General features: G+C 69.4%; 30 protein-coding genes (1 of these 30 running past the window's edge). 20 read left to right on the top strand and 10 right to left on the bottom strand.

What is annotated here, in order from left to right:
• The 4 genes from NJ1_RS28475 to NJ1_RS28460 form a co-directional block, all read left to right on the top strand.
• Positions 1-312, top strand: the final stretch of a protein-coding gene (locus NJ1_RS28475) for a non-ribosomal peptide synthetase (protein WP_245717619.1). Its footprint begins 11,148 nt before the window's first position; the window shows 312 of its 11,460 coding nt (coding positions 11,149-11,460); its start codon lies off the left edge, out of view; it ends in the stop codon at positions 310-312.
• A complete protein-coding gene (locus tag NJ1_RS28470; protein ID WP_067699931.1) occupies positions 312-19,271 on the top strand; it encodes a non-ribosomal peptide synthetase in 18,960 nt (6,319 codons plus the stop codon). The genes NJ1_RS28475 and NJ1_RS28470 overlap by 1 nt, the downstream gene beginning before the upstream one ends.
• A gap of 138 nt (positions 19,272-19,409) precedes the next feature.
• A complete protein-coding gene (locus NJ1_RS28465; RefSeq protein WP_067700107.1) occupies positions 19,410-19,625 on the top strand; it encodes an MbtH family protein in 216 nt (71 codons plus the stop codon).
• 639 nt (positions 19,626-20,264) lie between these two features.
• Positions 20,265-20,483 (top strand): hypothetical protein, encoded by a 219-nt coding sequence (locus NJ1_RS28460; protein ID WP_157574292.1) that lies wholly within the window; start codon positions 20,265-20,267, stop codon positions 20,481-20,483.
• A 48-nt stretch (positions 20,484-20,531) separates the two neighbouring features.
• Here the strand turns inward: NJ1_RS28460 and NJ1_RS28455 are convergent, their stop codons facing one another.
• The gene (locus NJ1_RS28455; RefSeq protein WP_245717618.1) at positions 20,532-21,767 is read right to left on the bottom strand and encodes a TetR/AcrR family transcriptional regulator; all 1,236 of its coding nucleotides are present in this window, start codon (positions 21,765-21,767) and stop codon (positions 20,532-20,534) included.
• A gap of 265 nt (positions 21,768-22,032) precedes the next feature.
• On the opposite strand from NJ1_RS28455, the gene NJ1_RS28450 reads away from it, so the two are divergent.
• Positions 22,033-22,476, top strand: coding sequence for an SRPBCC family protein (locus NJ1_RS28450; RefSeq protein WP_067699926.1), 444 nt, complete (start codon positions 22,033-22,035; stop codon positions 22,474-22,476).
• A 35-nt stretch (positions 22,477-22,511) separates the two neighbouring features.
• Here the strand turns inward: NJ1_RS28450 and NJ1_RS28445 are convergent, their stop codons facing one another.
• Both NJ1_RS28445 and NJ1_RS28440 read right to left on the bottom strand, forming a co-directional pair.
• A complete protein-coding gene (locus tag NJ1_RS28445; RefSeq protein ID WP_067699924.1) occupies positions 22,512-22,832 on the bottom strand; it encodes a DMT family transporter in 321 nt (106 codons plus the stop codon).
• Between the two features lie 66 nt (positions 22,833-22,898).
• Positions 22,899-23,276: a DMT family transporter gene (locus tag NJ1_RS28440; protein ID WP_067699922.1), complete on the bottom strand. Its 378-nt coding sequence runs from the start codon at positions 23,274-23,276 to the stop codon at positions 22,899-22,901.
• Positions 23,277-23,414: 138 nt separating this feature from the next.
• Between NJ1_RS28440 and NJ1_RS28435 the strand changes: the two genes are divergently transcribed.
• Positions 23,415-23,864: a MarR family winged helix-turn-helix transcriptional regulator gene (locus NJ1_RS28435; RefSeq protein ID WP_067699915.1), complete on the top strand. Its 450-nt coding sequence runs from the start codon at positions 23,415-23,417 to the stop codon at positions 23,862-23,864.
• A 241-nt stretch (positions 23,865-24,105) separates the two neighbouring features.
• Here NJ1_RS28435 and NJ1_RS28430 read toward each other — a convergent pair whose 3' ends face one another.
• From NJ1_RS28430 to NJ1_RS28420, 3 genes are all read right to left on the bottom strand, one after another.
• Positions 24,106-24,717, bottom strand: a complete 612-nt coding sequence (locus NJ1_RS28430; protein WP_084478947.1) for a DUF8020 domain-containing protein — start codon at positions 24,715-24,717, stop codon at positions 24,106-24,108.
• Positions 24,714-25,463: a hypothetical protein gene (locus tag NJ1_RS28425; RefSeq protein WP_067699912.1), complete on the bottom strand. Its 750-nt coding sequence runs from the start codon at positions 25,461-25,463 to the stop codon at positions 24,714-24,716. Before NJ1_RS28425 ends, NJ1_RS28430 begins: the two co-directional genes overlap by 4 nt.
• Positions 25,464-25,857: 394 nt before the next feature.
• Positions 25,858-26,451 (bottom strand): SACE_7040 family transcriptional regulator, encoded by a 594-nt coding sequence (locus tag NJ1_RS28420; RefSeq protein ID WP_067699909.1) that lies wholly within the window; start codon positions 26,449-26,451, stop codon positions 25,858-25,860.
• Positions 26,452-26,562: 111 nt separating this feature from the next.
• Between NJ1_RS28420 and NJ1_RS28415 the strand changes: the two genes are divergently transcribed.
• The 6 genes from NJ1_RS28415 (at position 26,563) to NJ1_RS28390 (ending at position 34,905) form a co-directional block, all read left to right on the top strand.
• Positions 26,563-28,149: a carboxyl transferase domain-containing protein gene (locus NJ1_RS28415; protein ID WP_067699906.1), complete on the top strand. Its 1,587-nt coding sequence runs from the start codon at positions 26,563-26,565 to the stop codon at positions 28,147-28,149.
• Positions 28,150-28,157: 8 nt separating this feature from the next.
• Positions 28,158-30,323, top strand: a complete 2,166-nt coding sequence (locus NJ1_RS28410; protein WP_157574290.1) for an acetyl/propionyl/methylcrotonyl-CoA carboxylase subunit alpha — start codon at positions 28,158-28,160, stop codon at positions 30,321-30,323.
• Positions 30,320-31,480, top strand: coding sequence for an acyl-CoA dehydrogenase family protein (locus tag NJ1_RS28405; RefSeq protein ID WP_067699903.1), 1,161 nt, complete (start codon positions 30,320-30,322; stop codon positions 31,478-31,480). The genes NJ1_RS28410 and NJ1_RS28405 overlap by 4 nt, the downstream gene beginning before the upstream one ends.
• A complete protein-coding gene (locus tag NJ1_RS28400) occupies positions 31,477-31,989 on the top strand; it encodes a MaoC family dehydratase (protein ID WP_067699900.1) in 513 nt (170 codons plus the stop codon). The genes NJ1_RS28405 and NJ1_RS28400 overlap by 4 nt, the downstream gene beginning before the upstream one ends.
• Positions 31,986-32,816: an HpcH/HpaI aldolase/citrate lyase family protein gene (locus tag NJ1_RS28395; protein ID WP_067699897.1), complete on the top strand. Its 831-nt coding sequence runs from the start codon at positions 31,986-31,988 to the stop codon at positions 32,814-32,816. The genes NJ1_RS28400 and NJ1_RS28395 overlap by 4 nt, the downstream gene beginning before the upstream one ends.
• Before the next feature lie 178 nt (positions 32,817-32,994).
• The gene (locus NJ1_RS28390) at positions 32,995-34,905 is read left to right on the top strand and encodes an acetoacetate--CoA ligase (RefSeq protein ID WP_067700099.1); all 1,911 of its coding nucleotides are present in this window, start codon (positions 32,995-32,997) and stop codon (positions 34,903-34,905) included.
• 3 nt (positions 34,906-34,908) lie between these two features.
• On the opposite strand, the gene NJ1_RS28385 is transcribed toward NJ1_RS28390, so the two are convergent.
• Positions 34,909-35,334 (bottom strand): DUF4254 domain-containing protein, encoded by a 426-nt coding sequence (locus NJ1_RS28385; protein ID WP_067699894.1) that lies wholly within the window; start codon positions 35,332-35,334, stop codon positions 34,909-34,911.
• A gap of 171 nt (positions 35,335-35,505) precedes the next feature.
• Complete coding sequence (locus NJ1_RS28380) at positions 35,506-35,769, bottom strand: hypothetical protein (RefSeq protein WP_157574286.1); 264 nt, start codon at positions 35,767-35,769, stop codon at positions 35,506-35,508.
• Between the two features lie 63 nt (positions 35,770-35,832).
• On the opposite strand from NJ1_RS28380, the gene NJ1_RS28375 reads away from it, so the two are divergent.
• On the top strand, positions 35,833-36,801 hold the full coding sequence (locus NJ1_RS28375) for a helix-turn-helix transcriptional regulator (protein ID WP_067699888.1): 969 nt from the start codon (positions 35,833-35,835) through the stop codon (positions 36,799-36,801).
• Positions 36,802-36,825: 24 nt separating this feature from the next.
• Here the strand turns inward: NJ1_RS28375 and NJ1_RS28370 are convergent, their stop codons facing one another.
• Positions 36,826-37,551, bottom strand: coding sequence for an ABC transporter ATP-binding protein (locus NJ1_RS28370; protein WP_067699885.1), 726 nt, complete (start codon positions 37,549-37,551; stop codon positions 36,826-36,828).
• 57 nt (positions 37,552-37,608) lie between these two features.
• Positions 37,609-38,658 (bottom strand): ABC transporter permease, encoded by a 1,050-nt coding sequence (locus tag NJ1_RS28365; RefSeq protein WP_067699883.1) that lies wholly within the window; start codon positions 38,656-38,658, stop codon positions 37,609-37,611.
• Positions 38,659-38,789: 131 nt separating this feature from the next.
• Between NJ1_RS28365 and NJ1_RS28360 the strand changes: the two genes are divergently transcribed.
• The 7 genes from NJ1_RS28360 to NJ1_RS28330 all read left to right on the top strand — a co-directional run.
• Positions 38,790-39,944, top strand: coding sequence for a sensor histidine kinase (locus NJ1_RS28360; RefSeq protein ID WP_174557132.1), 1,155 nt, complete (start codon positions 38,790-38,792; stop codon positions 39,942-39,944).
• Positions 39,941-40,579 carry a LuxR C-terminal-related transcriptional regulator gene (locus NJ1_RS28355; protein WP_067699881.1) on the top strand — a complete coding sequence of 213 codons (639 nt, stop codon included), beginning with the start codon at positions 39,941-39,943 and terminating at the stop codon, positions 40,577-40,579. Before NJ1_RS28360 ends, NJ1_RS28355 begins: the two co-directional genes overlap by 4 nt.
• 54 nt (positions 40,580-40,633) lie before the next feature.
• Positions 40,634-41,059, top strand: coding sequence for a PPOX class F420-dependent oxidoreductase (locus NJ1_RS28350; RefSeq protein ID WP_067699879.1), 426 nt, complete (start codon positions 40,634-40,636; stop codon positions 41,057-41,059).
• Between the two features lie 105 nt (positions 41,060-41,164).
• On the top strand, positions 41,165-41,785 hold the full coding sequence (locus NJ1_RS28345) for a TetR/AcrR family transcriptional regulator (protein ID WP_084478945.1): 621 nt from the start codon (positions 41,165-41,167) through the stop codon (positions 41,783-41,785).
• Positions 41,782-42,141 carry a DoxX family protein gene (locus tag NJ1_RS28340; RefSeq protein WP_067699876.1) on the top strand — a complete coding sequence of 120 codons (360 nt, stop codon included), beginning with the start codon at positions 41,782-41,784 and terminating at the stop codon, positions 42,139-42,141. The genes NJ1_RS28345 and NJ1_RS28340 overlap by 4 nt, the downstream gene beginning before the upstream one ends.
• 22 nt (positions 42,142-42,163) lie before the next feature.
• Positions 42,164-42,922 carry a precorrin-4 C(11)-methyltransferase gene (gene cobM / locus NJ1_RS28335; protein ID WP_067699875.1) on the top strand — a complete coding sequence of 253 codons (759 nt, stop codon included), beginning with the start codon at positions 42,164-42,166 and terminating at the stop codon, positions 42,920-42,922.
• A gap of 320 nt (positions 42,923-43,242) precedes the next feature.
• Positions 43,243-57,671 (top strand): non-ribosomal peptide synthetase (locus tag NJ1_RS28330; RefSeq protein ID WP_157574284.1); only part of this gene is annotated, 14,429 nt, incomplete at its 3' end.

Genomic DNA, 57,671 nt, shown 5'->3' with positions numbered 1-57,671 from the left:
CCCGCGGACCTGCCCGACCTGCCGACCCTGATCGCCGCCGCCGCGGCGATCGATCCCGATTCGGTCGCGCTGGCACACGGCGACCACACCGTCACCTACCGCGCGCTCGCCGACAAGATCGGCGTCACCGCTCGCGCCATGGGTGCCGCGGCCAAGCCGGACGCACTGGTGAACGTCGCACTCGCCGGGCTGGTGCCCGGCATCATGACCGCCCTCGGCGGGGCGGGTCTGGCCCGAGTCCTGAGCACGCTCTCGGAGCAGGCACAGGCCCTGGTTCTTCGCTCGGAAAGCACGTCGGAAGGAATCCTCTGATGCACTACGCGGAGTCGATCACTACCAGCCGAACCGGCCGCGCCACGGCCTTGCGACGCGCTTACGGGGTGGGGGATCTACCCGGTCTGATTCCACTGGTGGCGGAGTTGGACGCCGAGCGGGTCGCGCTGCGGCACGGCGGCGCGAGCATCGTCTACGGTGCGCTGGCCGCCGAACTCGCTGTGCTGAGCGAGGCCATGGGCGGCGCGCTGGAGCCCGAGGCGCTGGTGCAGGTCGTGGTGTCGGGCCAGTTGCCCGCGCTCATGGACGGCGCGGAGGGCGAGCTGACCGCCGTGCTCGAGGCGCTGGTCGACGATGCGGTGCAGGCCGCGGCCGACGTGCTCGATCCGAAGCTGGCTCCGGTCGAGACGCTCACCTCGAAGTTCCGCGCCCAGGTGCGGCGCACCCCGGACGCGGTGGCGCTCGAGTTCGAGGGCGCCGAGTTCACGTACGCCGAACTCGCCGCCCGCGCAACGGTTCTCGCGCGGCACCTGCGCACGCTGGGTGTCGGCCCGGACGTGCTGGTCGGCGTGGCGATGCGCCGGTGCGTCGAAGTGGTGGTCGGCATGTACGCCGTCCTCGAGGCGGGCGGCGCGTTCCTGCCGATCGATCCCGATCACCCGGCCGATCGCACCGCCTACGTGCTCGAGGTGTCCCAGCCCGCGCTGGTGCTCACCACCATCGCCGACGAGCCCGAGTTCGATTCGTCGGTGCAGGTGCTGCGCGTCGACGAATTCGAGCGCACCGCAAAGGAACTCGCCGCGGATCCGGCTCGACTGCTGTCCCCGGCCGAGGATCCCGAGCTGTTCCAGCCGGGTGCGGACAACCTCGCGTGCGTGCTGTTCACCTCCGGCTCCACCGGCCGCCCCAAGGGCGCGGCCATCCCGCACCGGGCCATCATGGCCCTGCACCGCTGGCAGCAGCGGGTCCTGCAGCTCTCGAGCTCGGACGTGATGCTGTTCAAGTCGCCGATCACCTTCGACCCGGTGCTGTGGGAGGTCTTCTGGCCGCTGCAGTCCGGCGCGCGTGTGGTGATCGCCGGACCCGACGGCCACCGCGACCCGCAGTACCTGCTGCGCCTGATGCGCGAATCACAGGTCACCTGTGCGTTCTTCGTGCCGTCCATGCTGTCGGTGCTGATGGCCGAGGTCGGCCCGGAGGACGAGGGTCTGTCCGATTCGCTCCGTTTCGTGCATGTCGGCGGCGAGGTCCTTCCCGCCGCGACCGCCGCTGACTTCCGCAGCGTCAGCGGCGCGACGATGTACAACATCTACGGCCCCACCGAGGTCGCGGTCACTGTCACCAACCACGAGGTCACCGCCGCCGACACCGGCTCCATCCCGCTGGGTCCCGCCGGCGACGACGTCGAGCTGCTGGTGCTCGACGAGGATCTGCGTCCCGTTCCCGCCGGTGTGGTCGGCGAGCTCTACCTGGCCGGAATGCAGCTGTCCCGCGGCTACTTCGGCCGCCCGGGCCTGACCGCGGACCGTTTCGTGGCCAATCTCGAAGGTCCCGCCGGGGACCGCATGTACCGCACCGGTGATCTGGTGCGCTGGGTCGCCGGTGTGGACGGCGGCGCGGCCGAACTGGAGTTCGTGGGCCGCAGTGATTTCCAGGTCAAGCTGCGCGGTCAGCGCATCGAACTCGGCGAGGTCGAGACCGCGCTGCTGAGCGACAGTGCCGTGTCGCAGGCGGTCGTGGTGCTGCACACCCGCGCCAACGGTGAACAGGCTCTGGTCGGCTACGTGGTGCCCGCACGTGGCGAGCGGATCGACACCGACGCGGTCCTGGCCGCGGTGCGTGAGCACGTGCCCGCGTACATGGTGCCCGCGCTCCTGGTCGAATTGCCGACGATGCCGTTGAGCGTCAACGGGAAGCTGGAGCGGCGTGCCCTGCCCGAGCCGGTGTTCCCCGAGGTGAGCACCGCCTACCAGGCGCCCGCCACACCCGCGGAGGAAGCCGTCGCGGCGATCTTCGCCGATCTGCTCGGCGTCGAGCGCGTCGGCGCGCACGACGACTTCTTCGCCCTGGGCGGCAACTCGCTGGTGGCCACCCGCGCCATCTCCCGGATCCGAGAGGCGCTCGGCGTCGCCCTGGACGTGCGCGACTTCTTCGACAGCCCGAGGGTCGCGGCCCTGGCCGCGCTGGCCGAGAACGGCGTCGTCGCAGCGGGTTCCGCCCCCGCGTTGCTCGCCGGTCCCCGGCCCGAGGCCATCCCGCTCTCACCCGCGCAGCAGCGCATGTGGTTCCTCAATCGCTTGGCGCACAACGAAATCGAGTCAACGACGGACGGCTTCGACCCGTCCGCGGTCGACAACGTGGTCGCGGCGTTGCGGCTGCGCGGCGCGCTCGACATCGATGCCCTGGCCGCCGCGGTCGCCGATCTGATCGACCGGCACGAGATCCTGCGCACCTACTACCCGCAGACCCCCGACGGCCCGGTCCAGATCATCCGCGCCACCGGAGATTTCGACGCCGCCAAGGAATTCGACCTCACTCCCGTCGAGGTGGACGAGCGGGCGCTGCCGCAGACGGTCTTCGCTGCGGCCGGTCGCGGTTTCGATGTGGCCGAACAGGTTCCGCTACGACTACAACTGCTACGCCTGGGCGCCGATGACCACGCGCTGGTGCTGGTGGTGCATCACATCGCCGCGGACGGCTTCTCGATCAACCCGCTGCTGCGTGATCTGGTGCTGGCCTACGCCGCCCGCCAGTCCGGCTCCGCCCCCGGCTGGCAGCCCCTCGCGGTGCAGTACGCCGACTACGCGCTGTGGCAGCGCGAACTGCTCGGCGCCGAATCCGATCCGGAATCGCTCTCGGCTCGCGAGATCGCTTTCTGGACAGCCGAACTCGCCGACCTACCCGCACAGCTGGATCTGCCCGCCGACCGTCCCCGCCCGGCGGACGCGAGCTACCGGGGCGCGACCTTCGAGGCGTCGATCCCGACCGAGCTGCGCGCCGCCGTCGACGCGGTCGCCGTGCGCTGCGGGGCCACGCCCTTCATGGTGCTGCACGCCGCGCTGGCCGCCCTGCTGGCCCGCCTGTCCGGCACCGCCGATATCGCGATCGGCACGCCCGTCGCGGGTCGCGGCGAGGCGGCCCTGGACGATCTGATCGGCATGTTCGTCAACACCCTGGTGCTGCGCACCCAGGTGCGCGGCGAGCAGTCCTTCGCCGAGCTGGTGAGCCATGCCCGCGAACGGGATCTGCGCGCCTTCGCGCACCGCGACGTCCCCTTCGAGCGCCTGGTGGAGGTGCTCAATCCGGTCCGCGCCCGCAACCGGCACCCGCTGTTCCAGGTGGCCCTGTTCATGCAGAACCTCGGCGCGAGTTCGCTCGCGCTGCCGGGCATGAACGCCGAACTGGTCGACTTCGACCTGGCGTTCGCCAAGTTCGATCTGAACCTCACCGTGATCGAGCAGGATTCGGCCTATCGCGTCGAATTCACCTACGCCACAGATCTGTTCGACGAAGCCACGGTCCGCGAGTTCGCGGCCAAGTTCCTGCGCCTGCTCAGCGCCGCCACCGCGGACGCCGATCGCGCGGTCGGCGATATCGCGCTGCTGGACGCGGGTGAGCTGGACTACGTGCTCGAGAGCTGGAACGCCACCGGCGCGAAGGTCTCGGACACCCTGCTGCACGCGGGATTCGACGCACAGGTCCAGCGCACCCCGAACGCCACCGCGCTGATCTCGGGCGAGCTGTCCCTGACCTACCTGGAGCTGTCCGAGCGTTCCAACCGCCTGGCCCGCCGGCTGATCGCCGAGGGCGTCGGCCCGGAATCGCTGGTCGTGCTCGCCATGGCGCGTTCGGTGGACCTGGTCGTGGCCATGTACGCGGTGCTGCGTGCCGGCGGCGCCTACGTGCCGGTCGACCCGAGCCATCCGGCCGAGCGCATCGCCACCGTGCTGGACACCGCGGCCCCGAAGCTGGTGCTCACCACGGCGTCCGACGGTTTCGGCACCGAGATCGCCCCGCTGCTGCGCCTGGACGATCTGGATCTGTCGGAGTACGCCGCGAGCAAGATCACCGATCGGGAACGCCGGGCGACCCTGCAGCCCGAGCATCCCGCGTACGTGCTGTTCACCTCCGGCTCCACCGGCACGCCCAAGGGCGTGGCCGTGAGTCACCGCGCCATCGCCAACCAGATGGCCTGGATGCAGGCCGAATACGGCATCGGCCGCACCGATGTCTACCTGCAGAAGACGCCCAGCACCTTCGACGTCTCGCTGTGGGGATACTTCCTGCCGCTGCGAGTCGGCGCGATCATGGTGCTGGCCACCCCCGACGGCCATCGCGACGCCCGCTATCTGGCGGAAACCATCGCCGCGCACAGCGTCACGCTCACCGACTTCGTGCCGTCCATGCTCTCGGTGTTCGCCGCGCACGCCGAGGCGGGCGAACTCGACTCGCTGCGTGAGGTTTTCGTCGCCGGTGAGGCGTTCCCGGTGGAGACGGTCACCGCCTTCCGAGCGGTCTGCGACGCCACCCTGCACAACCTCTACGGCCCGACCGAGGCCGCCGTCACCGTCACCTACCGCGAGGCCGACGATCTGACCCCCGCCGTGCCGATGGGCGAACCGGAGTGGAACACCCAGGTCTACGTGCTGGATTCGCGGCTGCGCCCGGCCCCGATCGGGGTGCCGGGTGAGCTGTACCTGGCCGGTGTGCAACTGGCGCGCGGCTACTACCGTCGCGCCGACCTCACCTCCGATCGCTTCGTGGCGAACCCCTTCGCCGCCCGCGCGGGTGCGCGCATGTACCGCACCGGTGACCTGGTGAAGTGGACCGCGGACGGCGAGCTGGCCTATCTCGGCCGCATCGATTTCCAGATCAAGTTCCGGGGTCAGCGCATCGAACTGGCCGAGATCGAGAGCGCCCTGCTGAGCCTGCCCGAGGTGGCGCAGGCGGCCGTGCGGCTGATCACCGCCGACACCGGCGACTATCTGGCCGGTTACGTGATCCGCGGCGAGGGAACCGAACTCGATGCCGCGGGCCTGCGCGAGCGGCTCACCCGCCTGCTGCCGTCCTATATGGTCCCGACCGCCGTGGTCGAGCTGACCGAGTTCCCCATCGGCACCAGCGGGAAGCTGGATCGCGGGGCCCTGCCGGTTCCGGTGTTGGCCGCCAAGCGATTCCGCGCTCCGGTGGATGCCGCGCAGCGCGTGGTCGCCCGGGTCTTCGGCGAGGTGCTCGGACTGCCCCGGGTCGGCCTGGACGACGATTTCTTCGCCCTGGGCGGCAGCTCGCTGCTCGCCACCCAGGTGACCGCGCGCACGGGAGCCGAACTGGGCGTGCGCGTTCCGGTCCGGGTGCTGTTCGAGGCGGGCACCGTGGCGGGCTTCGCCGCCGCGGTCGGTCTGCTCGAGAGCGCCGCGCCGCGTCCGGCGCTGCTCGCCCTCCCGCGGCCGGACCGGGTGCCGCTCTCGCCCGCCCAGCAGCGGCTCTGGTTCCTGAACCGGCTGGAGAACGAGCAGGACGGCCCGAGCCTCTACAACATGCCGCTGGTGCTGCGACTGACCGGCACGCTGGACGTCACCGCGCTCGAGGCGGCGGTCCTGGATGTGCTGGCCCGTCACGACTCCCTGCGCACCTCCTACCCGTCGGACGAGACCGGCCCGTACCAGCACCTGCTGGACGCCGCCGAGGTCGGCCTGAGCCTGAGCCCGGTGCCGGTGCGTCAGGACGAGGTGATCGCGGCGGTCACCGGCATCGCGCAGGCTCCGTTCGACGTGACCTCCGAATTGCCGTCGCGCATAGCGCTTCTGGTGCTCGACCAGGATGCGGACGAGCCTGCGGCCGACGAGTACGTGCTGGTGGTGGTCGTGCACCACATCGCCGCGGACGCGCTCTCGCTGCGGCCGCTGATCACCGATCTGATGTCCGCCTATCACGCTCGCCTGACCGGAGACGAGCCCGGCTGGGCGCCGCTCGCGGTCCAGTACGCCGACTACAGCCTCTGGCAGCGCGAGGTGCTCGGATCCGCGACGACCCCGGGCGATCTCGCCCATCAGCAGCTCGAGTTCTGGCGCGATACGCTCGCGGGCGCCCCCGCCCAGCTGGCCCTGCCGGCCGACCGCCAGCGCCCCGCTCAGCCCCGGAACACCGGCGGCGCGGTCGATTTCACCGTTCCGGCCGAGGTGGCCGCCGGACTGCGCGCCCTGGCCCGCGAGCACGGCTCGTCCCTGTTCATGGTCGTGCACGCGAGCTTCGCCGCCACCCTGGCCCGGCTCACGGGTACCGATGACATCGTCATCGGCACCCCGGTCGGCGGTCGCGGCGAACGCGAACTCGACGATCTGATCGGCATGTTCGTCAACACCCTGGCGCTGCGCACCCGCGTGGACACGGGCGACACCTTCGCGGAGCTGCTGGCCGCCGTGCGCGCGGCCGATCTGGCCGCCTTCGCCAATGCCGATCTGCCGTTCGAGCAGATCGTCGACGAGTTGGTCACCGATCGCGACACCGGTGCGCATCCGCTCTTCCAGGTAATGCTCAGCTACGGCGAAAGTGCCGGTGCGATCACGGAATTGGCGCTCCCGGGCCTGACCCTGAATCCGATTCCGCTCACCGATCCGACCGCCAAGTTCGACCTGCAACTGGTGATCGAGGACGGGCGGGACGGCGAGCTGGGCGGAGCCCTGCGCTTCGCGACCGAGCTGTTCGGGGAGAACACCGTCACCTCCTTCCTGGCCCGCTGGCAGCGACTGCTGCGGGCGGTCGCCGGTGACGCCGCGATCCGGGTCGGCGATGTCGACCTGTTCGACGCGGCGGAACGGGAACTGGTGCTGCGCACCTGGAACGAGACCGCCGCCGAGGTGGACGCCTCGCACACCCTGCTGTCGCAGTTCGAGCAGACCGTCGCCGCCACCCCCGACGCGGTCGCGCTCAGCTTCGAGGGGACGAGTCTGACTTACGGCGAGTTCGCCGACCGGGTGCACCGACTGGCCCGCCACCTCGTCGAGCAGGGCGTCGGCCCCGATGTGCCGGTGGCCCTGGGCATGCGGCGCTCGCTGGATCTGGTGATCGGCATGTACGCCGTGGTCGCGGCGGGCGGCGCGTACGTACCGCTGGACCTGGATCACCCGATCGAGCGCATCCGCTACATCCTCGACACCGCTTCTCCCGCCTGCGTTCTCACCTCCGGCGAGACCGGCCCGGCCGGAGAGCTGGACGTGAGAACCCTCGGCGTGCGGGAGCTGCGCATCGACGCGGACGCGGGCGTGGACCTGTCCGGCTACTCACCGGCTCCGCTCACCGACGCGGATCGGCGCGCCGCGCTGCACCCGTCCCACACCGCGTACATCATCTTCACCTCCGGTTCGACCGGCCGCCCGAAGGGTGTCGCGGTTTCGCACGCCGCCATCGTCAACCGTCTGGTCTGGATGCAGGCCGAGTACGGCCTGAGCCCGGCCGATGTGGTCCTGCAGAAGACGCCCTCGACCTTCGACGTCTCGGTGTGGGAGTTCTTCTGGCCCGCTCGGGTCGGCGCGCGCCTGGCCATCGCCCGTCCGGAGGGACACCGCGATCCGGCGTACCTCGCCGCGATCGTCGCCCGCGAGGGCGTGACGGTCGCGCACTTCGTGCCCTCCATGCTCGAGGTGTACGTGAGCGAGCTGGAGTCCGGCTCCGCGCCCACGGACCAGGAGACGAGTCTGCGCATGGTCTTCGCCTCGGGTGAGGCGCTGGGCGCCGCTCCCGCGCAGCGCCTGCGCGCGCTGACCGGAGCCGAGGTGCACAACCTGTACGGCCCGACCGAAGCCGCCGTGGACGTCACCCACCACCGGGTGACCGAGGCCGACACGGTGACCGTCCCGATCGGACGTCCGGTCTTCAACACCGCTGTCTACGTGCTGGATTCGAACCTTCGCCCGGTCCCCGCGGGCGTGCCGGGCGAGCTCTACCTGGCGGGCGCGCAGCTGGCTCGCGGCTATGTCGCGCGCCCCGACCTGTCCGCGGATCGGTTCGTGGCCAACCCCTTCGAGACCGGCGCGCGCATGTACCGCACCGGCGACCTGGTCAAGTGGACCGCGGACGGCGAGCTGGAATACCTGGGCCGCACCGACTTCCAGGTGAAGCTGCGCGGGCTGCGGATCGAGCTCGGCGAGATCGAGGCCGCGCTCACCGCGCACGAGTCCGTCGCGCAGGCCGCGGTGCTGGTGCGCTCGGTTCCGCACGCGGGCGAGGTGCTGGTCGCCTACCTGGTGGCCGGGCCGTCCACCGGCATCGATACCGAGGCGCTGCGCGCCGGGCTGTCCGAGCGACTGCCCGCGTACATGGTGCCCGCCATCTTCCTGGTGCTGCCCGCCATGCCGGTCACCTCGAACGGCAAACTCGATCGCCGGGCGCTGCCCGAACCGACCTTCGAGGCCGCCGAATTCGCCGAGCCCACCGGGGATTCGGAGATTCTGGTCGCCACCGTCGTGGCGGAACTGCTGGGCCTGGAACAGGTCGGCGCGGGGGACGACTTCTTCGCCCGCGGCGGCAATTCGCTCATCGCCACCCAGTTGGTCGCGCGCCTGTCCAAGGCCACCGGCCTGGCGGTGCCGCTGAGCGCCGTCTTCGACGCCTCGACGGTGCGGGAGCTGGCCGCGCGCCTGATCGCCCTGGCCGATGCCGGAGACACCGGCGCGGCACTGCCGCCGGTCGTTCCGCAGGAGCGCGGCGATGTCGTCCCGCTGTCCATTTCCCAGCAGCGCATGTGGTTCCTGAACCGCTTCGACGCCGCCGGTGGCGGATACAACCTGCCCTTCGCCCTGCGGCTGACCGGAACCCTGAACGTGGACGCCATGCGCGCCGCGGTCGGCGACCTGATCGACCGGCACGAGACCCTGCGCACGCTGTACCCCGAACACGACGGCGTGGCCCGTCAGGTGGTGCTGCCCGCGGGCACCCGCCTGGTGGACCTGGAGCCGCAGCCGGTGGATGCCGCCGAGCTGCCCGCCCTGGCGGAAAGCTTGGCCCGCACGGTCTTCGACGTCACCGCCGAGGTGCCGCTGCGGGTGCGACTGCTGCGCGTCGCGGACGAGCCCAGCACCCACGTGCTGCTGATCGTCATCCATCACATCGCCGCGGACGGCTGGTCGCTGGCCCCGCTGACCCGGGATCTGGCCCAGGCCTACGTCTCGCGCTGCGCCGATACCGCGCCGCGCTGGACCGACCTGCCGGTGCAGTACGCCGATTACGCCATCTGGCAGCGTGATTCGCTGGGTTCGCCCGACGAGCTGACCTCGGTGCTGGCCCGTCAGCTGCGCTTCTGGGAGCGCGGACTGGCCGGTGCTCCGGACGTGCTGGCCCTGCCCACCGACCGGCCGCGCCCGGCCGTGCACTCCAACCGCGCGGGAGCGGGCACCGCGGTGCTCGATGCCCGATTGCACGCCGCCGTGGTCGAATTCGCGGCCGCCAACCGGGTGACCCCGTTCATGGTGCTGCACACCGCGCTGGCCGTACTGCTGGCCCGGGTGTCCGGAACCGAGGACATCGTGGTCGGCACCCCGGTGGCCGGACGCGGTGATCAGGCGCTCGACGAGCTGGTCGGCATGTTCGTCAACACCCTGGCGCTGCGCACCCCGGTGCCCGCCGGGGCCCGGCTCTCGGAGGTGCTGGACCGGGTGCGCGATGCGGACCTGGCGGCCTTCGACCACGCCGCCGTGCCGTTCGAGACCCTGGTGGACGCGCTGAATCCGGTGCGCTCCCAGTCGCATTCGCCGATCTACCAGGTCGGTTTCACCATGCAGAACATGGCGCAGCCGCAGTTCGAGCTGCGCGGGCTGTCCATCGCCAGTCTGGACGCCGGGGTGCTGCCGATCCAGTTCGATCAGGACTGGACCCTCAGCGATCGGCACGAGGACGGTGAGCCCGCCGGGATCGACGTCCATCTGCACTACGCCACCGATCTCTTCGACGCCGAGACCATCGCCGACTTCCTGGCCTGGTACGAGCGGGTGCTGCGGGCGCTGATCGCCGATCCGCGCCTGACCGTCGGCGAACTGGAGCTGATGTCGGTGGCCGAACGCGGCCGGCTGCTGTCCGATCGCAATGCCACCGCCATGGCCCTGCCCGAGGAGACCCTGGCCGATCTGCTCGATCGCCGGGCCGCGACCGACGGCGTCGCCGTCGCCGTGGAACTCGACGGCGCGACCATGACCTGGTCCCAGCTGGCCGAGCGGGCGAATCGCCTGGCGCGCTGGTTGATTCGCGAGGGCATCGGCCCGGACGACATCGTCGGCATCACCGCCGAGCGCAGCCTGGACATGATGGTCGCCCTCTACGCCGTCGCCAATGCGGGCGCGGCCTACGTCCCGGTCGATCCGGCGCATCCGGCCGACCGCATCGCGCACGTGCTGACCACCTCCGACGCCTGGCTGGTGCTCGCGGTCGGCGGGGCCACCGTGCCGGAGCTCTACGGCGTGCACACCGTGGACATCGCCGCGCTCGACACCTCGGAGTTCTCGGCCGAGCCCATCGCGGCCGGGGAACGCGTGTGCCCCGTGCGCCCGGACAACCTGGCCTATGTGCTGTTCACCTCCGGCTCGACCGGTAAGCCCAAGGGCGTCGGCACCAGCCACCGCGCCATCATGAATCAGCTGCGCTGGCTCGAGAATCGCTACGAGGTGACCGGCGCGGACCGCATCATGCAGCGCGCGCCGCTGGCCTTCGACGTCTCGGTGTGGGAGTGCTTCCTGCCCGCGCTGACCGGTGCGCCGCTGGCGCTGCTGCGCCCGGGCGGGCACCTGGACCTGAACTACCTGGCCCATCGCATGCGCGAGCACGGCGTCACCATCGCCGAGCACGTGCCGTCGGTGCTCGCGGCCCTGGTGGCCGAGGGACACGGCGACTCGCTGCGCTCGTTCCGGCATCTGCACACCGGTGGTGAGGCGCTGCCCGCGGAGCTGCTCGGCGCGCTGCGCACGCACGTCGGCGGCGCGGTGCACAACGCCTACGGTCCGACCGAGGCCGCGATCTCGGCGATCTATCACGAATTCACCGACGCCGACCCGGATTACGAGGTCGCCATCGGCCTGCCGAACTGGAACACCCGGTCCTACGTGCTGGACGCGCGGATGCATCCGGTGCCGACCGGCGTGATCGGCGAGCTGTACCTGGCCGGTGATCAGCTGGCCCGCGGCTACCAGGATCGCGGCGCGCTCACCGCCGAACGCTTCGTCGCCGACCCGTTCGGGGTCCCCGGCGCCCGCATGTACCGCACCGGCGACCTGGTCCGATGGAATCGTGACGGCAACCTGGTCTACTTGGGCCGCAACGACTTCCAGGTGAAACTGCGCGGTCAGCGGATCGAGCTGGGCGAGATCGAGGCGGCCCTGCTGGCCGGCGGCGGCGTCGCCAACGCCGCCGTCCTGCTCGATCGCGATACCGCGGGCACCGAATGCCTGGTCGGATATGTCTCGGGCACCGACCTTTCCGCGGATGCGCTGCTGACGCACGCCCGCGCCATGCTGCCCGCCTACATGGTCCCCGCGCACCTGGTGGTGCTCGCGGACATGCCGCGCACCAGCGTCGGCAAGCTCGACCGCGCGGCGCTGCCGAAGGTCGAGTTCACTGCCGCCGCAACGGCTTTCCGCGCACCTCGGGAGGGTGCGGAGGCCATGCTGGCCGAGATCGTGAGCGAGCTGCTCGGCGGTGCGCCGATCGGCGCGGACGACGACTTCTTCGAGCGCGGCGGCAACTCGCTGCTGGCCATGCGGCTGGTGGCCCGGATCAACGCGGCCTTCGGCCGTGAGCTCGGCGTCCGGGCGGTGTTCGAGGCCCCGACCGTCGCGGAACTGGCCCGCCACATCACCGGAGCCGCGAGCCGCACGCTGCCCGCGCTGATCGCGGGGGAGCGGCCGGAGCGAATCCCGTTGTCCGCGGCCCAGACTCGGATCTGGCTGCTGAACCGCCTGGATCCGGCCTCGCCCGCCTACAACATCCCGTTCGCGGTGCGCCTGCTCGGCGACCTCGATCACGACGCCCTGCGCGCGGCCCTGGCCGACGTGACGGCCCGGCACGAGGTGCTGCGCACCATCTACCCGATGGACGCCGAAGGCGAAGGGCACCAGGTGATCCTGCCGCCCGAGACCGTCATCGACCTGCCCACCGAAACGGTGGACGGTTCGGTGGTCTCGCGCTTCTACGAGTTCGCCGCCGCCGGGTTCGACGTCACCGGCGAACTGCCGCTGCGCGCGATGCTGCTGCGCGAGTCCGAGTCCAGTCACGTGCTCGTCGCGGTCCTGCACCACATCGCCGGAGACGGCGCGTCGACCGATCCGCTGCTGCGCGACGTGATCGTGGCCTACCTGTCCCGCGCCGCGGGCGTCGCCCCGGGCTGGGAACCGCTGCCGGTGCAGTACGCCGACTACGCGCTGTGGAAGCGCGAGGTGCTCGACGCCGTCGGGGAGTCCGAACTGGACTACTGGCGTGAAACGCTCACCGGACTGCCGGACGAGCTGACCCTGCCGGTCGACCGGGTGCGCCCGCCGGTGCCCTCCTACCGAGGCGCGGTGGTGCGCGGCCGGATCGGCGGCGGCGTCGGAGAACGCCTGCGCGAGATCGCCACCCGGCATCACGCGACGCCGTTCATGGTGCTGCACGCCGCGCTCGCGACGCTGCTGGCCCGGTTGTCGGGCACCGACGACATCGCGATCGGCACCCCCGTGGTCGGTCGTGACGAACCGGTCCTGGACGGTCTGGTCGGCATGTTCGTCAACACCCTGGCGCTGCGGACCCGCCCGTCGCTGGACCGGACTTTCGCGGAACTGCTGACCGAGAGCCGCGCGGTGGACCTGGCCGCGTTCGCGCATGCCACGGTGCCGTTCGAGCAGGTGGTCAACGCCCTCGGGGTGACCGCCGATCAGTCCCGGCATCCGCTGTTCACGGTGACGCTGAACTACCTCGACCTGGATTCGGGCACCCACGCCGTACCCGGCCTGGTGCTCGAGCCCGTCGAATTCGACGACACCGTCGCCAAGTTCGATCTGACCTTCTCGGTCGGGGAGGAGCTCGACTCCGACGGCAACCTGATGGTCGAGATCGTCTACGCCACCGACCTGTACGACGAGTCGACGGCCCGGGATCTGCTGCGCCGCTTCGGCCGCGTGCTGGGCACCGTGACCGAGGATCCGAATCGCACCGTCGGCAGCATCGACGTGCTGTCCCCGGGTGAGCAGGCCGCCATCCTGGCCCGCCGCGGTCCGGCCGCGCTGCGTCCGCGGAGTCTGGCCGAGATCCTGCACGCCGCGGTGGATCTGGATCCCGCCGCGCCCGCGCTCATCCATCGCGGTGAGCACGTGAGCTACCGGGAGCTGGACGAGCGGTCCTCGCGACTGGCCCGCCTGCTCATCGAATACGGCGTCGGCGCGGAGGATTTCGTGGCCCTGTCGGTGCCGCGCTCGGTGGAATCGGTGGTGGCGCTGTTCGCGGTCGCCAAGACCGGTGCGGCCTTCCTGCCGGTGGACCCGACCTATCCCGCCGACCGGATCGGCTTCATGCTGTCCGATTCCGGTGCGGCCATCGGCATCACGATCGCCGAGTACGCCGACCGGCTGCCCGGCGACATGTGGGTGGTGCTGGACGATCCCGAGATCGGCGCGCGCCTGGCCGCGCTGCCCGGCGACCGGATCGCCGCCGGGGAACTGGTGCGCCCCGTGCACACCGACAACGCGGCGTGGATGGTCTACACCTCCGGCTCGACCGGTCGCCCCAAGGGCGTGGTGGTCGGCAACGCCGGCATCATCGGCATCGCGGCCGTGCATCACGATCACTCGCCGACCACGTCCAGTTCCCGTGTGCTGCACCGCACCTCGCCCAGCTTCGACGCCAATATCCTGGAGCTGCTGATGGCGCTGCCGGTCGGCGCGGCGCTGGTGGTCTCGCCGGTCGAGATCATCGGCGGCGTGGAGCTCAAGGAACTGATCGAGTCCGAGGGCGTCACGCACGGCGTCTTCACCCCGGCCGTGATCAACACCCTCGACCCCGACACCCTGCGCGGCATGCCGTATCTGATCGTCGGCGGCGAGGGCTTCGGTCAGGACCTGGTGGATCGCTGGGGCGGCACCCGTGAGCTGTACAACGGCTACGGCCCGACCGAGATCACCATCATCAGCCACCAGAGTTTCCCGTTGCGCCCCAACGGGCGCGTGGTGCTCGGCGATCTGGTGAACGGCCAGTCCGCCGTCGTGCTCGACACCCGGCTGCGGCCGGTGCCGGACGGCGCCGCGGGCGAGCTGTACCTGCGCGGCCCGGGCCTGGCCCGCGGTTACCACGGCCGCGCGGCGCTGTCCGCCGACCGCTTCGTCGCCGATCCGTACGGCGAGCCCGGCGGCCGGCTGTACCGCACCGGCGACCTGGTGCGCTGGGTGCGCAACCCGATCGAAGGGCAGAGCGAGCCGACCCTGGAGTACCTGGGCCGCTCCGACGATCAGGTCAAGGTGCGCGGCCTGCGCATCGAGCTCGGCGAGATCGACTCGGCGCTGATCGCGCACGAGAACGTCGATTTCGCGGTCACCATCGGCCACACCGGGCGCAGCGGGGATGTCTCGCTGGTCTCCTACGTGGTGCCCGCTCCCGGCCGGGTCGTGGACCCGGAGGAGCTGCGGGCCTTCGCGGGTCGCTCGCTGATCTCCTACATGGTCCCGGCCGTGATCATGGTGATCGACGCGGTCCCGCTCACCCCGATGGCGAAGCTGGACCGAAAGGCCCTGCCGGAGCCGGTCTTCCGCACCGCGGCGTTCCGCGCACCGGAGTCGGAGGTGGAACTGGCCGTGGCCGAGACCATCGCCGAGCTGCTCGGCGCGGAACGCGTCGGCCTGGACGACGACTTCTTCGCCCTCGGCGGCAATTCGCTCAGCGCGGTGAAACTCTCGGCCCGGCTCACCGGCCGGTTGGGCGTCGAGGTCGCCATGCGCACCGTCTTCGAGCACCCGACGGTGGCGGCCCTGTCCGCGACCGTGGACGCGGAGGCCGCGCAGCTGTACATCTCGCCGCCGCTGCTGCCGCGCACCGGGGACGGTCCGGTGCCGCTGTCGCTGTCGCAGCAGCGCATGTGGTTCCTGAACCGCTTCGACGGGGATTCCTCGGCCTACAACATGCCGATGGCGATCCGCCTCACCGGCGCGCTGGACATCCCCGCGCTCGAGGCCGCCATGGCGGATCTCGTTGCGCGACACGAGGTCCTGCGCACGGTCTACCCGCTCACCGATTCCGGTCCGGTGCAGGTGATCCTGCCCGCCGGGGAGGTGGAGCTGCCCTCGCTCACCCCGGTTCCGGTCGAGACCGCCGACCTGTACGGCGTCGTCACCGAATTCGTCTCGGCCGGTTTCGACGTGACCACCGCCGTGCCGCTGCGCGGGCGGTTGTTCGCGGTCGCGGACACCACGGACGAATACGTGCTGGTCGTGGTCGTGCATCACATCGCCGGCGACGGTGCGTCGATGGCCCCGCTGGCCCGCGACGTCATGACCGCCTACGCCGCCCGTCAGGCCGGAGTCGCTCCGGCGTGGACGCCGCTGCCGGTCCAGTACGCCGACTACGCGGTGTGGCAGCGGGCTCGCCTGGGCACCCAGGACGATCCGCATTCGCTGCTCTCGCGGCAGCTGGCCTTCTGGAGCGAGGCGCTGGCCGGACTGCCCGATCAGCTGGAACTGCCGTCCGATCGCCCGCGCCCGCCGGTGCTCTCGACCGAGGGCGGCTCGGTGGAGTTCGACCTCGACCCGGATCTGCACGATCGACTGGTCAAGCTCGGACGCGCCAATGGCGCAACGCTTTTCATGGTGGTGCACGCGGCCTGGGCACTGCTGTTGGCCCGGCTCTCCGGCACCACCGACATCGCGGTCGGCACGCCGGTCGCGGGCCGGGGCGAGGACGCTCTGGACGATCTGGTCGGCATGTTCGTCAACACGCTGGTGCTGCGCACCCGGGTGGATTCGGCGGCCGATTTCGCCGGGCTGCTGGCCGGGGTGCGCGAGGCCGATCTGGCCGCGCTCTCGCACGCCGACGTGCCGTTCGAACGCCTCGTGGAGGCGCTGGACCCGGTGCGCTCGACCGCGCGCCACGCGCTGTTCCAGGTCGGCTTCTCCTTCAACAACACCGAGACGCCCGAACTGGAGCTGGCCGGATTGCGCATCGGCGCAGCCGATTTCGAGACCACCATCTCGCAGTTCGACCTGCACCTGGTGATCGCGGATCGCTACACCGCCGACGGCGCCCCGGACGGGCTCACCGCCTCGCTGACCTACTCGACGGCCCTGTACGACGAGGCCACCGCCGCCGGGTTCGTCGGCCGCCTGCGGCAGATCCTCAATATCGCGGCGCTGACCCCCGAGGTCCCGGTGGGCGATTACGAGCTGCTCTCGGTCTCGGAGCGCAAGCGAATCCTGCACTCCTGGAACGACACCGGGCACGCGGTCGACGTCGCGGCCACCCTGCCCGCGCTGCTGGACCGGGCGGTCGCCGCCGCCCCGGGCCGGATCGCGCTGGTGAGCGATGGCGCGGAGCGCGTGCAGCTGACCTACGGCGAACTCGGGGCCCGGGTGAACCGCCTGGCCCGGCATCTCATCTCGATGGGTGTCGGCCCGGAGGACCGGGTCGGTCTCGCGGTGCGCCGCTCGGTGGACCTGGTGGTCGCCATGTACGCGGTCTCGGCCGCGGGCGGGGTGTACCTGCCCATCGATCCGGATCAGCCCGCCGATCGCATCGAATACATCCTGGGCGCGGCCGATCCGGTGACGGTCCTGACCGCCGGCGCCGATCTGCCGCTCGACACCGCACAGGTCCGCGTGGACCTGCTGCAGGCTCAGGGCGGCGTGCTGTCGGGCTACTCGTCCGCGCCGGTCACCGATGCCGAACGCCGCGTCCCGCTGCGTCCGGACCACGCCGCGTACGTGATCTTCACCTCCGGCTCGACCGGCCGCCCCAAGGGCGTGACCGTCCCGCACGGCGCCATCGCCAACCAATTGCAGTGGAAGACGGCGGAATTCGGGCTCGGCGCGAACGACGCGGCGTTGCTCAAGACCCCGGCGACCTTCGACCTCTCGGTCTGGGAGTTCTGGTCCGCCGCGGTCTCGGGCGGCCGGCTGATCATCGCGACTCCCGACGGGCATCGCGATCCCGACTATCTCAACGACCTGATGGTCCGCGAGGCCGTCACCACCCTGCACGCCGTCCCGTCCATGCTGGACGCGCTGCTCACCGCCGGAGCGGATATGCCCGCCCCGCCGCTGCGCCGCGTGCTGGCCATCGGCGAGGCACTGCCCGCGGCGGTGGCGCAGCGGTTCCGCCGCAGCCATCCGCGTGCGGCGCTGTTCAACCTGTACGGCCCGACCGAGGCCGCGGTGTCGATCACGAATCACCATGTCACCGCGGCGGATCAGCTGTCCGTGCCGATCGGCGCGCCGGAGTGGAACAGCCGGGTGTACGTACTCGACGCGCGGTTGCGCCCGGTGCCCGCCGGGGTCTCCGGTGAGCTGTATCTGTCCGGTGCGCAGCTCGCGCGCGGCTACTTCGGTCGTGCCGACCTGACCTCGGATCGCTTCGTGGCCAACCCGTTCGAGCCGGGGGAGCGGATGTACCGCACCGGTGACCTGGTGGCCTGGAACACCTCCGGGGAGCTGGAATACCGGGGCCGCACCGACTTCCAGGTGAAGATCCGTGGTTTCCGGATCGAGCTCGGCGAGATCGAGGCGGCGCTGCTGGCCCAGCCCGGCCTCGACCGGGTCGCGGTGCTGGCCAAGTCCGATCGCCTGGTCGCCTACCTCGTCGGGACCGAGCTGGATCCGGCCCTGGTGCGCGCGGCCCTGTCGGACCGCCTGCCCTCGTACATGGTGCCCTCGGCGTTCGTGGTGCTCGACGAGCTGCCTCTGAACGCCAACGGCAAGCTCGATCGCGAGGCGCTGCCGGAGCCGGAGTTCGCCCCGCGTGAATTCCGCTCCCCGGCAACCGAACTGGAGTCCACGGTCTGCCGTGCCTTCGAGACGGTGCTGGAACGGGAAGCGGTCGGCCTGGACGACAATTTCTTCGAGCTCGGCGGCAACTCGCTGATCGCGGTGCGGCTGGCCGCGGAACTGAGTGCCGAACTCGGGCAGCGGGTGCCGGTGGTGCTGCTGTTCACCGCACCGAGCCCGGCCGCGATCGTGGTCGAATTGACGAGGGCCGCGGGTGCGCTCGATATGAGCGCCGCGTTCGAGGTGCTGCTGCCGCTGCGCCCGCACGGTTCCGGTGCGCCGCTGTTCTGCATCCATCCCGTCGGTGGTGTGGCGTGGTCGTTCGCGGGCTTGGCCGCCGGTCTCGACGAGGACCGGCCGATCTACGGTCTGCAGTCCCCGACACTGGGATCGGATGTGCCGCTGCCGGATTCGATCGAGGACTGGGCACGCCGCTACGTCGAGGAGATCCGCGCGGTGCAGCCCGAGGGGCCGTACCATCTGCTGGGCTGGTCGCTCGGCGGCGTGATCGCGCACGCGGTGGCGGTGCTGCTGCAGGAGCAGGGGCAGGAGATCGAGACCCTGGCCATGCTGGACAGCTCGCTGGACGCCGAGGACGTGGATGACGCAGCGCCGGTGCGCATTCCGGTGGCCGAGCTGCTGGGCGGCCTGCTCGGCGACGTCGAGCTGACGGACGCGGATCTGGAACCGGCGGCGCTGGCCGAACGCCTGTCGGCGCTGCCGGAGCCGTTCGCGTCGGTGAGTGCGGAGCAGGTGGCGCGGATCATCGACTCCGGTGTCGCCTCGCTGGGTCTGATCGCCCGGTACCGGCCGCGCCGCTTCAAGGGCACGCTGCTCTATTTCGCTGCGGCCCATGATGATCCGAGTGGATCGATCGGCGTGTCCGGCTGGACCGATGTGATCGACGGCCGCGTGCTGAGCTTCGCGGTCCAGGCCACGCACTGGCAGATGGCGTCCCCGGATTCCCTGGCTCAGGTCACCCGGGTTCTCAATGCCACGCGCAGAAGGACGGATAACAGGTAGCCGTTCGTTTTTCGCAGGAATGCGATGCGTCCGAGCGGCGCCTGAGGTACATTCTGAAATGCAGTGTTTTCACAGTGCGATGCCGACGGCAAGAACATGCGCTGTGGGTGTGCTGTGTCGGTGAAGAAAGGCAATTCGATGAGCAATCCCTTCGATGACGAAGACGCTCAGTTCTACGTACTGGTCAATGAAGAGGCGCAGCACTCGTTGTGGCCGGTATTCGCCGCCATTCCCGGTGGCTGGACTGTCGCCTTCGGCCCGGATCGGCGCGCCGACTGCCTCGACTATGTGGAGTCGCACTGGACCGACATGCGGCCCGCTTCGCTGGTCGAAGCGATGTCGGAATCCGAATAACCCCCCGAAAGGAACACACATGGACGCCGGAGCAATCACCGCCATTCTGACCCAGGTTCTCGCCTTCCTCGGCAGTGGCTCGTCTATCAATTACAACCCCAACAAGCTCGCCTGATCACCCTCGAACCCTCTGTGCTGTAAAGGAACAATCCCCATGGATCTCGGTAGCGCCGGTTTCACCAGCCTCCTGCAGGCTTTCGCCCACCTCATCGGCTCGGGCTCGGGCCTGTCCGTCACCCCCGGTACTCCGGGCACCCCGGGCGCGTAGGCCGGCCATGCAAAGCGGCAGCGCCGTCGACAACTTTCTGGGAATTCTCGCGAAGATGCTGGGCACCGGCTCCTCGTTCGCCTTCCCGCCGATCGGTCTCCCGTCGGCATAGCTCGACCGAAACTTCCGGCCGCCAGGGCTTCGCGCCCTGGCGGCCGTGTGCTGTCCGGAGGCGGGCGCCCCGGGCCGAGTCGCAGCGCGAATTCAACTCACCCCCTTCGCTTCGTACGTGGGCGAATGATTGGCAAATATATTGAGGGGTGAGGACATGCCCCGATCGACCCGAAAGATTCCCCGATGTGTAGTCGCGAATAGGTATGAATACCGACGCAGGGACGGGATCTCCAATGGTGGCGGTGGAGAGGAATACCATGCAGACTCGGACTCGGACTCAGGTGGTGGAACCGCGAATCGTCGGTCTCTATTGGGATCGCGACGGTGACATCTGGCAGCGTGAGGACGCCGGTTGGCGTCTGATCCTGCAGAGCGGCGTCTCTGTCGATCCGATTTCGTTGTGGGACTGGGAGAACGGGCACGTGCGTGATTACGCGCCCTTCACCCCGGTATCCGCTTTGGCCGCCGACGAATAGTCGGCCCGACCGTCCCCAGGTCCGGACGCCCGAACATCGGCGTCCGGCTCAGGACGCCGATGCCGCCTCTTCCCCGGGTGGCACGGCGCCGAAAAGGGTGACCTCCATGAGTCGAATCACCCTGTCCTGTGGGCAGATGCGCTGGTCCGTGCCGAACGCGCGGCCCATATCGACCACCAGACCGAAGGCGGCCTGCACCAGTATTCGGGCCTCTCCGTCGGAGAGTTCCGGGCGGACCGCCACCAGCAATCGCACCCATTCGGCGACGATGAGCCGCTGCACGTTGCGCAGCATGGTGCGTTCCTCGGGCGACACGTGCCCGAACTCGGCGTAGTACACGTACGTCAATTCACGTTCGGCGAACGAGCCGGCGACATACTGGTCGACCAGCTTGGTCAGGGCTTCGGCGGGACTCGACGAGGAGGACACCGCCGGGCCGATCGCCCCCGACACCCGATCCGCGGCTCGGCGGAACGCCGCCGCCAGCAGATCGCTCTTGCTGCGGTAGTACCGGTACACCGCGGACGCGGCGGACAGATCCGCCGCGGCCGCGATGTCCTCCACGCTCACATTGGGATAGCCGCGCTCGTGGAACAGTTCCACGGCCTTCCGCAGCAGCAACTCGTGTTTGAACGAGAGCGGAATCTCCACCGTCCGCGTCTCGTTCTCCGGTGCGCGCGCCGGCGGCAGCTCGGTCGCGATGATCGCGCGGCAGGCCGAGTGCAGCAGCGCGGTCAGGGGTTTCACCGGCAGTGCGGCATGGTGATCGCCGATGCTGCTGATCACGCTGAGCAGGGTGACCGCTCGCACCGCGCGGTCGTCCCGGTCCAGTTCCGGTCGCACCGCTTTGATCAGGTGCCGCAGAGTGCCCAGCGCGGTGGCGAACTGCTCCGCGAGCGTCTCGCGGTCGGCCTCGTCGAGGTAGCGCTGCTCCCAGCGCACCAGCGTGACGGTGGCGCGATTGGCGATGGTCTCGGCGATCAGCTTGTCCAGCACCCGGTCCAGGCGCTCGATCGGCGTACCGCCCTCCGCTTCCGGCGGCGGCGTGGCCGAGCTCGCGGTCAGCTGACCCAGTCGCAGCAGTTCCTCGCGGAACAGCGCGTACTTGCTCGGATAGTGCCGGTACAGCGCGGCCGAGGAGATGCCGAGCCGGGTGGCGATGTCCTCCATGCTGACACCGTGATACCCGAGCGAGCCGAACGCGGCGGCCGAGGTGGCCGCGATCTGGGCGCGACGGTTCTTCGGCCGTCTGCGGATCACACGCGGCGGCTCCTCGACAGTCATGTCGGTAATGGTAGCCACCAGGTGTTTTGTCGCCATGCCGGGTTCGGTGGTGCGGATCGGCCGCCGGTGCGCCGAGGGGGAGCGGGTTCCCGGTCGCTCGACCGAGATCGTGCGGAGCGGTTGCCGAAAGCGCAAGGCGCTCATTCGATTCGGGATCGACGCAATTCTAGATCACTAATTCGACACGGCCCTCGCGTTCTCATCGACGCCGAAGTGCCGATCTCGTAGGCTGCCAACGTTCGAGCCTGATCAGAACGGAGCCGGTGTGCGCACAGTGGATGTCGAGCGCATCGTTCCCGCTCCGGTGCCCGATGTCTTCGAATGGCTCACCGATGCCTCGAACTTTCAGCGGGTTCCGTTCGTCCGCCGCGTCACCCTGGTGCGCCCGGGCACCACGCGCAGTCACGGCGTCGGCGCGGTCCGGCTGATCGTCACGCCGCTGATCCGGCTCACCGAGGAGATCGTCGAGTACTCCCCACCCACCCTGGTGCGCTACCGCTTGCTGAAAAGCGCTCCGCCACTGCGGCATCAGGAGGGGTTCATCTCCTTCGAGGAGGTGCCCGAGGGCACTCGGGTGCGCTGGTCCTCCACCTTCGAGATCGACTCGCCGCTGTTCTCGGGCCTGTGCACGCGGTTGTTCCTGCCGGTCGTCGCGGGCGGCTTCCATCTCGTGCTCAGCACCGCGGAGCGTGAACTCCGCGGTGCGTGAGGGCAATTCGCGCCGTGCGCCGGACCGGCCGCGGCTCAGGCTCCGGCGGCCAGGCGCAGTGTGATGACGCCCGCGATGATGGCGAGGAACGAAATCAGTTTCGGCACAGTGATTTTCTCCTTGTAGATCAGCGCTCCCAGCACGACCGTGCCGATCGCGCCGACCCCGGTCCAGACCGTGTAGCCGACCCCGACATCGAGCGTGCGCAACGCCAGGCTCAGGGTGAAGATCCCGGCCGCCGCGGCCAGCAGCGTGAACACCGACGGCCACAACCGGGTGAAGCCCTTCGTCGCATTGGTGCCCAGTGCGAACGCGATCTCGAATACGGCGGCGATCATCAGATATACCCAGGACATTTCGGTGCTCCTCGGAAAAGGGTGTGTACGAAGGATTTCGACGGTTCGGATGAGAGGTTCGGTGAATCAGGCGAATGCCGCGGACTGCTCGGGGGCCGGAACGCGGGCGTCGTCGGCGCGCTTGGCGAGGGTGTCCGCCAGTTTCAGCCCCAGTACCCCGCCGATGATCAGCACGAAGGCGGCGACCTTGGCCACGGTGATCTCCTCGTGGAACACCACGGACCCGAACACGACGGTCCCGACCGACCCGATACCGGTCCAGACGGTGTAGCCCACGCCGACGTCGAGTGATTTCAGCGCCAGGCTCAGGAAGAAGATCCCGCCCGCGGCGGCGGCCGCGGTCAGCAGCGACGGCCCCAGCACGGTGAATCCGTGTGTGGCATTGGTGGCGAGCGCGAAGACGATCTCGAAAACGGATGCGATCAGCAGATAGACCCATGCCATCGGAGACTCCTGACAAGTAGTTGCATGTATGTGCAAGTAAATCCGTACCTGCAGAAGCATGCATGTACAAGTAAACTGTTGTCAAGAGTCGAATCGGGTGACCGATCAGACATACCGAGAACCCCTGGGAGTCAACCGATGTCGTCGCCGGGCACCACCTCCGAAGCGGTCACCGACGTCCGCATGTGGAATCGCATGCTGACCCTGCACGCGCACGTGGAAACGCGCCTGGCCACGGCCCTGCAGCGGCGGCACGGTCTGGGCCTGTCCGAATACCGGGCGCTGGTCTTCCTCGACGAAGCGCCCGACAACGAACTGCGCATGCAGGATCTCGCGGCCAAGGTGGGACTGAATCAGAGCTCGGTGACCCGCTTGGTCTCGCGGCTGAACGTCGCCGACCTCACCTATCGAGACCTCTGCCCCGACGACAAGCGCGGCGTCTACACGGTCCTCACTCCGGCGGGACGCACGCGCTACCAGCAGGCGCGGGCCACCTACGACACCACGCTCACCGAGGCGCTGGCCGAAGCGGAGGCCGACGATCCGGCGCTGACGGCCATCCTCGCCGCCGGGCGGCTTGCCGGGTGAACGGCCTGTCCTCGCGGGCGAACAGGGTCGGCAGCGGCGACATGCCCGCCGATGGGATCAACGCCGCGCCGACACCCGAGGGCGCGATCGATCCCACGAGTTCCGCCGAACCCGCTGATGAACGAGGCGTCGAATCGCTTGGCGCTGAGGATCGGGGGCGCGGCGTGACTGTGGCGCGGCATGACTGTGGCGCGGCCGGAGACCCGGTCCGGCCGCGCCACAGGGGGTTTCGCGCCGTCGGTCAGGGCTGCCCGGAGAAGTAGGCGATGCCCGCGTCGATCAGCGGCTGGCCGCCCGCGGCGAGAAAGCCGATGCTCGCGCCGATGGCGATGCCGAGCAGGGGCGGCAGGACGAAGATCCAGAACGGAATCGTGATGACGCCGCCGATGGCCGCACCGATGAGCGCGCCGAAAGCGCCGCGCTGCACCTGCTCGTTCCAGCGGTCCTGTGTGGCGGACACCTCCCGCACCGCGGCCACGGCGGGACGGAGCGTCAGGGCGGTGCCGCCGCCCGAAATCGTCGGAGTCACCGCGATCTCACGCCCCGCGCCGCGGAAGGCCAGCGGCACGGCCGCGACGGTCGCTCCGTCCTCGTTCACGACCTCGACCCGCGCGGAACCCGGCGCGAAGCGGAAGGTTCCGGCTTCGAGGGTGGTGACCACGCCGTCACCATCCTCGGTGACCGCGGCGGAATAGGCCATGCCGCTGTCGATTCCGTGCACCGCCGAGGTGAACTCGGTGGCGGCCGCGTCGGGCGCGGCCTGCGCGGTCCCCACCGCCGCGCAGGTGACGCCGATCGCGATCGCCGATACCGTCGCGGTGCGTGCGGCGGTGCGAATCCTGTTGCGCGTCAACGCAGTCCTCCCATTCCGGCGCCGATCAAGCCGCCGGTGATCGCACCGGTCGCGCCCCAGGTGACGCAGGTGACCGGGGTCAGCAGGGCGGTGAGACCCAAAGTGACCGGGGCGGTGACGATCTGGATGGTGCTGCCGAGCGCGCATCCGATCAGCGCGCCGGTCACCACGCCCGCCACGGCCGAGGCGGCGACGCTGTCGGCACGGCTGGGAGCCACGCCCAGCGACCGAACGTACTGGGAGATATCCGATTCGGGGCGCGCGAACGTCGCGTTGACCTGGTCGATCTGCTCGGCGTTCAGGAAATCGGGTGCCGAGACCGACAGATCGCCGGCGCGCACGATCCGGGGCTCGGGCACGATCTCGGCGACCGGCGGCGTCGGCTCGGGAGCGTGCAGCGTCTCCGGCGTCAACGGCGTGACGTAGTCGCGGTTGGGCACCTGGCGGATCGGGGCGTAGTCCGACTCCGGGGCCACACCGCGTGCATCGTCCTGCGGCGGAACATAAGTCGCGGGCGGCGGCGTGCGCACGGCCGCCGGAGCGGGCGGCGTGGTGACGCCCGGCTGCGCGCCGCCCGGAGTGGCCGGAGTCGTGACTCCGGGCTGAGGTGCGATGAACTGCGGCGGTGCGATGAACTGCGGCGGTGCGATGAACTGCGGCGGCGCCGCCTGCGCGATCGCGGTGCCGGTGACCGCGGCGGTGAGTGGAATCGCGCCCAGCGCGGCATGCGCGGCGAAGCGCTGCATCGTTGTCTGTCTGCGGTGTCTCGCCATGCGAATCCCCCGGCCTCTCTTGCCTTCATGCCCGACCCGCGGACATGACCGCACGCGACAATTGCCGTGCGGTAACCCCCACCTCGGACGAACTTCGTCTGATTGCCCCACCCGGGCGCTCGCCCTCGGCGCGCGGATCCACCGCGCTCGGAAAGCGATTCACTGCGCAGTACATCCGCGTTCATATGGGCATGTCAAACGATGCGGCGGGGGTGAGCTGTGGATCACATCGCGGTTTTCGGGTAAAGAACGATGTCGGTGGCGACCGCTCGAATGTTTCGGTGTCCTGCGTCACAGAGGTTTGCGAATCGGATGCTGACCGCAGGCAATCCGGGTGTGGCCGAGGTGTTTCGGGAGTTGCCCCGCGCTAGTGCAGCGCGGCCAAAGCCATGGCGCGCAAGACCGGGCGGGCGCGGGTGGTGGTGGCCGCGGGCGCGCTGTGCGGGGTGGAGTTGATCAGACCGAAGGTGGCGTGCGCTTGGACCCGGGCGGCGGGTTCGGGCAGATCGGGATGCAGCTCACGCAGCACCCCGACCCAGAGTTCGACGTACTGCCGCTGGGTGCGGCGGACCTGGCGTCGGGCCGACTCGGGCAGGTTCTCGAGATCGCGGTCCTGGATGCGGATCAGTTCCGGCTCGCCCAGTGCGAAGTCGAGGTGGAAGTCGACGAGTTCGGTGAGCGCCGAGGCGGGGGAGGGGGCGGCGGCGATGACGGACCGGCCGCCGTCCAGCAGCCGCTGACTCACCTCGACCAGCAACTCCACCAGCAGCGCTTCCTTGTTGGGGAAGTGGCGGTAGACCGCGGGTCCGCTGATGCCGACCGCCGCGCCGAGATCGTCGAGTCGCACGCCCAGGAACCCCCGATCGGCGATCAGACGCGCGCCCGCGGTCAGCAGTTGCTGCCTGCGCTCGGCTTTGAGCTGCTCACGCCGGGTTTGGGGGACCGTTTCGGTGCTGTTCACCGGATTCTCCCTTCGCCGGTCCTGGACAACTCAGTTAGTGAAGATTATCTTAAATTCCAGTTATTGGTGATTAACCGAGCGCCGGATGGCGAGCGTTGAGAGGCGGAGCGAATGACGGTCACCGAGGATGTGCGCACCGGAAACCGGGCGGCCCACCTCGCGCTGGTCGAGGAGCTGCGCGGCCGATTGGCGGTCAACGCGCTGGGCGGGCCGGCCAAGGCCCGGGAACGGCACCTCGCGCGCGGCAAACTGCTGCCCAGGCAGCGGGTCGACCAGCTGCTCGATCCGGGCAGTCCCTTCCTCGAACTGTCGCCGCTGGCGGCCACGGGCATGTACGGGGACGAATGCCCGGGCGCGGGCGTCATCGGCGGCATCGGGCGGGTGTCGGGTCGTGAATGCGTGATCGTGGCGAACGACGCCACGGTCAAGGGCGGCACCTACTACCCGATGTCGGTGAAGAAGCATCTGCGCGCGCAGGAGGTGGCGCTGCAGAACAACCTGCCGTGCGTCTACCTGGTCGACTCCGGCGGCGCGTACCTGCCGCATCAGGACGAGGTCTTCCCCGACCGGGAGCACTTCGGCCGGATCTTCTTCAACCAGGCGAACATGAGCGCCAAGGGCATCGCGCAGATCTCGGCGGTCATGGGTTCGTGCACGGCGGGCGGCGCGTACGTCCCGGCCATGAGCGACGAGACCGTGATCGTGCGCAATCAGGGCACCATCTTCCTGGGCGGCCCGCCGCTGGTGAAGGCCGCCACCGGTGAGGTGGTCACGGCCGAGGAACTCGGCGGCGGCGACCTGCACTCGCGCACCTCCGGCGTCACCGACCATCTGGCACAGAGCGATCAGGACGCGTTGCGCATCGTGCGCAATATCATCGCCACGCTGGGGCCGAAGACGTCCACGCCGTGGGAGGTCCGGCCCACGGTCGATCCGATCGCGCCGCAGGACGAGCTCTACGACGTGGTCCCGGTCGATCTGCGCACGCCGTACGACGTCCGCGAGGTCATCACCCGGATGGTCGACGGCGGCGAATTCCAGGAATTCAAAGCCGAATACGGTCGCACCCTGGTCACCGGTTTCGCCCGCGTTCACGGCCATCCGGTCGGGATCGTGGCCAACAACGGCGTGCTCTTCGCCGAATCCGCCATGAAGGGTGCGCATTTCATCGAGCTGTGCGACAAACGCAGCATTCCGCTGCTCTTCCTGCAGAACATCACCGGCTTCATGGTCGGGCGCGACTACGAGGCCGGCGGCATCGCCAAGCACGGCGCGAAGATGGTCACCGCGGTGGCCTGCGCCCGGGTGCCCAAGCTGACCGTGGTGATCGGCGGCTCCTACGGCGCGGGCAACTACTCCATGTGCGGGCGCGCGTATTCCCCACGCTTCCTGTGGATGTGGCCCAATGCCCGCATCTCGGTGATGGGCGGTGAGCAGGCGGCCTCGGTGCTGGCCACCGTGCGCGGCGATCAGCTCGACGGAAACGGCAAGCCCTGGTCGCACGAGGACCAGGAGGCGTTCAAGGCCCCGATCCGCGACCAGTACGAGGCCCAGGGCAACCCCTACTACTCCACGGCGCGGCTCTGGGACGACGGCGTGATCGACCCGGCCGACACCAGAACTGTTGTCGGCCTCGCACTTTCGGCCTGCGCGCAGGCACCCCTCGAGCCCGTCTCCTACGGCGTCTTCCGGATGTGATGACCTTGATGAACAAAACTCAGCCGGTCGCCTTCGACACCGTGCTGATCGCGAACCGCGGCGAGATCGCGGTCCGCGTGATTCGCACGCTGCGCGCCATGGGAATTCGCTCCGTCGCGGTGTACAGCGACGCCGATGTCGATGCCCGCCACGTGCACGAGGCCGATCTCGCGGTGCGGCTCGGCCCGGCGCCGGCGCGCGAGTCCTACCTGGACATCGACAAGGTGGTGGACGCGGCCGTGCGTTCCGGCGCGCAGGCGGTGCACCCCGGATACGGCTTCCTGTCCGAGAATTCGGCCTTCGCCGCCGCTCTGGAGGACGCGGGCATCATCTTCCTGGGGCCGCCGACCCGCGCCATCGAGGTCATGGGCGACAAGATCGCGGCCAAGACCGCGGTCGCGGCCTACGGAGTGCCGGTGGTGCCGGGCATCGCCCGCCCGGGACTCACGGACGCCGAATTGATCGCCGCCGCAGTCGATATCGGCTACCCGGTGCTGGTGAAACCGTCCGCCGGTGGTGGCGGCAAGGGTATGCGCCGGGTGGAGGATCCGGCCCTGCTGCCGGACGCGCTCGTCAGCGCGCGCCGCGAGGCGGCCTCCGCGTTCGGCGACGACACCCTGTTCCTGGAGCGCTTCGTCAGCCGCCCACGGCACATCGAGGTGCAGATCCTCGCCGACGGCTTCGGTCAGGTGCTGCATCTGGGTGAGCGCGAATGCAGTCTGCAGCGCCGCCACCAGAAGGTGATCGAGGAAGCGCCGTCGCCGCTGCTGGACGCGAAGACCCGCGCCCGGATCGGCGCGGCGGCGTGCAGTACCGCGCGCAGCGTGGACTATGTCGGCGCGGGCACCGTGGAATTCATCGTCTCGGCCGATCAGCCCGACGAGTTCTTCTTCATGGAGATGAACACCCGTCTGCAGGTGGAACATCCGGTCACCGAACTGGTCACCGGCGTCGACCTGGTCGAATGCCAGGTGCGCATCGCCGCCGGGCAGAAGCTCGCGGTGAACCAGGAGGACATCCGGCTCACCGGCCACGCCATCGAGGCGCGCGTGTACGCCGAGGACCCGGGCCGGGATTTCCTGCCCACCGGCGGCACCGTGCTGGCCCTGCAAGAGCCGCAGGGCAACGGTATTCGCGTCGATTCGGGCCTGCGGGCGGGCACCGTGGTCGGCACCGACTACGACCCGATGCTCTCGAAGGTGATCACCCACGCTCCCGAGCGGGGCGCGGCCATCGCGAAACTCGATGCGGCACTGCGCGACACCCGAGTGCTCGGGGTGCGCACCAACACCGACTTCCTGCGCTTCCTGCTCGCCGACCAGGATGTGCGGGCGGGCCGCCTGGACACCGGTCTGCTGGACCGCCGGGCGGTGGATTTCGCTCCTGCCGTCGCGACCGACGCCCAATTCATCGCCGCCGCAACCGAACTGTGGCTGCGATCCTGGCCCGCCGCGGCAGCCGACCCGTGGGCCACCCCCAGCGGCTGGCGGGTCGGTGAGCATCTGCCCACCGTCTTCCGGCTCACGGCGGGGGAGCGGACCGCGCACGTTCACCTCTCCGGCACCCCCGAGCACGCCACGGCCCGAATCGGGGACGGCGACAAGCTCACGCTCACAGCGGTATCGGACGGCACGGCATCCGACGGCACGGCATCCGACGGAACAACACTGAGTCTCACGCTCGACGGCCTGCGCGCCCGCTACCGCACGGCTGTCGCTCCCGGGCAGGTCTGGGTCGCCGACGCCACCGGTGTCACCCAGTTCCGCGAGGTCGCCGAGGCCGATATCCGCAGCGCCGGTGAGCATGTCGGCGACGCCGACATCGTCAGCCCCATGCCGGGTTCGGTCATCGCGACCCCGATCGCGTCGGGTGACACCGTCGCCGCCGGTGCGGCGATCGTGGTGGTCGAGGCCATGAAGATGGAGCACGCCCTCACCGCCCCCATCGCCGGACGGGTGGAACTGCTGGTCACACCCGGCACCCAGGTGAAACTCGAACAGGTCCTGGCCCGCATCATCGCCGAACCCCCGGCACAGACAGACACCGAATCCGCTCCGCTCGGTGACATCGAATCCGCTCCGCTCGGCGACACCGAATCCGCTCCGCTCGGTGACATCGAATCCGCTCCGCTCGGGCACCCCCCGACCACCGACCACAACGGGAACAACTCATGACCGACTTCCTGTCCACCGGCACCCTTCCGGACGAGTACCGCGAACTCGCCCTCACCGTCCGCGATTTCGCGAACCAGGTGGTCGCGCCCGTCGCCGCCAAGCACGACGCCGAGCACTCCTTCCCGTACGAGGTCGTCGCGGGCATGGCCGATATGGGCCTGTTCGGTCTGCCGTTCCCGGAGGAGTTCGGCGGCATGGGCGGCGACTACTTCGCCCTGTGTCTCGCGCTCGAGGAACTCGGCAAGATCGATCAGAGCGTGGCCGTCACCCTCGAGGCCGGCGTCTCGCTCGGCGCGATGCCGATCTTCCGCTTCGGCGACGACAAGCAGAAGCAGGAGTGGCTGCCGCAGCTCACCAGCGGTCGCGCGCTCGCCGCCTTCGGCCTGACCGAACCCGGCGCGGGCAGTGACGCGGGCGGCACCCGCACCACGGCCGTGCGGGACGGGGACAGCTGGATCATCAACGGCAGCAAGCAGTTCATCACCAACTCCGGCACCGACATCACCCGGCTGGTCACCGTCACCGCCGTCACCGGCACGTCCGACGGCAAGAAGCAGATCTCGACCATCCTGGTGCCGACGGACACCCCCGGCTTCGTCGCCGGGCCCGCGTACAACAAGGTCGGCTGGAACGCCTCGGACACCCACCCGCTCAGTTTCACCGACGTCCGGGTGCCGACGGAGAACCTGCTCGGCGAATCCGGCCGCGGGTACGCCAACTTCCTGCGCATCCTGGACGAGGGCCGGATCGCCATCGCGGCGCTGTCGGTCGGTGCGGCGCAGGGTTGTGTGGACGAATGCGTGCGCTACGCCAAGGAGCGCGAGGCGTTCGGGCGCCCGATCGGCGCCAACCAGTCCATCGCTTTCAAGATCGCTCGCATGGAGGTGCGCGCGCACATGGCCCGCACCGCCTACTACGACGCGGCCGCGCTCATGCTGTCGGGCAAGCCGTTCAAGAAGGAGGCCTCCATCGCGAAACTCGTCGCCAGTGAGGCCGCGATGGACAATGCGCGGGACGCCACCCAGATTTTCGGCGGCTACGGCTTCATGAACGAATATGCTGTGGCGCGGCACTATCGCGACAGCAAGATCCTGGAAATCGGTGAGGGCACCACGGAGGTGCAGTTGATGCTGATCGGGCGGGAGCTCGGATTGTGAGTGCGGACGTCACGCCACGTCGAGTGGTCCAGCGCGGCCTGTGGTTCGAGGAATTCGAGACGGGGGTCCTGTACGAGCACCGGCCCGGGCGCACCATCACCGAGGCCGACAATGTGCTGTTCACGACGCTGACCATGAACACCCAGGCCATGCACCTGGATGCCGCGTTCGCGCAGACCCAGCCGCCGTTCCATCGGGTGCTGGTGAACTCCATGTTCACCCTCTCCACCCTGGTCGGGTTGTCGGTGGCGCAGCTGACCCAGGGGACCATCGTGGCCAATCTGGGTTTCTCCGACATCGCGTTCCCCAAGCCGATGTTCCACGGCGACACGCTCTACGCCGAGACCGTGGTGACCGACCTGCGGGAATCCAAGAGCCGCCCCGGGGAGGGCATCGTGACGTTCGCGCACACCGGCCGCAACCAGAACGGCGACGTGGTCGCCACCGCGGTCCGCAAGACCCTGGTCCGGCTGCGCCCCGCGCAACCCGACGCCGGGGAGCCCGCATGAGCTGGGAGATCCCGGGGCCGGGCTGGCTGTTCTGCCCCGCGGATCGCCCCGAGCGCTACGGCAAGGCGCTCGCCGCCGCCGATGTGGTGATCATCGACCTGGAGGACGGCGTCGCCGAGGCGGACAAGGCCGCGGCCCGCACCGCCCTCATCGAGACGCCGCTGGATCCCGAACGCACCGTGATCCGGGTGAACGCCGCGGGGACACTCGAGCACATGCTCGATCTCGACGCCCTGGTGCGCACCGAGTACCGGCGCATCATGCTGCCCAAATGCGAATCGGCGGAACAGATCACGCGTCTGGCCGAGTACGAGGTCATCGCGCTCGTCGAATCCCCGCTCGGCGCGCTCGCGGTCGGTCGGGCGGTCATGGTGCGCAACGCGATCGGCGTCATGTGGGGCGCGGAGGATCTGCTCGCGGCCCTCGGCGGCAATTCCAGCAGGCACGCGGACGGCGGCTACCGGGACGTGGCGCTGCACGTGCGATCCCAATCCCTGCTGGCCGCAAAGGCTTACGGCAAGTTCGCGCTGGATTCGGTGTTCCTGAACATTCCGGATCTCGACGGCCTGGCCGCCGAATCACAGGACGCGGTCGCGATCGGCTTCGACGCCAAGGTCGCCATTCATCCGAGTCAGGTGCCGGTCATCCGTCGCGCCTACGCGCCCCCGCGGGCGCAAGTCGAATGGGCGCAACGGCTGCTGGCCGAAGTGCCGAATCATCGAGGGGTGTTCACCTTCGAGAACCGGATGGTGGACATGCCCGTCATCCGTCAGGCCGAGCGAATCGTGCAGCGGGCGGACAACGCCGGCGCGGGCTTCGCGTCGTAGGGACGGTAGTGCGGTGGAGAGCAGCGCGGTGGAGGGCAGTTCGGTGAACGACGGCACGGTGAACGAGGGCGCTGCTGACGACAGCACGGCAAACAGCGGCGCTGCGAACGGCACTGCGGCGGACAGCGCTGCGAACGGCACTGCGGCGCAACCACAGTGGGTTCCGGCCGACGCGGATATCGCCGACGCCCGGGTCACCGATTTCGCGCGCTTCGTCGAGAAGCGGACCGGGGTGTCCGCGCCGGATTACCCGGCGCTGTGGCAGTGGTCGGTGGACGAGCTCCCCGAGTTCTGGGGCGCGCTGTGGGACTACTTCGATCTGGGCGAGCGATCCGAGACCGTGCTCGACGAGGTGCGCATGCCCGGCGCCCGATGGTTTCCCGGCACCCGCCTGAACTACGTGGATCGGATCGTCCGGCAGGCCCGCACCGATCGCCCCGCCGTGCTCGCGCTCGGCGAGGACGGCGAACTCACCGAGATCTCCTGGGCCACACTCGTCGCCACTACCGCCGCCTTCGCGAACACCCTGCGCGAACTGGGCGTCGGCCCCGGTGACCGGGTGGCCGGATACCTCCCGAACATCGCCGAGGCGGTGATCGCCTTCCTGGCCACCGCGAGCCTCGGCGCCGTCTGGAGCGCGTGTGGGCAGGACTACTCCGCGCAGGCCGCGCTCGATCGGCTCGGCCAGCTCGAGCCCACGGTCCTGGTCACCGCCGACGGGTACCGCTTCGGCGGCAAGGTCCACGACAAGAGCGCCGATATCGAGGCGCTGCGGGCCGGGCTGCCCTCGCTGGCGGGAACCGTGCTGATCTCCCGCATCGGGCGCACCCTGCCCGGCGTGATCTCCTGGGACGACCTGCGGATCGACCCGGAAGTGACCGAAATCGACACCGTGGCAGTCGATTTCGAGCACCCCCTGTGGGTGCTGTACTCCTCCGGTACCACCGGTAAGCCCAAGGGGATCGTGCACGGCCACGGCGGCGTGTTGCTCGAGCACCTCAAAGCCGTTGCCCTGCAATCGGATATCGGACCCGAGGACACCTTCTTCTGGTACACCAGCCCGAGCTGGATGATGTGGAACTTCCAGGTCGCCGGGCTGCTGGCCGGGGCCACCATCGTCTGCTACGACGGCAGTCCGGCCGCGCCGACGCCGGATGCGCTGTGGGCGCTGGCCGCCCGCACCCGCGCCACCGTGGTCGGCACCAGTCCCGGTTACGTGCTGGGCTGCATCAAGGCGGGGTCGGTCCCGCGCCGCGACCACGATCTGTCGGCGCTGCGGCTGGTCGGCATCACCGGCTCGTCGCTGCCACCGTCGTCGTCGATGTGGTTGCGCGACAATGTCGGTGAGCGGGTCCCCGTGGCCTCGATCAGCGGCGGCACCGATGTGGTCTCGGCGTTCATCGGCGGCGTGCGCACGGTCCCGGTGTGGCCGGGTGAACTGTCCGCGCCCTATCTCGGTGTGGCCCTGGACGCCTGGGACGAATCCGGGCAGCCGGTGCGCAACGAGGTGGGGGAGTTGGTCATCACCAAGCCCATGCCCTCCATGCCGGTGCGATTCTGGAACGACCCGGACGGATCCCGCTACCACGACGCCTATTTCGACATGTTCCCCGGCGTGTGGCGGCACGGTGACTGGATCACCCTCACCGACCACGAGAGCATCATCGTGCACGGCCGTTCCGATTCCACCCTCAATCGGCACGGCATTCGGATGGGCAGCGCCGATATCTATCAAGCGGTGGAAGGCATTCCGGAGATCGCCGAGGCGCTGGTGATCGGTTCGGAACAGCCGAACGGCGGCTATTGGATGCCGCTGTTCGTGGTGCTGACTCCCGGCGCGGAATTGACGGACGACCTGATACTGCGCATCAATTCCGTCATCCGCACCGAGGTGTCACCGCGTCACGTTCCCGACGAGATCATCGAGGCGCCGGGTATTCCGCACACGCGCACCGGTAAGAAACTCGAAGTCCCGATCAAGAAACTCTTCCAGGGCGCGGAGGTCGCCACCGTGGTGGCGCCCACCGCCGTGGACTTCCCCGAGTTGCTGGACTGGTACGCGGCCCGCAAGCCGCCGAAGGCCCGGTAGCTTTCAGTGAGTCCCCGGTAGCCGTCTGCGCCCCGTGCACACCTCGGACGCCAAATCCTCGTAGCCGACCGCCAATTCGGCCAGGTTCTCCCACACGATGGCGAGTTCGTGGCCGGAGGCGTGCGCCAGCGCGGCGTACGCGGTGGCGGTCAGCCGGGCCAATCGGTCGACGACCGCGCCCAGTGTTTCGGTGTGCACCCGGGCAGCACCGTGCGACGGCGGTAATTGCGTCGTCACCCAGCAATCGATGCGATGCACCAAATCCGTTCGAATGGTGTCGAGTTCGGCGAGCGCCTGCGGCGAGGCGGCAAGTCGGCGTTCGTGTAGCGCGGCCAGATCGTGAGCGGCGCACAACATCGGATGTTCTGGAAAACTGATCCCCCGGCACGCCTGCAGGACTTGATTCTTGGGTGGCAGCGTATCCCTCATCGCGTCTACTCCTCGACCGCGAAGTGCTAATTCCCGTGGACATTAATCAGCTCACATGACGGGAACGTGTCCATCGCCTCAACAGCCCGCTGCCGTTCTGCGCGCACCCCCGAATTCCTGTCTGTGAGGACGTCCGGGGATTGCGCGCGATCGCCGGGCTATTGCCGAATCTCAGTCCCGGAGCGCGGCGAAGAACGTCCGGATGTCGGCGGTGTGCGCCCGCGGCAGTTCCATTGCGACGAAGTGATTTCCGGTATTGCCCGCGGGCCGGTGCGCAATGACGTTGTCGCGCTCGGCCGATCGCTTCATGAGCGCCGCGCCGCCCGAATACACACCGACCGGTACGAGTTTCTGCCACTTGCCCATGAGCTCCCGTTCGGCGAGATCGGACTGCGGGACGGCGATGCGGAACGGGCAGATCTCGGTGCTTGTCATGCCCATCACGGTAGAAATTAACTAGGACCATTCTGGTCCTAGTTGGAGAGGAGAGTTATCGGTATGACCGATACCCCGGCGCGGCTGCTGCGCCTGCTGTCCCTGCTGCAGACTCCGCGTGAATGGCCCGGGAGCGAGCTGGCCGATCGGCTCGGCGTCTCGGACCGCACCGTCCGCCGCGATATCGACCGGCTGCGCGATCTGGGCTATCCGGTCGAAGCGACGCTCGGCGTGACCGGCGGCTATCGCCTGGTCGCCGGGGCCGCCATGCCGCCGCTGCTGGTGGACGACGAGGAGGCGGTGGCCATCGCGCTGGGCCTGCGCGCCGCCGCGGGCTCGGCCGTGGCGGGTATCGAGGAGGCCGCGGTGCGTGCCCTGACCAAAATCGAACAGGTCCTGCCCGCCAAGCTGCGCCGCCGGGTTCGAGTCCTGGGCGCCGCGACCGTCGCCCCCACTGCGGGCGGCGTCCCCGTCGACCCCGAGGTCCTGACCACTCTCGCCGCCGCCATCACCAATACCGAACGCGCCCGCTTCGCCTACCGCGCCGAATCCGGCGCCGAGACCCGCCGCAATGTCGAACCGATCGGCGTCGTACCCCACCGCCGCCGCTGGTACCTGGTCGCATTCGACATCGACCGAAACGACTGGCGAGTCTTCCGAATCGACCGCATCCTGCATCCCCAGCCCACCGGCGCCCGCTTCACCCCACGCACCCTCCCCGCCGCCGATCCCGCCGCCTACGTCATCGGCAACCGAAGCAACTGGGGCACACCGTCCCTGCGCTACGACATCACCATCCACGCTCCCGCCGAACGAGTCACCGGCAAGCTCGGTGAAAAGCCCGGCGAGACAGTCGCTCTGGACGAAGGCTCCTGCCGCCTGGGCATGACCGGGGAGGATTCACCCGCGTGGATCGCATATCGGTTGCTCGAGCTCGGCGTGGACTTCGAAGTCCACTCACCGCCGCAGTTGCTCGCCGAGCTCCGCGCGGTTCGCCTGCGCGTCGACCGAGCGCTCGGTCCCGACCGCTGACCGCCGGCGGTCACACCGCTCCTGTCAGCTCATCACGACCGTGGTCTCCGGGGTGAGGACGCCGTCGACCATGTGGTGGACCGAGTCCATGCGGTGCAGGTGGGCGCGGTCATGAGTGACCAGGAGGGTGGCGGCGCGGTGGTCGCGGACGATGTTCATGATCAGGGTGATGATGGCGGCCCCGCGTTCCTGGTCGAGGGCGCTGGTGGGCTCGTCGATGACCAGCAGGGACGGCTCGTTCATCAGAGCGCGGGCGATGTTCACGCGTTGCCGCTGGCCGCCGGAGAGTTGGGCGGGGCGCTTGTCCTCATGACCGGATAGTCCCACGGCGTCGAGTAGATCTCGTGCGCGCGTGCGGGTTTCGCGACGCCGGGCGGGGGAGACGAACCAGGTCTGACCGAGATGGACCATGGCTTCGAGTTGTTCGATGGCGGTGAGGGCGGGCACCAGGTTGGATTGCTGGAACACGATGCCGATCGATTCGCGACGCAGCGTCGCTGCCTCGCGTCGGCTCAATGTGGCCAGATCTGCTGTGCCACTGCTGGTGTCGAGCTCTATCCGGCCGGAATCGGGGCGCAGCAGGGTGGAGACGGCCGCCAGCAGGGTGGACTTGCCCGACCCGGACGGCCCGGTGATCGCGGCGATCTGGCCGCCCCGCACGCGCAGGTTCACCCGGTCCAGTGCCGTGATGCGGTCACTGCCGTCGGGGAAGGTGAGGGTCAGATCGGTGACCGTAAGGGTGGTGCTCATCGCGGAACTCCTGATGGTGCGACAGCGGAAAGAGTGGTGTGACAGCGGAAAGGATTGTCAGCGAGCCTGATTGAGTGCGATCAGTGGATCGGTGGTGGCCAGGAAGCGCAGTGCGAACGCCGCACCCAGCAGCCCGAGCAGGACCAGCGCCGCGGCGGGGAACAGGGTCGTGCTCACGCTGAGCACGAACGGCACCGCGTCACCGATGAACAGCCCGGCCAGCGCCGTCGCACCCACGCCCAGACCGACGCCGAGCAGCAGGACCACCAGCGCCTGGCTCAGTGCGTCGCGTACCAGCGAACCGGTCGTCGCGCCGAGCGCTTTCAGCGTCGCGATATCGGGTTGCCGCTGCACCGTCCACACCGTGAAGAACGCGCCGATCACCAGCGCCGAGATGGCGAAGAGCATGACCGTCATCAGCGTCAGCGAACCGTTCTCGGCCTGATAGGAACTCATGGCCGAGAGCGAATCCTTCGCCGAGGTGCTCGTGGTGTGCGCCGCGAAATTCACTGTGGCGGTGTCACTCACGCCCGATACCGCGAGAATCGTGGCCGCTCCCGAGCGCGGATTCAGCGCCTGCCAGTCGGTGAGCGTCATCCAGACCACGGGCGTGTGCGCGTACCAGTCGTCCTCGGTGACACCCTGCACGGTGAAGTTGCCCGCGCCGAGCGCGACGGTATCGCCGGGTTTCGCCTTCAGGTCCTCTGCCGCGGCGCTGCTCAGCACGACCTTGCCCAGCTCGGTTGCTGTTCGATTGCCGAATGGTGTGCCGCTGACCCCGAACAGCGCGACCTGGGCGGGGGAGGAGCCGTTCAGCGTGGCCCGCGCACGACTGATGCCGATCGGATCGACGGTCCCGCCCGCCCGCTGCCAGGCCTGCACCTGCTCCTCGCTCAGCGAGGACGCGTCGAACGACGGGGACGACCCGGAGTCGGAGAACACCACCGAATCGGCCTTCATCGATTCGAGCGCCGAGATGTTCTGGTGTGCGAGCCCGGCGGTCAGCCCGCTCAGGAAACTGACCAGCAGGGCCACCAGCGTGACTACCAGGGAGATGAGGAGGAAGCGGCCGCGGGCGGCTCGCAGATCCCGGAGTGCGACGAACATGACTCCACTGTGTCGCCGAACCGCGCCGAATCCATCGCGCCGCGGTACGAATCCCGCACCAGCGGATGGTGGTGGCGCGTTTCCTCCTTTCGATGGATGCCGCGGCGGTTGCCCGGCATAAGCTGGTCGACGTGCATCGATCCGCCCTGACCCCTGTCTTCTCCGGCCTGCAGTGGGGTCTGCATGTGCTGGTGGTGGCGCTCACCTCGGTGGTCGTGGTGCGGGCCATCGTGTCCGACGCGTATCCGGTCGTGGTGGTGGTGCTGGCGGGGATCTTCCTCGGCGTCTATTTCGCGGGCGGCCGCTTCCGCCGCGATCTGACCGCGGCGCGGGTCTGGCTGGGCCTGCTGACGCTGCTGTGGCTCGGCCTGGTGTTCTTCGGCCCGTACGCGGTGTACCTGGTTTTCGGCCTTTTCTTTCTGTATCTGCATCTGCTGCCGCGCTATTGGGGCCTGCTGGCCGTGATCGTCACGACCCTGGTCTCGGTCTTCGGGTACGCGGCGCACGGCGGTTGGTCGGTCGGCGGCGTGATCGGTCCGCTGTTGGGCGCGCTGGTCGCCGTCGCGATCGGCCTCGGGTACGAGGCGCTGTTCCGCGAGGCCGGGGAACGTCAGCGGCTCATCGACGAATTGCTCGCCACCAGAACGACTCTCGCGGAGCGGGAGCGCACCGCCGGCAAGCTGTCCGAACGTGAGCGCCTCGCCCAGGAGATCCACGACACGGTTGCCCAGGGCCTCAGCAGCATTCAACTGCTGCTGCACGCGGTGGAGCGCGCCGCCCCGGATCATCCTGCGCTGGAGAAGATTCGGCTGGCCCGCGAGACCGCCGCCGACAGCCTCCTGGAAACCCGCCATCTGATCGCCGAACTCACCCCGGCGGCCCTGGAGGGGCAGTCCCTGACCGAGGCGCTGACTCGCATCACACAGCGGGTCGCGACCCCGGGCCTGGACGCGGAGATGCTGGTGGAGGGCGAGCCCCAGCGCCTGCCCATGCCGGTCGAAGCCGCCCTGGTCCGCATCACGCAGAGCGCCGTCTCGAACGTGGTCCGTCACGCCCGGGCTCACCGCATGCGGGTCACCCTCACCTACGCCGATGACGCCGTTCACCTGGACGTGGTGGACGATGGCATAGGCATCGATCCCGAGGTGCTGGCCCACAACCCCTCCGGCAGTTTCGGTCTCACCGCCATGCGCAGCCGCGTCCAGCATCAGGGCGGCACCATGGACGTGGAATCCGAACCCGGGCACACCGCGGTCGCCGTCTCGTTCCCCCTGGAGGAGCAATGATCCGCATCCTGCTCGCCGACGATCACGCCATCGTCCGGGCCGGTCTGCGCGCGCTGCTGGATTCCGGTGTGGCCGAAAGCGATTCCGGTGAGGCCGTCGAGGTCATCGGCGAGGCCGCGACCGCCGAGGAAGCGATCGCGTTCTGCGCCACCACCGCGGTGGATCTGGTCCTGATGGACCTGCGCTTCGGCCCCGGCAAGTCCGGAGCCGACGCCACCGCCGCCCTGCGCGAACTCCCCGCTCCGCCCAATGTTCTGGTGGTCACCAACTACGACACCGACGCGGACATTCTCGGCGCGATCGAGGCGGGAGCGAGCGGCTACATCCTCAAGGACACCCCGCCCGCGGAACTGCTGGCCGCGGTCCGCTCGGCCGCCGCCGGTGAATCGGTGCTGTCACCCTCGGTCGCCTCCCGTCTGATGACCCGCGTGCGCAAGCCGGACACCACGCTCAGTCCCCGGGAGATCGAGGTCCTGCACCTGGTGGCCGACGGGCACTCCAACCGGGAGATCGGCAAGCGCCTGTTCCTGAGCGAGACCACCGTCAAATCCCACCTCGTGCACATCTATTCGAAGCTGGGCGTCAAATCCCGCACCTCCGCCGTCGCCCGGGCCCGGGAGCGCGGCGCGATCTGAGCCGCCGGGGTGTCGAGCGGGGACCCGTGACGGTTCGGACCTTACGGTTGGTTCATGGCCTCACTCTCCGATCCTCAGGTTCGCGAATTCCTGTCCGAGGGAACCCGCACGGGCAAACTCGCCTTCGTCGCATCGGACGGGCGACCGGTGGTGACCCCGGTGTGGTTCCTCGTCGAGGACGATGTGCTCGTCTTCAACACCGGGAAGACCACCGCCAAGGGCAAGGCGATCGCCCGCGACCCGCGGTTGAGCCTGTGCGTGGACCTGGAGGCCCTGCCGTACGCCTCGGTACAGGTGCAGGGCATCGCCGAGGTGTCCGAGGATCCCGAGGATTTGTTGCGCACCGCCACCGCGCTCGGCGGGCGCTACATGGGCGCGGATCGCGCCGAGGAGTTCGGCAAGCGCAACGGCGTGCCCGGTGAACTCGTGGTCCGGCTGCGCCCGACCAAGGTCATCGCGCACTTCGACGCCACCGCCTAGGTCACCCGCACCGCCCCGATCACCCGCGCCCGGCGAAACCCCGGGCGCGTTCTTCTCGCCGAGTTACGGAACCGCAGGTTTCGTAAGTGTGTTACTTTCGGAACCATGAGTTCCGAATCTCCCGGCGCGCGCCCCGGGCGGCCGATGTCGGCCGAGACCGACGAGGCGGTCCGGGTGGCGACGCTCGCGCTGTTGGCCGAGGCCGGGTACTCGGGCCTGCGCATGCGGGACGTGGCCGAGCGAGCGGGAGTCGGCAAGGCCGCGCTGTATCGGCGCTGGCCCTCCAAAGCCGCACTGGCGCTGCATCATCTGATCGGCGACCTGCGCCCTCGCGAGTACATCGACACCGGCACCCTGCACGGCGATCTGCACCGGGTGGCAACGGATTTCGTCACCCGCATGGCACATCCGCGAGTGCGCGCGGTCGTGCCGGAGATGATGGGCGACCTGCTGCACGACCCCTCGCTGCAGACGGTGTTCGAACAGGTCTGCCTGCTCCCCGAACGCGAACTCATCCGGGCCGTCGCCGCGCGCGCGGTGGACCGTGGCGAACTCGACCGGATTCCCGATTTGCGCTGGGCGCATGCGCAATTCGCGGGACCCGTTTTCCTCTGGCTGCATCTGCTCGGCGGTGACGACGAGCGGGAGCTGATCGATCGAGTGGCGGATTCGGTTGCCGCCGCGTGGCTCTACACCGGGCCGTCCCGGGAGAAGGACAGGTCATGAATACGTGGTTGTGGGTCGGGCAGATCGTGCTCGCGGTGTCGTTCGTGCTCGGCGGCATCATGAAGCTGGCACTGGACAAGGACGCACTGCGCGGCGGCATGCCGTGGGTGGACGATCTGTCGGCCTCGGCGGTGCGGGGGATCGGTGCGGTCGAGCTGGCCGGCGGGGCCGGAGTGGTGCTGCCGTGGGCGACCGGTATCGCGACCGTGCTGACGCCGATCGCGGCGGTCGGTCTGGCGCTGGTGATGGTCGGCGGATTCCGCACCCATCTGCGCCGCGACGAGTACGCCCGCTCGCTCTCGAACGTCGTGTTCTTCGTGGTGGCGGTCCTGGTGGCGGTCGGGCGATTCGCCTGACCGGGTGTGCGAGACTCGCCGGATGACTGTGCACTTCATCGGGGCCGGCCCGGGCGCGGCGGATCTGCTGACCGTGCGGGCCGTCGAGCTGCTGCGGAAGTCGCCGGTGTGCCTGTACGCGGGCACCTATCTCGATCCCGAGGTGCTCGGGTACTGCGCCCCCGAGGCGGAGCTCCTCGACACCCAGGGTCTGGATCTGGACGAGATCGTCGAGCACTGCGCCCGGGCGCACGCGCGGGGCGCGGATGTCGCCCGGCTCTGCTCGGGTGATCCGTCCATATATTCAGCCCTCACCGAACAGAAGCGGCGGCTGGACGCCCGGGGCATCCCGTGGGACGTCACGCCGGGAGTGCCCGCGTACGCGGCGGCCGCGGCCCTGCTGGGCGCGGAGCTCACGGTTCCCGAGTTGACCCAGTCGGTCGTCCTGACGCGGACTCGGGCCCGCTCGACCGCGATGCCCGAATCGGAGTCCCTCGCGAACTTCGCCCGCACTCGCGCCACCCTGATCCTGCATCTGGCCATCACCCGGGTCCGGACCCTGGCGGCGGAGTTGAGCCTCGAATACGGCGCGGACTGCCCGGTGGCGGTCGTGTATCGCGCCAGCCAACCCGAACAACAGGTCCTGCGCGGCACTCTCGCCGATATCGCGGACCGCGTGGAGGCCGCCGGACTGCGCCAGGCCGCGGTGATTCTGGTCGGTCGCGCACTGGCCGATTCGCTCGATTGCGCGCAATCGCACCTGTACGACCCGGCCCGCGATAGGTCGCATCTCACACGCTGAAACGGCTTCGCACCCGGCGAACCACGCCGAGAAGCGGTGATAGTCGGGGGCTATGGTCCTTCTTCGTCCGGGGTTGCTGCCTGCCGGTAGATTGGTTCGGGTGTTGAGCAGCAAGTCGCGAGAATGGCCCTGATGCGGCCGAGGGGTGTGGCCGCGCCCATGTAACGACACCGGCCGGCTGGACGCTTAGCCTAGAGAACTTTTTTGCCTGATTGTGATGTGAGTGAGCCCCGAGCGTCGGACGCCACGCCAGACCGGCGTGGCGTCCCGTTCGGGTTTTCGGCGGGGAGCGCTGTGGTGTTCCGGAAGCGAGGTTTGGGTTGAACCGGCTGGATTTCGGCGGCAACGGCGAAGCTGGGGGCGAAATCGCACCGGTATCGGGCGAGCTTTTCCCGCTGTCTCCTGCGCAGCTGGGCATCTGGTACTCCCAGCATCTCGACCCGCAGGTGCCGATCAATATCGCCCAGTACGTCGAGCTTCGCGGCGAACTGGACATCGAACTGCTCGAGCAGGCCATGGTCGACGGCTCGCTGGAGTTCGGCTCGGGCTTCCTGCGCATCGTCGAACGCGACGGTGAACCCATGCAGATGGTGGACCCGACCCTGGATCGCACCATCTACCACGTCGATCTGCGTGATGAGCAGGATCCGGCGGCTGCCGCCATGGAGTGGATGCGCGCGGAGTACAGCGCCCCGCTCGATCTGGTCAACGACCGCCTGATCCGCTCGTGCATGCTGCAGCTGGGCGACGGCCATTACTACTGGTACGCCCGCATCCACCACATCGTGCTGGACGGCTTCGGCGCGATGACCTACCTGGCCCGCGTGGCGGAGCTGTACACCGCCGCCGTCTACGGTGTCGACCCCGCGCCCGCCAAGATCACGGATCTGCCCACCCTGGTCGAGCAGGAATTCGCCTACCGCGAGACCAGCCGCTTCAAGTCCGACAAGGACTATTGGGCCGAGCGGGTCGCGGGCCTCGAGGACGGGACCAGCCTGGTCGGCCGGTCGGCCCCGCCCGCCGCGATCAACTCGATCGCCACCGGTGCGCTCAGCGACGAGCAGAGCAGCCTGCTCGAGCGGGCCGTGGCCCGGCACGAGTCCTCGCCCGCCGGACTGCTCATCGCCGGCTTCGCCGCCTACCTCGCGCAGTGGACCGGCAGCGAGGACGTCATCCTCAGCCTCCCGGTGACCGCGCGCACCACCGCGGCCATGCGCCGCTCCGGCGGCGCGGTGTCCAACATCGTGCCGCTGCGCCTGCGCGTCGCGCACGACACCACCGTCACCGAGCTGCTCAAGCAGGTGACGATCGAGGTGTCCGGCGCACTGCGGCACCAGCGGTACCGCGCCGAGGACATCCGCCGCGATTCGAGCGGCGAGTTCAGCGGCGGCGATATCGGCGCACAGTTCTTCGGTCCGTGGGTCAACATCATGTTGTTCCACAACGAGCTGGTCCTGGGCGACATCACCGGTGAATTCAGCGTGCTGTCCACCGGTTCCATCGAGGATCTGGGCGTCAACTTCTACCAGTCGGTCAAGGGCACCCGGAATCACATCGACTTCGAGACCAACCCGAACCTGTACTCGCAGGACGAGACTCGCGGTCACCACGCTCGCTTCCTGGAGTTCTTCGATCGCTTCCTGGCCGGCGGCGCGAGCGAGCCGGTGTGGAGTCTGCCGATCACCACCGACGCCGAGCGCACCCGAACCCTGCTGGACTGGAACGACTCCGCCCACGAGGTTCCGGTCACCACCCTGCCGGCTCTGCTCGACGCGCAGATCCCGCTGACCCCGGACAACGTCGCGCTCGAGTTCGAGGGTGAGCAGCTCACCTACGCCGAGTTCGGCGAGCGCGTCAACCGCCTCGCCCGGTTCCTGATCGCCGACGGCGTCGGTGCCGAATCGCTTGTCGCCCTGGGCATGCGGCGGTCCCTGGACCTGGTGATCGGCATGCACGCGGTGCTGCGCGCCGGTGGCGCGTACGTGCCGATCGACCCCGATCACCCGGCCGACCGCACCGCCTACATCCTCGAGTCCGCGGCACCGGTCTGCGTCCTGACCACCGCCCGTGACCAGCTCGAACTCCCGGAGTCCGTGGACCGTGTGGAGATCGACACGCTCGATGTGTCCGGTCACTCCGCCGAACCGGTCACCGATGCGGACCGCCTGGCCCCGCTGCGCCCGGACAACACCGCGTACGTCATCTACACCTCCGGTTCCACCGGTCGCCCCAAGGGCGTCGCGGTCACCCACCACGCGATCGTCAACCAAGAGCTGTGGATGCTGGACGAGTACCAGCTCACCGCCGACGATGTGTACCTGCAGAAGACGGCCACCACGTTCGACGTGTCGCTGTGGGGTTACTTCCTGCCGCTGATGGTCGGCGCGAAGCTGCTCATCGCCACCCCGGACGGGCACCGCGATCCGCTGTACGTCGCGGACATGATCGAGCGCCACGGCGTCACGATCACCGACTTCGTGCCGTCCATGCTGACGGTGTTCGTCGCGCATGCCACCGCGGCCCAATGTGCCACGCTGCGACACGTTTTCGTGATCGGTGAGGCGCTGCCGCCCGAGACCGGCGCGGGCTTCCGCGCGATCAGCTCGGCGGGTCTGCAGAACCTCTACGGTCCCACCGAGGCCGCGGTCTCGGTGACCTACTGGGAGAACACCGCCGCCGACATCACCACGGTGCCGATCGGCGCGCCCGAGTGGAATGTCGAAGTCTACGTACTGGATTCGCGCCTTCGCCCCGTCGCGATCGGTGCGCCCGGTGAGCTCTACCTGGCCGGACGCCAGCTCGCGCGCGGCTACAAGGGCCGTCCGGATCTGACCTCGGACCGCTTCGTCGCGAACCCGCTCTCCACCCACGGCGAACGCATGTACCGCACCGGTGACCTGGTGCGCTGGAACGGGTCCGGGGCGACCGGAGTCCTCGAGTACATCGGCCGCACCGACTTCCAGGTGAAGTTCCGCGGCCAGCGCATCGAGCTCGGCGAGATCGAGACCGACCTGCTCGCGCACCCCGCCGTCTCCCAGGCCGCCGTGCTGGTCATGGACACCGCCACCGGCCAGCAGCTGGTCGCGTACGTGGTCCCCGTCCCCGGGCAGAGCGTGGATCCCACGGAGCTGACCCGCTTCGTCGCCGAGAAGCTGCCGACCTACATGGTCCCGGCCTCGATCATGGTGCTGGAGGCCTTCCCGCTCAACACCTCCGGCAAGCTGGACCGCAAGGCCCTGCCGGATCCGGTGTTCAGCGCGGACGCCGCCGGGTACCGCGCTCCGCGCACCGCCGCCGAGGAGATCGTGGCGGGCGTGTTCGCCGATGTGCTCGGCCACGCGCGGGTCGGCGTCGATGACAACTTCTTCGATCTGGGTGGTAACTCCCTGGTCGCGACCCAGGTGGTGGCGCGCATCTCGGCGGCCTTCAGCACCCGGCTGGGCGTGCGCGCGCTGTTCGAGACCCCGACCGTCGCGGGCTTGGCCGCGCGCGTGGAATCGGCTGCCCCCTCCGATGTTTCGCGTCCGCCGCTGACGGCGCAGCCGCGCCCCGAGCGGGTGCCGCTGTCGCTGGCGCAGCAGCGCATGTGGTTCCTGAACCAGTTCGATCCGACCGTGCCGACCTACAACCTGCCGTTCGTGGTCCGGTTGCGCGGACAGGTCGATCTCGCGGCCCTGCAGCTGGCGCTGACCGATGTGGTGGAGCGTCAGGAATCGCTGCGCACCATCTTCCCCGAGTCCGGGGACGGCGGTTTCCAGCAGGTGGTCCCGATCGACGAGGTCGACCTGGGCATCGCCATCCACGACATCGACGAAGCCGAACTGCAGAGCGCCCTGGCGCAATTCGCCTCCACCGGCTTCGACGTCTCACACGAGCTGCCGATCCGCGTGCGGCTGTTCAAGGTCGCGCCCACCGTGGGACGTCACGCCGCGCCCGCGAATGCCGCTGCCCCGGAAGGTGTTTCCGAGGACGATTCCGATGCCTCCGGCGATATCGATCTCGCCGTCGCGTTCGTCGTGCACCACATCGCCGCGGACGGTTTCTCCTTCGGTCCGCTCTCGCGCGATATGACCGCCGCCTACCTCGCCCGCGCCGCCGGACAGGAGCCCGCGTGGGCTCCGCTACCGGTGCAGTACCAGGACTTCGGTATCTGGCAGCGCGAGGTGCTCGGCTCGGAATCGGATCCCGAGTCCATGGCCGCGCGCGAGATCGACTACTGGCGTGGTGCTCTCGCGGGTCTGCCCGATCAGCTCGACCTGCCCGCGGACCGCCCGCGCCCGCCGGTGCAGAGCTTCCACGGCAGCCGCGTCACCTTCGAGGTCCCGGTCGAGCTGCACACCCGCCTCACGGCTCTGGCTCGCGCGCAGGGCGTGTCGCTGTTCATGGTCATGCACTCGGCGCTGGCCGTGCTGCTCGCACGCCTGTCCGGCACCACCGACATCTCCATCGGCACCCCGGTCGCCGGTCGTGGTGAGCAGGCCCTGGACGACCTGATCGGCATGTTCGTCAACACCCTGGTGCTGCGCTCGCACGTCGACGGCGCCGAACGCTTCACCGACTTCCTGGCCCGCACCCGCGACACCGACCTGGCCGCGTTCGCCAACACCGATGTGCCGTTCGAGCGCCTGGTCGAGGTCATCAACCCGACCCGCTCGCAGGCGCGGCACCCGCTGTTCCAGGTCATGCTGTCGTTCCAGGAGATGTCGCACGGCTCCATGGAGCTGCCCGAGCTCACCGTCTCCGCGGACGAGCTCGAGGTCGACATCGCCAAGTTCGATCTGCAGTGGACGCTGACCGAACAGCGCGACCTCGCCGGCGCGCCCGCCGGACTCTCGGTGGTGCTGTCCTACGCCACCGATCTGTTCGACGCCCGCACCGTCACCGAATTCGGCGACCGCTACCTGCGCGTTCTGGAATCGGCCGTCGCCGATCCGGGCACCGTGGTGCGCGATATCGACATCCTGGACGCCGGCGAGCGCGCGGTGGTCCTGCACGAGTGGAATCGCACCGAGCACGCGCTGCCGTCCGCGGTGACCGTGCTGGACTTGTTCCAGGAGCAGGTCCGGATCCGCCCGAACGCCACGGCCCTGATCTTCGATCCGGGTGAGCGCGGCGGAATGTTCGGTCCCACAACCGAACTCAGCTATGCCGAGTTCTCCGTGCGGGTGAACCGGCTGGCCCGCAAGTTGATCGCCGAGGGCGTCGGCCCGGAGTCTTTGGTGGCGGTCGGTATTCGGCGCTCGGTGGACATGATGGTCGCCATCTACGCCACGCTGGCGGCCGGCGGCGGCTACGTGCCGATCGACCCCGACCACCCCGCCGAGCGCACCGACTACGTGCTGCGCAGCTCGGAGCCGGTGGTGCTGCTCACCACCCGCGACGACGCCGTGGACAGCCAGGACTGCCCGGTCCTGCGCCTGGACGAGCTGGACCTGAGCGAGTTCGACGACGCGCCGATAGCGCCGTCCGAACGCCGCGGTGAACTGCGCCCTTCGAACGCCGCCTACGTGCTCTACACCTCCGGTTCCACCGGCCGCCCCAAGGGCGTGGCCGTGCGGCACTCCGCGGTCCTGAACCAGATCGCCTGGATCACCGGCGAATACGAGATCGACGACACCGACGTCATTCTGCAGAAGACCCCCGTCACCTTCGACGTGTCGGTGTGGGAACTGTTCGGATCCCTCGCTGTCGGTGCGCAATTGGTGATCGCCGCGCCCGACGGGCACCGCGATCCGATGTACCTGTCCGAGGTCATCGGCAACCACCGCGTCACCATGACCTCGTTCGTGCCCTCGATGCTCTCGGTGTTCGCCTCGAGCGCCTCGGCCGCGGAATGCCTGTCCCTGCGTGCGGTTCTCGTCGCCGGTGAAGCGCTGCCCCCGGCCACGGTCACCGCGTTCCGCAAGTTCTCCACCGCCGCGGTGCACAATCTCTACGGCCCGACCGAATTCACCGTGCACGCCACCTACGCGCCCATCGACGCGCCCACGGTCACCTCGGTGCCGATCGGCCGCCCCGTGTGGAACGCGCAGGCCTATGTCCTGGACGGCGGCCTGCGACCGGTCGCCGCGGGCGTACCCGGCGAGCTGTATCTCGGTGGCGCCCAGGTGGCGCGCGGCTACCACGGCCGCCCCGACCTGAGCGCGGAACGCTTCGTCGCCAACCCCTTCGGCGAACCCGGCTCACGCCTGTACCGCACCGGTGACCTGGTGCGCTGGAACGCCAATACCGCCGGTGTCATCGATTACATCGGCCGCACCGACTTCCAGGTGAAGTTCCGCGGTCAGCGCATCGAGCTCGGCGAGATCGAGACCGCGCTGCTGGATCACCCCGCGGTCAACCAGGCCGTGGTGCTGGTCATCGACACCGTCGCGGGCGATCAGCTGGTCGCGTACATAGTGACCGGCCGCCCCGTCGATCTCGACAGCGTCAAGACCTGGCTGCAGCGCACCCTGCCCGCGTACATGGTGCCGGGCTCGATCATGGTGCTCGAGGAGTTCCCGCTCAACGCCTCGGGCAAGCTCGACCGCAAGGCGCTGCCCTCCCCGCAGTTCGAGGTGCGCGAATTCCGTGCTCCGACAACCCCGATCGAGGAGATCGTCGCCCAGATCTTCGGCGAGGTCCTCGGCATCGCCCGGGTCGGCGTCGACGACGACTTCTTCGAACTCGGCGGCAACTCGCTGATCGCCACCCAGGTGGCCACCCGCCTCGGCACCGCCCTGGACACCCGCGTCCCGGTCCGCATGCTGTTCGAGGCCGCCACCGTCGAGGCGCTCGCCGCCCGCGTCGAATCGCACGCCGGTGACGGAGCGCGCAAGGCCCTGGTGGCCCGCGAGCGTCCCACCGACATCCCGCTTTCCCTTGCGCAGCAGCGCATGTGGTTCCTGAACCGCTTCGACACCGCGTCGGCGGTGAACAACATCCCGGTCGCCATTCGCCTCTCCGGCGAACTCGACGTGGCGGCCCTGCAGGTCGCCGTCATCGACGTGATCGACCGGCACGAGTCGCTGCGCACCGTCTTCCCCGAGACCGTGCACGGCCCGGTGCAGCAGGTCCTGGACGCCGCGCAGATCGTGCCCGACCTGACCCCGGTCCCGGTCACCCAGGCCAACCTGCTCGACCACCTGATCGAACTGGCGTCGATGGCCTTCGACGTCACCGACGAAGTGCCTTTGCACGCGGCGCTTTTCGAGATCAGTGAGTCCGAGTACGTGCTCGGCATGGTGGTGCACCACATCTCCGCCGACGGCTGGTCCATGGGCCCGCTGGCCCGGGATGTGATGGTCGCCTACGCCGCCCGCACCTCGTGGGAGGCGCCCGCCTGGGCCGAATTGCCGGTGCAGTACGCCGATTACGCGCTGTGGCAGCGCGAGGTGCTCGGCGCGGAGGACGACCCGGCCTCGCTGATCTCCAAGCAGATCGGTTACTGGGCCGAGACTCTCGCCGATCTGCCGGACGAGCTGGTGCTCCCGTCGGACCGTCCGCGTCCGCCGGTCGCCACCTACCGGGGCGGCACCTACCCGTTCGCCATTTCCGCCGAAACCCAGCAGCGTCTGGTCGAATTGGGCCGCAGGCACAATGCCTCGCTGTTCATGGTGCTGCACAGCGCGCTGGCGGTTCTGCTGGCGCGGCTGTCGGGCACGGCCGACATCGCGATCGGCACCCCGGTGCACGGCCGCGGTGAGGCCGCCCTCGACGACCTGATCGGCATGTTCGTCAACACCCTGGTGCTGCGCAGCGAGGTGGAGGCCGACACGTCCTTCGCCGAACTGCTGGCCAAGGCCCGCGAGAGCGATCTGCACGCCTTCGCGCATGCCGATGTGCCGTTCGAGCGCCTGGTCGAGGTGCTCAACCCGGCCCGCTCGCAGTCCCGGCACCCGCTGTTCCAGGTCATGCTGACCTTCCAGAACACCCGCCAGGCCAGCCTGGAGCTGCCCGGCCTCTCGGTCAACGGCATCGACTACGACGCCGGTCTGGCCAAGTTCGATCTGCAGCTGACCCTGCAGGAGATCCAGGACGCGCACGGCGAGCACGCGGGCATGTCCGCCGAGTTCTCCTACGCCCTGGACCTTTTCGACGAGCCGACCGTCGCCGCCTTCGCGCAGCGACTGGATCTGATCCTGGCCGCCGTGGTGGCCGATCCGGAGCAGGCCATCGGCGATATCGATCTGCTGGTCGGCGACGAGCGCTCGCAGGTGCTCACCGGGTGGAACGCCACCGAGTTCGAGCTGGCGAAGGTGCTCCCGGAGCTGCCGCAAGGCGTTGCCCCGACCCTGGTTTCGCTCTTCGAGGCACAGGCGCTGAGCAGCCCCGACGCGCCCGCGATCAGCTTCGAAGGGACGACTCTGTCCTATGCGGAGTTCGGTGGCCGGGTCAATCGCCTGGCCCGCAAGCTCCTCTCGCAGGGTGTGGGCGCGGAAACGCATGTGGCCCTTGCCATCCGCCGCTCGATCGACCTCGTGGTCGCCATGTACGCGGTGCTCGAGGCCGGTGGCGCGTACGTGCCGCTGGATCCCGATCAGCCCGGCGAGCGCATCGACTACGTGCTCGACACCGCTCGCCCGGTCGCCATCCTGACCACCGGCCGCGACGACTTCGTCACCGGCCGCAATGTCCCGCTGCTCGAGGTCGACGACATCCGCCTGGACGAGCTGTCGGACGCCCCGATCACCGATGCCGAACGCGGCGGGGCGATTTCGCCCGCGCACACCGCGTACGTCATCTTCACCTCCGGCTCCACCGGCCGCCCCAAGGGCGTCGCCGTGGAGCACGGCGCCATCGTGAACCGTCTGCTCTGGATGCAGCACGAGTACCCGATCGGCTCGCAGGACGCGGTCCTGCAGAAGACCCCCGCCACCTTCGACGTGTCGGTGTGGGAGTTCTTCTGGCCGCTGCAGACCGGTGCGCGCCTGGTCGTGGCGAAGCCGGACGGCCATCGCGATCCGGTGTACCTGGCTCAGGTCATCGCCGAAGAGGGCATCACCACAGCGCATTTCGTGCCGTCCATGCTGTCGGTCTTCGTGACCACGGGCTTGGGGGAGTGGGATGCCACCGAGGGACCCGCGCCGCGCCTGCGTCAGGTGTTCGCCTCCGGTGAGGCCCTGCCCGCTCCGACCGCGCAGAAGCTGCGCGAGCTGACCGGTGCGCGCCTGCACAACCTGTACGGCCCTACCGAGGCCGCTGTCGACGTGACCTATCACGAGGTCACCGACTCCGATTCGACGTTCGTGCCGATCGGCCGTCCGGTCTGGAACACCCGCACCTACGTGCTGGACGCCCGTTTGAACGCGGTCGCGCCCGGTGTCGCGGGTGAGCTCTACCTGGCCGGCGATCAGCTGGCTCGTGGCTACCTCGGCCGTCCCGACCTGTCGGCCGATCGCTTCGTGGCGAACCCCTTCGGCGCGCCCGGCTCCCGCATGTACCGCACCGGTGACCTCGTCACCTGGACCGCCGCCGGGGAACTGAACTACCTGGGCCGCACCGACTTCCAGGTGAAGCTGCGCGGTCTGCGCATCGAGCTGGGCGAGATCGAGGCCGCGCTGCTGGCCGAGCGCTCCATCGCCCAGTCCGTCGTCGTGGTGCGCGCGGACGCGCACGCCGGTGATCAGCTGGTCGGCTATGTGGTCCGCGAGCCGGACGCCGTGGTCGACGTGGAATCGGTCAAGGCGGCCCTCGGCCGCTCGCTGCCCGCCTACATGGTCCCCGCCGCGATCGTGGTGCTGGACGCCTTCCCGGTCAACGCCTCGGGCAAGCTGGATCGAAAGGCGTTGCCCGCGCCGGTGTTCGAGGCCAAGCGCTTCCGCGCCGCCTCGACTCCGATCGAGGAGATCACCGCGCAGATCTTCGCCGATCTGCTCGGCGTTCCGCGCGTCGGCGTCGACGACGACTTCTTCGAGCTGGGCGGCAACTCGCTGGTCGCCACCCAGGTCGTGGCGCGCCTGTCGGCGGCGTTGAACGCCGAGATCGGCGTGCGCGTGCTGTTCGAGGCGCCGACCGTCGCGGCGCTGGCCGCACGGGTGGAGTCGCACGCGGGAACCGGTGTGCGCCAAGCGCTCACGGTGCGCACCCGTCCGGAGCACCCGCCGCTGTCGCTGGCGCAGCAGCGCATGTGGTTCCTGAACCGCTTCGACACCGAATCGGCCGCGAACAATATCCCGGCTGCCGTAAGGCTCACCGGCGCACTGGATCTCGCCTCGTTGCGCGGTGCGGTCGCCGATGTGGTGGCGCGCCACGAATCGTTGCGGACGGTCTACCCGTCGCACGAGGGCGTCGCCTTCCAGAAGGTGCTCCCGACCTCCCGCGCGGTGCCGCCGCTGGACGTCGTCGAGGTGACCGATGCCGAGCTCTACGCGGCGGTCTACGACTTCGCCGGGCGCGGTTTCGATGTCACCGCCGAACCGCCGGTGCGGCTGCGGGCGTTCCGCCTCGCGGCGGACGAGCACGTGCTCGTGCTGGTGACGCACCACATCGCGGGCGACGGTTTCTCGATGAACCCGCTGTTGCGCGATCTGATGACCGCCTACGTGGCGCGCAGCAGCGGCGAGTCGCCGAGCTGGCGGGACCTGCCGGTGCAGTACGCGGATTTCGCGCTGTGGCAGCGCGAAACCCTCGGCTCCGAGGACGATCCGCGCTCGCTCATCACCGAGCAGCTGGACTACTGGCGCGCGACGCTCGCGAGCCTGCCGGACGAGCTGCGCCTGTCCACCCGCCCGCGTCCCGCCGTGGCCTCCTACGAGGCGGGCACGCACCGCTTCGAGGTGTCGGGTGAACTGATCACCGGCCTGAACCGGGTCGCGCAGCAGCACGGCACCACCCTGTTCATGGTGGTGCACAGTGCATTCGCCGCATTGTTGGCGCGGTTGTCGGGCACCGACGACATCGCCGTGGGTATCCCGGTCGCGGGCCGCGGCGAGCAGGCGCTGGACGATCTGGTCGGCATGTTCGTCAACACTCTGGTGCTGCGTTCACCGGTCGACACCGGTGCGAGCTTCGCCGATCTGCTGAAGAAGGTGCGCGAGCGCGACCTGCAGGCCTTCGCGCACGCCGACGTTCCGTTCGAGCGGCTCGTGGACGTGCTCAACCCGGCGCGTTCGCAGTCGCGCCATCCGCTGTTCCAGGTCATGCTCTCGTTCCAGAACCTGGGCCGCACAGCGCTGGAACTGCCGGGCCTGTCCGTCGCCGAGCTCGGCATCGACCAGCAGTCGGCCAAGTTCGATCTGCAGTTGACCCTGAGCGAGGTGTTCGACGCGAGCGCGGCCGCCGACGCCGAGTCGGCGGCGATGGACGCCGAACTGGTCTTCGCGACCGATCTGTTCGGTCCCGAGTTCGCCGAGGTGTTCGCGCAGCGCTTCGTGCGCATGCTGACCGCCGTCGTGGCCGATCCGTCGGTCACGGTCGGGGATATCGAACTGCTGGCCGACGCCGAGCGCTCACGCGTGCTGCGCGGCTGGAACGACACCACCTTCGAACTGGACGCGGCCCTGCCGGACGTCTCGGAGGGCGCGGCGGCGACGCTGGCGTCGCTGTTCGAGGCCCAGGTCGCGCTGACTCCCGCCGCGAACGCCGTCACCTTCGAGGGGACGGCTCTGTCCTACGCCGAGTTCGCCGGCCGGGTCCGCCGGCTCGCCCGCTGGCTGATCGCCGAGGGCGTCGGCCCGGAATCGTATGTGGCGCTGGGTATGCGCCGCTCCATCGACCTGGTGGTCGGCATGTACGCCGTCACCGTGGCCGGTGGCGCGTACGTGCCGCTGGATCCCGATCATCCGGCCGAGCGCATCGAGTACATCCTCGACACCGCCGACCCGGTGTGCGTGCTGACCTCCGGCGACAACCTGGAAGGTGTTGCGGCGAGCCAGGTCCGGATCGATCAGCTGGACCTGTCGGGCTTCGCCACGACACCGATCACCGATGCCGAGCGCCGCACGCCGCTGCGCCCGCGCAGCACCGCGTACGTCATCTTCACCTCCGGCTCCACCGGCCGCCCCAAGGGCGTCGCCGTCTCGCACGCCGCGATCGTCAACCGCCTGGTGTGGATGCACGCGCAGTACGGCCTGGCCGCCGACGACGTGGTGCTGCAGAAGACCCCCGCCACCTTCGACGTGTCGGTGTGGGAGTTCTTCTGGCCGCTGCAGGTCGGCGCGCGCCTGGTGATCGCCAAGCCGGACGGCCACCGCGATCCGGCGTATCTGACGGAAATCATCGCCGCCGAACAGGTCAGCACGGTGCACTTCGTGCCGTCCATGCTGGCGGTCTTCGTGGCCGAGCTGGCGGGCCGCCCGAGCGCCGCCGCCGCGCTGGGCCTGCGCAATGTCTTCGCCTCCGGTGAGGGCCTGCCCGGCACCACCGCGCAGGCGCTGCGGCAGCTGACCGGTGCGCGCCTGCACAACCTGTACGGGCCCACCGAGGCCGCCGTCGACGTGACCTATCACGAGGTCACCGACGCGGACGTGACCTCGGTGCCGATCGGTGCGCCGGTCTTCAATACCCAGGTCTACGTGCTGGATTCGCGGCTGCGACCGGTTCCGGTCGGTGTCGCGGGTGAGCTGTACCTGGCGGGCGATCAGCTTGCCACCGGCTATGTCACGCGCCCGGACCTGACCTCGGATCGCTTCGTGGCCAACCCGTTCGCGGTCGGCGAGCGCATGTACCGCACCGGTGACCTCGTGGTCTGGAGCGTGGACGGCGAGCTGGAGTACCTGGGCCGCACCGACTTCCAGGTGAAGCTGCGCGGTCTGCGCATCGAACTGGGCGAGATCGAGTCGGCGCTCACCGCGCTGCCCGCGATCGCGCAGTCGGTGGTCGTGGTCAGGCGCGACGAGCGGACCGGCGACCAGCTGGTCGGCTACCTGGTGGCGGCGGACGCCGAGCTGGATCTCGACGCGGTGAAAGACGCTCTGTCCCAGCAGCTTCCGTCGTACATGGTGCCCACCGCCTTCATGGTGCTCGACGCCTTCCCGCTCAATGCCTCGGGCAAGCTGGATCGCAAGGCGCTGCCCGCGCCGACCTTCGCCGCCAAGGTGTACCGCGCCCCGGCCACCCCGGTGCAGCAGACCGTCGCCGGCGTCTTCGCCGATGTCATCGGCGTCGAGCGGGTCGGGCTGGACGACGACTTCTTCGAGCTGGGCGGCAACTCGCTGATCGCCACCCAGGTGGTGGCCCGCCTGTCCACCGCGCTCGACGCGGACGTTCCGCTGCGCGCGCTCTTCGAGGCGACGACCGTCATCGCCCTTGCCGCGCAACTGGAATCGCGCGTCGGCACCGGCGGCCGAGCCCCCCTGACCGCTCGCGAGCGCGGCGATCTGACGCCGCTCTCGCCCGCGCAGCAGCGCATGTGGTTCCTGAACCGCTTCGACAACCGCACCGCCGTCAACAACATCCCCGTCGCGCTGAAGCTCACCGGCGAGATCGACCTCGAGGCCTTCACCGCGGCCCTGGGCGATGTGCTGGCCCGGCACGAGGCGCTGCGCACCGTCTACCCGGAGGTCGAGGGCGACGGCTACCAGCGCGTGGTGCCGCTCTCGGACATCGAGTTCGACGTGCGCGCCGAAAGCGTCACCGCCGCTGAGCTTCCCGCGCGCATCACGCAGCTCGCGACGGTCTTCTTCGACGTCACGCAGGAACTGCCGTTCCGCGCGGGCGTGCTGAGTCTCGGTGCGAACGAGCACGTGGTCGTGCTGGTGCTGCATCACATCAGCGCGGACGGCTTCTCGCTGCGCCCGCTGCTGCGCGACGTGGTGGCGGCCTACCTGGACCGCAGCCGCGGCGAGGCGCCGAGCTGGGAGCCGCTGCCGGTGCAGTACGGCGACTACGCGCTGTGGCAGCGCGAGGTGCTCGGTTCCGAGAGCGATCCGGAATCCACCGCGGCACAGCAGGTGTCCTACTGGCGCGAGCAGCTGCGCGATCTGCCCGAGCAGATCGAGCTGCCGGCCGACCGGCCGCGGCCCGAGATCGCCACCAATGCCGGTGGCACGTACGACTTCTCGATCGACGCCGAGCTGCACCGGGCGCTGAACTCGCTGGCCCGCGAGCACGACGTCACGCTGTTCATGGTCGTGCACGCCGCGCTGGCCACCTGGGCCGCGCGTCTGTCGCGCGCCACCGATATCGCGATCGGCACCCCGATCGCGGGCCGTGGCGAGCGGGCGCTGGACGATCTGGTCGGCATGTTCGTCAACACCCTGGTGCTGCGCACCGAGGTGGCCCCGCAGGCGGCGTTCCGCGAGCTGCTCTCGCAGATCCGGCGCACCGACCTGGCCGCCTTCGCGCACGCCGACGTGCCGTTCGAGCGGCTCGTGGACGTGCTGAGCCCGGTCCGCTCGCAGGCGCATCACCCGCTGTTCCAGGTCGCGCTGACTTTCGAGGCTGCCGGAGCGAAGGACGCGGGCGCGGTCTCGCTGCCCGGTCTGGACGTCGAGGCCGTCGAATTCGATCCCGGCACAGCCAAGTTCGATGTGCAGCTGACCGTGGGCGAGCGCGCCGACGGCTCGCTGGGCCTGTCCTGGAACTACGCCACCGATCTGTTCGATCCCGAGACCGTGGCCACCTTCGCCGAGCGTCTGGTGCGCATTCTGCGCGCGGTCGCCGAGGATCCGGCCGCGCTGCTCGGCGATATCGATCTGCTGGGCGAGGGCGAACGGCATCAGGTCGCCGAGCGCTGGGTCTCCGCCGGTGACGACATCGTCGCGCTGGCCGACGCGGCGCGGGTCACCGCCGCCGCCATGCAGGCCGCGGCCACCGCCGGAGTCGGCGG

It is taken from the genome of Nocardia jejuensis NBRC 103114, from assembly GCF_001613145.1.
Lineage (GTDB): Bacteria > Actinomycetota > Actinomycetes > Mycobacteriales > Mycobacteriaceae > Nocardia > Nocardia jejuensis.
The sequence above is the reverse complement of the archived record's forward strand: the minus strand, read 5'-3'. Positions and strand labels throughout refer to the sequence as shown.

Excerpts from the sequence above, each read along its gene's own strand:
- NJ1_RS28440 (WP_067699922.1), bottom strand. The coding sequence starts at position 23,276 with ATGGCATGGGTCTATCTGCTGATCGCATCCGTTTTCGAGATCGTCTTC.
- NJ1_RS28380 (WP_157574286.1), bottom strand. The coding sequence starts at position 35,769 with ATGACAAGCACCGAGATCTGCCCGTTCCGCATCGCCGTCCCGCAGTCC.
- NJ1_RS28455 (WP_245717618.1), bottom strand. The coding sequence starts at position 21,767 with ATGACTGTCGAGGAGCCGCCGCGTGTGATCCGCAGACGGCCGAAGAAC.
- NJ1_RS28355 (WP_067699881.1), top strand. The coding sequence starts at position 39,941 with ATGATCCGCATCCTGCTCGCCGACGATCACGCCATCGTCCGGGCCGGT.
- NJ1_RS28375 (WP_067699888.1), top strand. The coding sequence starts at position 35,833 with ATGACCGATACCCCGGCGCGGCTGCTGCGCCTGCTGTCCCTGCTGCAG.
- NJ1_RS28350 (WP_067699879.1), top strand. The coding sequence starts at position 40,634 with ATGGCCTCACTCTCCGATCCTCAGGTTCGCGAATTCCTGTCCGAGGGA.
- NJ1_RS28395 (WP_067699897.1), top strand. The coding sequence starts at position 31,986 with ATGAGCTGGGAGATCCCGGGGCCGGGCTGGCTGTTCTGCCCCGCGGAT.
- NJ1_RS28370 (WP_067699885.1), bottom strand. The coding sequence starts at position 37,551 with ATGAGCACCACCCTTACGGTCACCGATCTGACCCTCACCTTCCCCGAC.
- NJ1_RS28405 (WP_067699903.1), top strand. The coding sequence starts at position 30,320 with ATGACCGACTTCCTGTCCACCGGCACCCTTCCGGACGAGTACCGCGAA.
- NJ1_RS28435 (WP_067699915.1), top strand. The coding sequence starts at position 23,415 with ATGTCGTCGCCGGGCACCACCTCCGAAGCGGTCACCGACGTCCGCATG.
- NJ1_RS28465 (WP_067700107.1), top strand. The coding sequence starts at position 19,410 with ATGAGCAATCCCTTCGATGACGAAGACGCTCAGTTCTACGTACTGGTC.
- cobM (WP_067699875.1), top strand. The coding sequence starts at position 42,164 with ATGACTGTGCACTTCATCGGGGCCGGCCCGGGCGCGGCGGATCTGCTG.
- NJ1_RS28340 (WP_067699876.1), top strand. The coding sequence starts at position 41,782 with ATGAATACGTGGTTGTGGGTCGGGCAGATCGTGCTCGCGGTGTCGTTC.
- NJ1_RS28460 (WP_157574292.1), top strand. The coding sequence starts at position 20,265 with ATGCAGACTCGGACTCGGACTCAGGTGGTGGAACCGCGAATCGTCGGT.
- NJ1_RS28410 (WP_157574290.1), top strand. The coding sequence starts at position 28,158 with ATGAACAAAACTCAGCCGGTCGCCTTCGACACCGTGCTGATCGCGAAC.
- NJ1_RS28470 (WP_067699931.1), top strand. The coding sequence starts at position 312 with ATGCACTACGCGGAGTCGATCACTACCAGCCGAACCGGCCGCGCCACG.
- NJ1_RS28385 (WP_067699894.1), bottom strand. The coding sequence starts at position 35,334 with ATGAGGGATACGCTGCCACCCAAGAATCAAGTCCTGCAGGCGTGCCGG.
- NJ1_RS28345 (WP_084478945.1), top strand. The coding sequence starts at position 41,165 with ATGAGTTCCGAATCTCCCGGCGCGCGCCCCGGGCGGCCGATGTCGGCC.
- NJ1_RS28415 (WP_067699906.1), top strand. The coding sequence starts at position 26,563 with ATGACGGTCACCGAGGATGTGCGCACCGGAAACCGGGCGGCCCACCTC.
- NJ1_RS28425 (WP_067699912.1), bottom strand. The coding sequence starts at position 25,463 with ATGCAGCGCTTCGCCGCGCATGCCGCGCTGGGCGCGATTCCACTCACC.
- NJ1_RS28445 (WP_067699924.1), bottom strand. The coding sequence starts at position 22,832 with ATGTCCTGGGTATATCTGATGATCGCCGCCGTATTCGAGATCGCGTTC.
- NJ1_RS28365 (WP_067699883.1), bottom strand. The coding sequence starts at position 38,658 with ATGTTCGTCGCACTCCGGGATCTGCGAGCCGCCCGCGGCCGCTTCCTC.